The organism is Brevundimonas sp. GW822-FHT03E11 (genome assembly GCF_058801445.1).
In genome coordinates, this window is record NZ_JBXANG010000005.1 from 112,367 (window position 1) to 167,044 (window position 54,678).

Below are 54,678 nucleotides of genomic sequence, written 5' to 3' on the forward strand. Positions count from 1 at the left end.
GTTGCGACATCGCCCATATCGACGAGACGCCCCACGGCTATGTGGCGACGTTGAACTGCACGGCGGAGGGGCAGGTCGCGACCGAGCGCGTCCACATGGCGGCGGCCGGCGACGTCATGAACCTGACCTATATTGACCGGGACATGACCACGGTGAAGCTGCTGCGCTGCCCCGGCTCGCCACGGGCGCCCGACCCCGCCAATCCGCTGGAGAAGATGCTGAAGCCCGACAAGGACCAGGACCAGGCCGCAGCGCGGCAGTCCCCCTGATCTGACGCCTCAGTTGAACAGGAAGTTCATCACGTCGCCGTCCTTGACGACGTAAGACTTGCCTTCCGCGCGCAGCTTGCCGGCTTCGCGCGCCTTGGCCTCGCCGCGCAGGGCGACGAAGTCTTCGAAGGCGATGGTCTCGGCGCGGATGAAGCCTTTTTCGAAGTCGGTGTGGATGACCCCGGCCGCCTGGGGCGCGGTGTCGCCGACATTGATGGTCCAGGCGCGGGCCTCTTTGGGACCGACCGTGAAATAGGTCTGCAGGCCCAGCAGCTTGTAGGCCTCGCGGATCAGCCGGTTCAGGCCGGGTTCCTCCAGACCCAGGGTCTCCAGGAACTCTTTCTGCTCGGCGTCGTCCAGCACGGCGATCTCGGATTCGATCTGGGCCGAGATGACGACCGAGTTGGCGTTGTCCTGGGCGGCGCGGGCGGCGACCTTGGCCGACAGCTCATTGCCCTGGTCGGCCGAACCCTCTTCGACATTGGCGACATAGAGGGCGGGCAGGGCGGTCAGCAGCTGCAGCATGTGCCAGGCCTTCATATCCTCCTTGGATACCTCGGCGGTGCGGGCGGGCTTGCCGGCGTTCAGCTGGGCCAGGGCCAAATCGACCAGTTTCAGCGTAAGCGCCGAATCCTTGTCGCCGGTCTTGGCCCGCTTCTCCAGCTGGGGCCGGCGGCGCTCCAGGCTTTCCATATCGGCCAGCATCAGCTCGGTCTCGATGATGTCCAGATCGGCGATCGGATCGATGCGGTTTTCGACGTGGGTGATGTCGTCGTCGACGAAGCAGCGGGCGACGAAGGCCACGGCGTCGCAGTCGCGGATATTGGCCAGGAACTGGTTGCCCAGGCCTTCGCCCTTGGAGGCGCCGCGCACCAGGCCCGCGACGTCCACGAAGGTGATGCGGGCGGGAATGATCTCCTTGGAGCCTGCGATCTCGGCCAGGGCGTTCAGGCGCGGCTCTGGCACGGCCACGTCGCCGGTGTTCGGCTCGATGGTGCAGAACGGATAGTTGGCCGCCTGGGCCGCCGCCGTCTTGGTCAGGGCGTTGAACAGGGTGGACTTGCCGACATTGGGCAGGCCGACGATCGCGACTTTCAGGGCCATGGGATTCCTCGTGAGGCGCGAGCCTTTAGCCGGTTCGAACCGGTTTGTCAGGCTCGCGCTTCAAAAGGCCTCAGTGGGCGGCGTGATCCATCCCCGCCATGGTCGGTTGGCGCACCGCCGCCTGAACCGTCACCTCGGGCGCCGAGGCGAACGTCAGGGTGATGGGCACGGTCTCGCCTGCGACCAGGGGGGCGGTCAGGCCGATCAGCATCAGATGATTGGCGCCGGGCGCCAGCTCGACCGCCTGACCGGCCGCCAACGGCAGGCCCTCGGTCAGTTGGGCCATCTTCATCATGCCGTTCTCGGTCTTCATCTCATGGACCTGAAGCTCGGCCGCGCGCGGGGTGGAGCCGCCGGTCAGCCGGTCGTCGGTCGCGGCGGTCAGGGTGACGTAGCAGCCCCCGGCCTTGGCTCCGTTGGGCGAAGGGCGGCACCAGGCGTCGGCGGCGGTCACGGCGGCCGTGGCGTCAGCAGCAGGGGCCGGTTTGTCCGCCGGTGAGTTGCAGGCCGCCAGTGCGAGGGCGACGGCGGCGAGGGACAAAGAGGTCTTCATGGCGTCGGTTCTTTCAGGAAACGGCGGGACGACGCCGGATCATCGGCCGCACGGCTCGATCGAGCAATACGGCGAGGACCAGGCTCAGGCCCGTCAGGGGGTAGAGGAGGGCGAGGGGCAGGACGATGCCCAGGACGGCGGCGCGGATGCGCGGTCCGGGCGGGGCGGGCGGGCCGCCCAGTCGCAGGCGCGACAGGTTCGGCGGGCGGCGCTTCCACCACATGACCAGACCGCTGATCGCCAGCAGCCAGACGCCGATACAGCCCAGCAGCATGATGATCCGGTTCAGCTGGCCGTACTGTGTGCCCTGGTGGGTATAGACGCCCCATTCGACGGTTTTGGCGCCGACGCCGAACCGGTCGTAGCCGAGGTCGGCCAGCAGACGCCCCGAGGCGGCGTCGATGTACAGGGACCGGCTGTCCTGAACCCGGCGGGCCTGTGTGGTGATCGTATAGGCCGTGCCGCCGGCGGCGGGGATGTTGACGGCGTAGGGCCGGGCCAGACCGGCGTCGTCGGCGGCCCTCAGCACCCGATCCAGGGCGCCGTGGCTCGCATGATCGTGGGTCATGACCATGCCGTCCATGGCCCAGCCGGCGCCGAGCGGTCGATCATGATGCTCCGCCCTCTGCCACGCCCCCGCGACGGGCGCCGGGGGGCGGCCCAGGCCGCTGGACTTGACGGCGTCCATCACCGTGTCGCCCCAGAAGGCCGACCAGGGCATGCCGGTGACCGCCAGGAAAAGCACGACCCCGCCGACGTAAAAGCCCGTCAGGGCGTGCAGGTCGCGCCAGAAGGGGCGGCGTCGGGCGTCGGTCGTCCGGAGCGAGACGGTCGCGACAGCCCGTCCACGTGGCCACCACAGATAGAGGCCGGTGGCGAACAGGATGATGGTCCAGCCCGCCACGATCTCGACCAGGATGTTGAACGGCCGCCCCAGCAGGGTCAGGCTGTGGGTCTTTTTCACCAGTTCCATGAAGCCGCCGGCGGGAATGACGCCGGTGACGCGGCCCGTGTGCGGATCGACGAAGACCGTCTTCTGCACCCCGTCGGGTCGATCCACGCGCAGGCGAACGGCCTGGTCCGCCCGTGCGGGCATGACCAGATTGGCGACCCGACCGCCGCCGGCGGCCTGGACCGCCGACGCCACCCAAGTGTCCGGCGCGGTCTGGGTTTGGGCCGCCGGCACGCGGATCATGTCGCGATAGAGGGCGCCGTCGATCTCGTCCTTGAACAGATACAGGCCGCCGGTCAGGGCCAGCAGCATCAGCACGGGCATGACGAAGACGCCGGCGTAGAAATGCCAGCGCCAGACGGCGCGGTAGGCGCCGGACAGATCGTCCGGCGCCTTGGTTGCGGCCTTGCCGGCCATCAGTAGCTCATCCTCACGCCGACATAGGCCGAGCGGCCCTCGCCAGGAAAGAAAACGGCGGTGGAGGCGGTCCGGGCATCCGTGACGGCGCTGAAGTTCGAGACATAGGCCTCGTCGAACAGATTACGCACGTCGGCGAAGACGGTCAGGCCGTCCCGCACGGTCCAGCCCATGTTCAGGTTCGCCACCGTATAGGCGGGCGACTTCAGGGTGTTGGCGTAGTCGACCCAGGCGTCCGCCATCGACCATTCCACGCCCGGGGCCAAGAACCAGCCCGCCGGGTGGTCATACCGCAGCTCGGCCCGATAGAGGTGCGGCGGCACGACCGGCAGGTGGGCGTCGCCGTAGACCTTGTCCCCGTCAAAGAAGAAGTCCGAGAAGGCGTAGGTCTGACGCAGCCGCCATTGCGGCGCGATCCGCCAGTCCAGCCCCGCCTCGATCCCCTGGTGAACGGTGGGCCCGGCGTTGAAGGTGGAGGCGGGAATGCCCAGCGAGGCGTTGACGACGAAGTTCAGCAGTTCGTGGTTCAGGTCGGCGCGATACACGGTGACGTCCCAGGTCACCGGACCGCGGCGACCGCGCGTGCCGATCTCCCAGGTCACGGCCTCCTGCGGGACCAGGGGGAGATACCCGGCGGCGGTCGGCGACAGGGCCGAGAAGTTGGGCGGCTCGACCGAGCGGGTGACATTGGCGAAGACCTGATCGCCCTGCTCGCTTTCCCACAACAGGCCGGCGCGGGGGGCGAACCAGTCGAAGCTCTTGTCGACGGCCAGGTCGATCGTGCCGGAGACGCCGGGGACCACATAGCTCTGATAGTCCCGCTCGGCGCGGCCCCAGGTTCCCCCGGCGACCAGGGCCAGGCGGTCGGTGACGAACAGCCGCCCCTCGCCGAAGACGTCCAGCCCCTTGCCGTTCTGGAAGCTGCGGGCGCGCAGGCCGTTCTGCTGTCCGGCCAGATTGCCCCACTGTTTGGCGTCCAGATCGCCCTGACGATACCAGGCGCCGTAGAAGGCGTCGGCGCGCAGGCCGAAGACCTGTCCCTGCCAGTCGAACCGTCCGAAGGCGCCGTAGTTGCGGCTTTCCTGATCGATCACCTGGAAGATGGGGTGGTCCAGATCCTTCCAGGTTCCATAGATCGCGCCCTCGAACACGGTGGACTCGTCCAGCCGCCAGCGCGTCTGCACCGTCGTGCGGACTGATTGCATATTGCGCTGGTAGTTCAGGGTGATGTTGCTCGGTGTCGCCGCCTGGGGTTTGGTCAGAGCGTCCGATAGGCTGACACTGCCGGGGATTTCCTGATGGATGTCGCCGCCCGAGACCAGCAGGCGCACCTCGCGGTCCTGACCGAAGCTGCGGCCGATATTGGCGGACAGGTGCAGGGACTTGCCCTCGCTCTGTTGACGCCAGCCGTCCACGCTCTGGCCCGTGACGGCGGCGAAGCCGTCCCAGTCGCCGCGAACGCCCGCCACCTCGGCATGGGCGCGCACCGTGCCATAGGAACCGCCGTCCAGCCGCAGGTTCAGGTTCGATGCGGCCGTGCGCCCGGTCGGGGCGACTAGATTGACCGCTCCGCCCAGCAGGGCGCCGCCGAAGCGCAGGGCGTTGCCGCCCTTGTACACCTCGGTATAGCGGGCGATCAGCGGGTCGATCAGCTGGAAGTCGCCGAAGCCGTCGGCCTCGTTGAACGGGACCCCGTCCTGGGCCAGCAGGGTTCCACGGTTATGGATGGAGTTGCCGATGCCCGAGCCCCGGATCGAAAGCCGGATGTCGCCCCCCCACTTCTTCTGGGCATAGACGCCCGGCGCGTCGCGCAGCACGTCGGCGAGGTTCGGCGCATAGCGGTCGGCGTAGGATTCGGCCGAGACGACGGCGACCGCGCCCGGCGTGCGGGCCAGACGCTCCCGCGCCTCGGCGACGACGGCGGGGTCGTCGGCGTTGCGGCGGGCGGTGACGATGACGGTGTCGAGGACGGCGGGCTCTGACGCCTGTTGCGCCAGGGCGGGGCTGGCCCATCCGGTCGTGGACAGGGCGGCGAGCAGCAGGGCGCAGGGCGCCGCAGTGGTCTTGAGAGACATGATGATCCTGAAGTCAGAACGGGAAAGGGCGCGCGAGCGTGGGGCCGGCGCGGGCTTCGGGTCTGGTTCAGGCGTGGGGTGGGGCGGTGGACGGCGGACGCGGCGGCGCGCGGGCCGGCGGCGGGGGGCTGACACGGGCGGGCGTATAGACGACGGTCTCGACCGTGCGGAGGACCGGCGCGGGTTCGGGCGCGGGCGGGACGGGCAGGGCGGCGGCCAGGGGCACGACGCAGGCCGCGCACTTGGCTCCCAGATGTTTGTTGACCGGGCCGTCCATGCCGCCGGACTGGATGGTCTGCGGCCCTTCTGCGGAACAGATGACCAGAGGCTGGCCCGGCTGGGCCGCCGCCAAGGCTCCGAACGGCAGCAGACTTCCGAGCACGATGGCGAAGACCGCCGCCAGGAAGGCGAGCGACTTCGATGTCGACCAATGATCGGCGCCGGAACGGTTCACGCCTCGCCTCTACGGCGTTTCGCCAAGGGCGTACAGGCTACAGTTCGCCGCGCGCCGCCTGTCGGGGGCTGAACTTGGGCGCCGGGGCCAGGCGCATGACCTCGCCCTGATAGCGTTCGTCGTCGCCGGCGACGGCGAAGGGCAAAGCGTCAGCGCAGGCCTGGAGCAGGGCGTCCAGCCAGGGCTGCTCCGCCTTGTGGAAGTCTCCCAGGACGTGGGGCATGACCATCTCCTTCTCGCCGGGATGGCCTATGCCCATGCGCGCGCGACGGAAGTCCGGTCCCAGGTGGCTGATCAGCGAGCGGATTCCGTTCTGGCCCGCCGCCCCGCCGCCGGTCTTCATACGGAAGCGGCCGGGGGCAAGGTCGATCTCATCGTGGAAGACGATGATCTCGCTGGGCTTGATCTTGTAGAAGCGCGCGGCCTCGCCGACGGCCCGGCCGCTCTCGTTCATATAGGTCTGGGGCTTCATCAGCAGAACCTTGACCGGCCCGTTCGCCGTATCGACCTGGCCTTCGCTGACGATCGACTGGAACTTGGCCCGCTCGGGGCCGAAGCGCCAGCGCCGCGCGATCTCGTCGGCGGCCATGAAGCCGATGTTGTGGCGGTTTTTCTCGTATTTGGCGCCCGGATTGCCCAGGCCGGCGATGATGATCATGACGTCCTCATGCCGTGTGCGTCGCCCAAAGAAAAGCCCCGCCGCGGCGAGCCGGGCGGGGCTTGGTTCCGGCGATGCGACGAAGGCTCAGCCTTCGGTCGTCTCGGCCTCGGCGGCTTCGTCGGCGGCGGCCGACAGGGCGGCGGACGAGACCTTGATGGTGGCGATCACGAAGTCGCGGTCGGTGATGGTGGGCTGCGCGCCCTTGGGCAGGGCGATGTCCGAGATGCGGATGGTGTCGCCCATCTGCGCCTTGGCCAGATCGACCACCAGTTCTTCCGGAATGCTGTCGGCCTTGACCAGGATTTCAACGGCGTGACGGACGACTTCCAGCGAACCGCCCTGACGGGCGAACGGCGCTTCGTCAGCGTTCTTGAAGTGCACGGGCACTTCGATCTTGACCGGGGCGTGCTCGTCGACGCGCATCAGGTCGAAGTGCAGGGGACGGTCCGACACCGGGTCGAACTGTACGTCCTTGGCGATGACCGGCTGGGTTTCTTCGCCGTACTTCAGCGTCACCAGATGGCCCAGCAGCTTGCCGGTGTAGAGCGACTTGCGGAAGTCCTTCTCGTTCACCGAAAGGGCGACGGGGGCCTTGTCGCCGCCGTACAGGACGCCCGGCACGAAACCGGCGCGACGGGCGGCGCGGGCGCCACCGGTGCCGACGCCTTCGCGGACGTCCACGTTCAGAATGATCTCGGCCATCTGGCTCGCCTCAACAACAACGGAAACACCGCGCCAACCCTGGGCCCGCGCGGCGGGGGTCATGAACCCTCGAATTCAAGAGCGCGGGCTATTACACGCATCATGACGGATGTGCAACCGCCTGAGACCGGATCGGCGACCGCTCAGCGGAATCACGCCGCCTGAGCGTCGATCTTCGGCAGGGCGGCGGGGTCGATGACGATCGCCAGCAGTTCGGCGGCGTTGAACGGCTTGGCCAGATGGTGGTCCGCTCCGGCCGAGCGACCCGCCGCCACATGTTCGGGCATGGCGTTGGCCGTCAACATGACGATCGGGGTTCGCGCCGACCCGGTCGCGCTTTCATGCAGTCGAATCTCCCGGGTGGCGGTCAGGCCGTCCATCACCGGCATCTGCATGTCCATCAGCACCAAGTCAAAGCTGCGAAGACGGAAGGCGTCAACGGCCTCTGCGCCGTTTTCGACCATGCACAGCTCGACCGAGGCCTGGGCCAGAATCAGCTCGATCACCCGACGGTTGGTCGGATGATCGTCGGCGACCAGCACCCGCACGGGACGGCGCAGGCGAGCCGGCGCCTCAGGATCGGCCTGGGGTTCGTTCTGGGCCGGAGCTTCGCACACCGACAGGGGCAGGGTCAGGATGAAGGCCGAGCCGCCCCCGGGCTCGCTTTCGCAATCCAGGTCGCCGCCCATCATCTCCGCCAACTGGCGGCAGATCGACAGCCCCAGGCCGGAGCCGCCGAACTTGCGCGTAATGCCGCCGTCGGCCTGTTCGAAGCGTCGGAACAGACGCTCTCTCGTCGCTGAGTCGAAACCGATGCCGGTGTCTTCGACGGTGAAGCGCAGGGTCGGCCCACGCGCATGGTCCGCTCCACGCTGGACGGTCAGGCCGACAAAGCCCTGGCTGGTGAATTTGACGGCGTTGGAGATCAGATTGGTCAGGATCTGCTTCAGGCGCACGACGTCGCCCCTGACCCAAAGCCCGTCTTCGACATCGATGTCCACATGGAAGCCGAGGTGCTTCTCGCGGGCGTTCTCGGCATAGAGCTGGGCCGCCTCGCGCACCGCGCCAGCCAGTTCGAAGGCGTCCTCAGTCAATTCCAGCCTGCCCGATTCGACCCGCGCCAGATCCAGAATGTCGCTCAGCAGGGTCCGAAGCGTCTGGCCGGAGGCTTGCATCAGATCCAGGATTTCGCGCTGCTCGGCCGTCAGTTCCGTCTTGGCTAGAGCCTGGGACAGGCCGATGACGCCGTTCAGCGGGGTGCGAATCTCGTGGCTCATATTGGCCAGGAACAGGCTCTTGGCCACATTGGCCGCCTCGGCCGCGTCGCGCGCCTCGCCCAGGGCGCGGGCGTCGTGCTTCAGGTCGGTGATGTCGTTGCAGACGGTGACGGTCCCACCCTCCGCCGTCCGGCGGTCCTGGATCCGCAGCCAGCGGTCGCCAGCCACCTGCTGCTCAATGAAGGAGGATGCGGCGCGGCGCGCCCTCAGCCGCTCGGCGATCCACTCGTCCTCGCGCCCGATGGCGTCGTCATACCGCCCTTCGTCCATGCCGATCCGAATCAGGTCCAGGAAGGGGGTCCCGACCTTTAGAAGCGGCCCCAGTTCCGGGTTCACCTGGGCATAGCGGGCGTTCCACAGCACCAGTCGATCGTCGGCGTCGAAGAAGGCCAGGCCGTCCGGCATGGCTTCGACCGCCTCGCGGATGCGCGCCAGGGCTCCCGCCCGCGTCATATAGGCCATGACCCCGATCACCCCGCCCGTTCCGCCGACGGCCAGAAAGACGAGGATGATCAGGGGGCGCATCGCCTCTGGAGACAAGGCGGCCTGCCGTCCCGCCGCCGGATCGGGCGTCACGCTCAGCGCCGCCGTACCCATGACATGGAGGAACATGATGGCGGCGACCGCCCCGCCGGCGCTCAACAACAGGCGAGGAAGGCTGCCCCGACGATGCAGGAAGGCGGTTGCGCCCGCGATGGCCATGCCGCCGACGATAGACAGAACCACCAGATCGGACCGCCACTCCATCCGACCGGACGCCTGGAAACCCACCATGCCCAGATAGTGCATGGCCGCCACGCCGGACAAGGCGATCAGCCCCGCAAACGTCCGCCACAGCCGTCCTCGCGCCAGGGCCACGACGACGGCCAAGCCGATCATCGCCATAGCCAGTATGCTGGACCCCAGGGCCAGGCCGACGTCATAGGTCCCGCCCAGGCGGGCGGCCAGCGCCTTCATGGCCAGGACATGGGCCAGCCAGGTCGTGAGCGAGGCGACGATGCCGGCGGCGACGGCGAGCCGCCAGCGCGTCTTGACGTCCCGCCGGCGTGTCAGCTCGATCAACTGCAGGGTCGACGCCATTCCCGCAAAGCAGAAGGCGACGGCGAGCAGACTGAGCCGCCAGTCGTGACCGTACAGGACCGCGTCCATCGTCCGAACCAAGGAAGTTCCCCCTTTGGCGACAGCCTGCCTAAAACTCCTAAACAAACCGTGCGGTCAGGCTTGGAAAAATCGCCGGTCCTGTCGGCGCGGCGTCACAAAATCCGTGCAAGGATGGGATTTCCCCAACCGTTCGAGCGAGTCTCGCGCCGCCCATGTCCTATGATTCCTCGCCTTCGCCGGTGGCGCCGACCTCGACGTCTCGACTCTGGACGGTCGGCATCAGCATCGCGATCGCGGTGGGGGTTCTGCTGGGTCTCGCCTTCGTCCATCCTCAAATCGCCGGATGGCTGGTCGGCGGGGCGGTGGTGGTGGCCGGATCGGCCTGGCTGCTGAACGCCCAGTCGCCGGCGCCGGCGCCGACGCCGACGCCGGAGGGCGCGCCGGCGGACGGGCCGACCGATCCCGTCACCGCCGACCTGCTCGACAGGGTGTTCGAAAGCCTTGACGATCCTGTTCTGATCGTCAGCGGCGGCGAGCCGGACGACATCGCCGGTCGGCGCATCGTGATGGCGAACAAGGCCGCGCGCGACCTGTTGCGGATCCATCGTCAGGGCGCGCTGCTGGTCCAGGTGATCCGTGAGCCGGGGGTGCTGGAAGCTGTGGACGAAGCCCTCTTCGGCGACGTCTCGCGCACGACAGACTACACCACCGGCGGGCAGCGGGACCGGCGTTGGCGCGCCTGGACCCGGCCATTGTCCACCGAGGCCGCGGAGGGGCGCGATCCCCTGGCCCTGGTCGTCCTGCGCGATGAGACCGCCGCGCGCCGCACCGAGATGATGCGCGTCGACTTCCTGGCCAACGCCAGCCACGAACTGCGCACGCCGCTCGCCTCGCTCAGCGGCTTCATTGAAACCCTGAAGGGTCACGCGCGCGACGACGCCGCAGCGCGCGATCGATTCCTGGACATCATGTCGGCCCAGGCGGATCGCATGGGGCGTCTGGTCGCCGACCTTCTGTCGCTCAGCCGGATCGAGCTGAATGAACATATTCCGCCGTCAGGCCGGGTCGATCTGGATCGCGCGGCGGCCGACGTGGTCGACGCCGTCAGCATTCTGACCCAGGCCAAACAGATCGTCGTGGCCTTGGATCGCGGGGAGACGCGCGCCTCCATAAACGGTGACCGCGACGAAATCCTCCAGGTCGTCCAGAATCTGCTCGACAACGCCGTCAAATATTCGCCTGCCGGGGGAACGGTGGAGATTTCGGTGCGCTCGGACCTGTCGTTCGACGAGGCCTGGTCGTCCCGCATGCCGGGCGCGACCCGGCTGCCGCTTGTCACGCCGGACCGGGCTGCGGGCGTCCTCTATGCAGCCGTCACCGTGCGCGATCATGGGCCGGGCATGGCGCGCGAGCACCTGCCGCGACTGACCGAGCGATTCTATCGGGTCGAAGGTCAAAAGAGCGGCGAGCGCCAGGGCACCGGACTGGGTCTGGCCATCGTCAAACACATCGTCAATCGCCACGAGGGCGGTCTGGTGGTGGAGAGCGCACCGGGTCTGGGCGCCGCCTTTACCGCCTGGTTCCCCATGGTGGTCGAACGGCGGGATGTTCGCGCCGCCTCCTGATCGCCGCGCCGCGCCGCCTGCGCTGTTATGGAACTGTCATCAAGTCGTCTTATTCCGCTGACCATTCGCGGGCAGTAGTCGCGCCGCGTAGCCGCCGGATCGCCGGCCTTCTTTCGATTCGCGCCTGACCGCCTCGGACCCGGAATGATCTGGATTTACCTACTGATCCTCGTCGCGCTCAGCGTCGCCGCCTATCTGGGCGGTCGCGCCCTGGCCGTCCGCCGCGCCGTCGGGGCCAAGCCGCATTCGCGACCCGGACAGCATGGCGCCTACGCCCTGATCTGGGTCGCCGCGCCGGCCCTGCTGGTTCTGGTGCTGATGAGTCTGTTCTCGGCGCCCCTGGAGCGGCAGCTGACCGCAGTGGACACGCCGCCGGAGGTGGCCGCCCTGGATCCGTTCCGTCGCGACGCTTTCTTCGCCGACGCCCATCGCCTCGGTCGCGGCGAGCCCGCCCTTCAGATCTGGGAACGGCCCCTGGCCGAGCAGCTCCCGGTCGAAGCGCGCCGCATGGTCAGTATCGAGCGCACCTTGAAGTGGGGCGGGGGACTGGCCGCCGTCCTGGCCGCCGTCCTGGGCGGTCTGTTCGCCATGACCCAAATCCGTCCCCAGATACGCGCCCGCAACCGGGTGGAAGGCTGGGTGTACGGCGCCCTGTTCGTCTGTTCCGCCATCGCCGTTCTGACGACGATCGGCATCATCGCCTCCCTGGCCTTCGACTCCTTCCGCTTTTTCCAGCGGGTCCCGATCTTCGACTTCCTGTTCGGAACCCAGTGGAGCCCCCAGATCGCCATCCGCGCCGACCAGGTGGGATCGACCGGGGCCTTCGGCGCCGTGCCCCTGTTCGCGGGCACCCTGCTGATCATGGCGATCGCCATGTGCGTGGCCGCGCCGATCGGACTTCTGTCGGCGATCTATCTGTCGGAATACGCCGGGCGCGGCACGCGGGCGGTGGTCAAGCCGCTGCTGGAGATTCTGGCCGGGGTGCCGACGGTGGTCTACGGCTTCTTCGCCGCCCTGACCGTGGGGCCGCTCCTGCGGGTCTTCTTCAATGAAATCGGGCTGTTTCTGATCGGCGGACCGCTGGACGGCCTCGGTCATTATCTGGCCCTGGTGCAGAACCAGATGGCCCTGACGGCCGGCGCTGTGATGGGGATCATGCTGATCCCCTTCGTCTCCTCCCTGTCGGACGACATTCTGAACGCCGTGCCCCAGACCCTGCGCGACGGCTCCTTCGCCATGGGCGCCACCAAGTCGGAGACGGTGAAGCGGGTTCTTCTGCCGGCCGCCCTGCCGGGCATCGCCGGCGCCCTGCTGCTGGCCATGTCGCGCGCGATCGGCGAGACCATGATCGTGACCATGGCGGCGGGCCTTGCGGCCAACCTGACCTTCAATCCGCTGGACACGGTGACCACCGTCACGGTCCAGATCGTCACGCTGCTGACCGGCGACCAGGAGTTCAACAGCGCCAAGACCCTGTCGGCCTTCGGCCTGGGGTTGACCCTGTTCATGGCGACCCTGGTGCTCAACATCGTCGCCCACCGCATCGTGCAGACCTATCGGGAACAATATGACTGACGCGACCTCCGATCGCCTCGCCGGCGCGACCGACAGGACGCGGCTGGACCGACTGCGCGCCGGGCTGAAACGACGCCACGCCAAGGAGGCGCGGTTCAAATGGTATGGCCGTCTGGCCATCGCCGCCGCCGTCCTGTTCCTGGCGATCCTTCTGGTGCGGATCGTGGAGCAGGGGCACACCGCCTTCTACACCCATACGGTGACCGTCCCGGTCTATATGGACCCGGCCCGCGTGGATCGGGCCTATCCTCAAGGGTCCAACTTCGAGCAATTGGCCGCCGAGCAGCAGCTGGCGCGCTGGGGCGTTCAGGACCACGCTGCCGGTCGCGCCTCGGCCGAAATGCGCGGCCTGTTCTCGTCCGAGCTGAAGTTCGTCGCCGCCGACCTAGTCGCCAAACGCCCGGACGTCATCGGCGAGACCGTGCCCCTGGCCGCGCCCCTATCGGACGATGCGGACCTGTATCTGAAAGGCGAGATTTCGAAATCGACCCCTGAAGACCAGCGCCGTCTGACGGATCGGCAGATCGCCTGGTTGGAGCGGATGCAGGCCGAGGGGGTGGTGGGGGCGCACTTCAACACCGCCCTGTTCACCAACGGCGACTCGACCCAGCCGGAACTGGCGGGCGTGCTGGGCGCGGTGGTGGGTTCGGCCCTGATGCTGATGGTCACCGCCCTGATCGCCATTCCGCTGGGCGTCGGCGCAGCGGTCTGGTTGGAGGAGTTCGCGCCCAAGAACAGGCTGACCGACATCATCGAGGTCAATATCAACAACCTCGCAGCCGTGCCCTCGATCGTCTACGGCCTGTTGGGCCTGGCGCTGTTCATCAACTGGATGCACCTGCCGCGCGCCAGTCCCCTAGTCGGCGGCCTGGTCCTGGCTCTGATGGCCCTGCCGACCCTGGTCATCGCCACCCGGTCCTCGCTGAAGGCGGTGCCGCCCTCGATCCGGGAGGCGGCCCTGGCCATGGGCGCCTCGCGCACCCAGACGGTGTTCAGCCACGTTCTGCCCCTGGCCATGCCGGGCGTGATGACCGGCGCCATCATCTCCATGGCCCACGCCCTGGGCGAAACCGCGCCCCTGCTGCTGATCGGCATGGTCAGCTTCGTGCCGGGCGTGCCGCACGCCATCGACCAGCCGGTCGGCGCCCTGCCGTCGCTGATCTACATTTGGGAAAACGCCTCTGAACGCGCCTTCCACGAACGCACGGCTGCGGCGATCATCGTTCTGCTCGTCTTCATGATCATCATGAACGCGGCGGCTATCATCTTGAGGCGGCGCTTCGAGCGCCGGTGGTAAGAGCATGAAAACTCGCATCTTCCGTTCTGCTGAAGACCAGACCGGCGCCGGGACGGCCGATCCGACCGACGCCGTGCGCATGGGCGGTCAGGTTCTGCCTGCGGCCGTGAGCGAAGCGTCCGAAACGGCTGGCGACGCAGACCGGATCGAGGCCGCCGCCGAATCTTCGCGCCAGGCGGACCAGACGGTCGTGGCTACGCCGCCCACCGGCCCGATCAAGATCGCCGCGCGCGACGTTTCGGTCTTCTACGAGGGCAAACAGGCCCTCTTTGAGGTGTCGCTGGACATACCAGACAAGACGGTCACGGCCCTGATCGGTCCTTCGGGCTGCGGCAAGTCGACCTTCCTGCGGACCATGAACCGCATGAACGACACCATCTCCGGGGCCAAGGTCACGGGGCGGATCGCCATGGACGGCGAAGACATCAACGACCGCTCCATCGACCCGGTCCTGCTGCGCGCGCGGGTCGGCATGGTATTCCAGCGTCCGAACCCCTTCCCCAAATCGATCTACGAAAACGTCGCCTACGGCCCCAAGATCCACGGCCTGGTCTCGGCGAAGTCCGAGATGGACGGCGTGGTCGAAAGCGCCCTGAAACGCGCGGGCCTTTGGGATGAAGTGGCCGATCGCCTTCAGTCCTCGGCCATGGGCCTGTCGGGCGGCCAGCAGCAGCGTCTGGTGATCGCCCGCGCCATCGCCGTGAACCCCGAAGTGATCCTGATGGACGAGCCCTGCTCGGCGCTTGATCCCATCGCCACCGCCCGGATCGAAGAGCTGATCGACGAACTGCGCGAGCGGTTCTGCATCGTCATCGTCACCCACTCCATGGCCCAGGCGGCCCGGGTGTCGCAACGCACGGCCTTCTTCCACATGGGGCGTTTGGTCGAGACCGGCGACACCGAAGACATCTTCCAGAATCCGCGCGAGCGGCGCACCCTGGACTACATCACGGGACGCTTCGGCTAATGAACCAGCACACGGTCAAGGCTTACGGCGACGAGCTGAATCAGATCACGGCCGAGATCGCCCGCATGGGCGGTCTCGCCGAGGCCCAGGTCGCAGACGCGATCGACTCTGTCGCCCGGCGCGACATCGCCCTGGCCCGCGCCGTGGTCGAGCGGGACCTCAAGCTCGACGCCCTGCACCGTGATATCGAAAAGAAAGCCATTCGCCTGATCGCCCTGCGCCAACCGGTCGCCAGCGACCTGCGCCGCACCCTGGGCGCCATGAAGATCGCCACCGACCTGGAACGCACCGGCGACCTAGCCAAGAACATCGCCAAGCGCGCCCTGATCCTGGCCGAGGGGGAGCCCATGCAACCCCTGACCCGGTCGATCGAGCGGATGGGGCGGCTGGTCTCGACCCGGCTGCGGGACGTGCTGGACGCCTATACGGCCTCGGAGCTGGATCGCGCCGTCGCCGTCTGGCAGACCGACGACGAGGTCGATGAGCATTACAACGCCCTGTTCCGCGAACTGCTCACCTATATGATGGGCGACCCGCGCACGATCGGGGCCTGCACCCATCTGCTCTTCATGGCCAAAAACCTGGAGCGGATCGGCGACCACGCGACCAATATCGCCGAGACCGTGCACTACGAAATCACCGGCGAAGACATCGTGGGCGAACGCCCGCGCGCCCAACCCACGGCCGAAGATTCCGATCCGACGCCGAACCTTTCGACGCACTGACCCGAGACCGGAGGCCCGACGTGCAGCCCTATATCCTTGTGATGGAAGACGAGGACGCGCTGGCGACCCTGCTTCAGTACAACCTTGAAAAGGAAGGCTACGACGTCACCGTCGCCGCCGACGGCGAGGAGGGGATGCTCCAGATCGACGAGCGCCAGCCCGATCTCGTTCTGCTGGACTGGATGCTGCCCAAGCTGTCGGGCATCGAGGTCTGCCGTCGCATCCGGGGCAAGGCCGAGACGCGCAACCTGCCCATCATCATGCTGACGGCTCGCGGCGAGGAAAGCGATAGGGTGCGGGGGCTGGATACCGGCGCCGACGACTATCTGACCAAGCCCTTCTCGATGGTCGAGCTGATCGCCCGCATCCGCGCCGTCTTGCGCCGCATCCGTCCGGGTCTTGCCGACGACCGCCTGAACCACGGCGACATCATCATCGACCGCGTCTCCCATCGGGTGAAGCGGTCTGGGCAGGAAGTCCATCTGGGGCCGACCGAGTTCCGCCTGCTGGATCACTTCATGCAGCATCCGGGCCGGGTCTTCAGCCGCGAGCAGCTGCTGGACGCCGTGTGGGGGTCGGACGTCTATGTCGAGGCGCGCACAGTGGACGTCCACGTGGGCCGTCTGCGCAAGGCCCTGGCCATCGGCGACGACAGCGCCAATCCGATCCGCACGGTCCGCTCAGCCGGCTATTCGCTGGATCTGGAAGGCTGATCAGCCCTCAGCGCCGGACGCGCCAGGTGCCGGGCTCGATCACCGGCCCCGGATGGGCTTGAACCGATCGATTTGACGCCGTCTGGACGGGGAGGGGAATGGGCGTCGCCGCCTCAAGGCGTCGCTCGATTTCAGGCTCTACCGCACGGGCGATCCGGGGCGCCGCGTCTTCGGCCATGAGGAAGTGATGCGGACCCAGGGGAAGCAGAGGCGTGACCCCGTCTTCGCTCTCCAGTCCGTCGGGCAGGCAGGCGGACCGGTCCAATCCATAGAGGTGGCTGGCCAGGTCGAATACGCCGCGTTCCACCAGGGTGCGGATCCCCAGCTGCATCGGCTCCAACTGGCTGGCGCCCCCCGATATGTCGAAGACGTTGCCGTCCAGAAAGTCGAAGACGCCGGCCTTGATCTCTCGGCCGATCAACTGCTTCTGATAGGAGGCGACGGCCGCGACCTGTTGGCTGACGGAATCCACCAGGCGCAGGTCGATGGCGATATTCATCACATAGGCGCTGTTGCGGAAACTGCCCTTGGCGCCCTGGCTGTCCACCTCGCCCCCGGCGGCGTCGACGCCCGAAGATCGGATGTTGTAGTTCAACTCGGTGACGCCGCCGACGATGTAGTAGCGCGAACCCGCGATCTGACCGGTCAGGACCGGTCGGGGGGCAAGAGCCGTCGCATCGGCCGGAACGACGGTCGAGACCACCTCGGGGTCCGGTTCCGACGGCGTCCGGGGCGCGATCGTCGCGGCAGGCGTAGTTTCGCCGATCAGGGCCCCGGACAGGGCCCCGGTCTGGGCGTAGGCCAGCTCGATGTCGGACACGGAGCGGTCATAGCGTTCGACCACCGGCAGTCCGGCTCGGCCCAAGGCGGTCATGGCGAAAAGCGCGGCGCCCTGGCTGACTTTTCGTCCAGTGTCCCAGTCGTTCTTGCCGGTCAGGTCCGAAATGGCCCCCACGGCCAAGGTCGGCCCGCGCAGGCTCTGGGCGCGCGCCGCCCGTGCAAGGCACTCCAGCGATTGAGTGTAGGGCGTCGGGTTCGGTGTCGCCGGCGCGCCCCCCAGGGTGCGGGCGTAAAGCCCGGTCGCCGGATCGTAATGGGCGCCGACACAGCCGGACATTCCAACGGCCGCGACGCACAGGGCGGCGGTCATTTGTATCGACAGGCGCTGCATGGCGCCTCGAATACCCCAAATCCGTGAAGATTCAGGAAAGCGTCAGGAGCCGGGCAGGGTGGCGTAGGTCGGCAGCGTCGGACCGGACGGATTGGCGGCCGGGTTCAGACAGTCGGCGGTCGCGTTCCCGCCCTGAAGATTGGCGATCAGCTGAAATACGCCCCGCTCGACGAGCGTGCGCACCGCCGCTTGCAAAGGCTCCATGGCGCCGCGTCCGCCGTTCAGATTGGCGCCGTAGTCTCCGACTGTCCCGACCAGCCCCAGGCTGGCGTCGCGCCCAGTCACCTGTTTCTGGAAAGAGGCCATGTCGATCACCTGCTGTGTGCGGGTGTCCACCAGGCGCAGATCGACGGCGACGTTCATCACATAGCCGGTCGTGGACGCCGTGCCCCGCACCCCGGCTGCGGCCGCCTCTCCGACCCTGGCCTTCAGACCGGAGGAGGCGATATTGTAGTTCAGCTCGGTGACGCCGCCGACGATGTAGTACTGCGACCCCGCGATCTGGCCCGCATAGATGGGGCGGAAGTTCTGAGGGTCGGAGCCCGCCCGTTCGGGGGTGTCCGACAACAGATGTTGGCGGGCGTAGTTCAGCTCGATCTCCGCGACGGAATTGTCCAGCCGTTCAACAACGGGAACGCCCGCCTTACCCAGGGCGGTGATGGCGAACAGGGCCGCGCCCTGGGGGATTTTGGCGCCAGTGTCGAAATCCACGCGCCCCGTCAGGTCGGAAATCCGGCCGACCGAGATGCGCGGGGCCGGGCGTCCCGCCGCACGTTCCGCCAGGCAGGTCAAGGCAGGTGTATAAGGAGTCGGATTGGAGGTGACAGGGGCGTCGCCGATCGGCGGGACATAGTTCTGGCGCGTCTCAGCCGACGCCAGGGCGGGCGTCAGTCCCAGACCAGCGGCGATAACGAGCGCGGCGGCGCGAAGGGCGATCGGCGACATGTGTCGTTCCTGAACAGTCTTAGGTCTCTCGACGGTTGAAACGCACCGTTCGGGCCAGCGGGAAATTCGCCCGGAAAACGAAAACGCCCGTCGGCGAACCGACGGGCGTCCAGCCTTCCCTGATCGAAGACCTATTGTCCGGTCGTGTTGCGTCCGGTCACTGTGGTGGTCGCATTGATCGGGGCGTTGTTGATCTGTGTCGAATCCAGCACCACCGTGTTCCAGGAACCGTTGACGTTGACGTTGATCTGATTGCCGATCGCCGTCGAACTGGCGGTCAGGGCCCCCGCCGTGAAGCTGTCTGCGCCGGAGCGGAAGAAGTCCGCCCCGGAGGTCTGGCCGTTGGCGTTGACGTTGATCTGGCTTCCGCCCTGACCGTCCTGGATCACCCCGTTCATGATGACGCGGTTGTTGTTCGCATCACGGGTGGACGGATTGAAGGCGGTGGACAGGGTGCGGCGGGCCCCACCGTATCCGGCCTCCATCTGGGCGACGCTGGACTGGGCCTGAACCGCGCTTGCAGCGGCGAGAAGGCTCAGAACGGAGAGCGCAAGCAGCCGGTGTCTCATTTAAGTCTCCTCGCCTGATCTGTGGCGGGACGCGACCGCGGCCGCGTCCCGCCGTAGGATCAGAAGCCCTTGACGGTCAGGCTGTTGCCGATCGACGTGGCGGCGGCGTCGATCTTGCCGGAGACGGCGCCGACCGACAGGTTCGTCACGGCGTTCAGAGGCGCGGCGTGGGCGAACTGGTTGGAGGACAGGTTGGCCACGTCGGCGGTCACATTGGCGATGTTGCCGCCGGCGATGGCGCTGACGGTCAGATCGCCGCCGACCGAACCCAGCTCGGCGTTGACCACGGCCGACGGATCGCGGTTCAGGATTTGCTGGTTCAGATCGATGCGGCCCGCCTGCGCCACGTCCACCGACGTGTTGTTGGCGATGGCGCTGGAGTTCAGGGTGACGTCCGAGGCCGCGTCGCCGATCTTGGCGTTCAGCGTAGCGTAGGCCTCGCCTTGGAAGACTTGGTTCGAAGACAGGGATTCGACCGACCGGCCCTCGGCCTTGAAGTTGTTGCCGATGGAGGTGGCGGCGGCGGTCACGGTGTCGGCGGCGTGACCGATTGTGGTGTTGACCGTGGCGTTCAAGATCGAGTTCGTGCCGTCGATGCGCTGGGTGTTGGCGATCGACTTGCTCCAGACTGCGTCATAGCAGGGGTCGGTGGGGCGGCAGGTGTTGCTGGTGGTGGTCGTGGTGGCGGTCTGGGCGAAGGCGACAGGCGCGACGCTCAGAGCGGCCAGTGCGGCGGCGGCGGCGATGGCGGTTTTCATGGCGATGTCTCGAATTCGGTCAGAGGGACGGTCCTCCGTCCCCCAGGTCGCAAACACCATGCCTGAATGCCCGATCAGATCTGGGCCGCCACCACCTCGTCCGGTTCCAAGGCGTAGACCGTGGCGCAATATTCGCAGGTGACGTGGATACGCCCGTCGTCCTCGATCATTTCGGCCCGTTCGGCCGGGTCGAAGGAGGCCAGGACCGAGGCGATGCGGTCCTTGGAACACCGACAGACGGCCGTCAGCGGTCGCGCACCCTCCAGCCGGACCCCGTCCTCGTGGAACAGGCGGAACAGCAGGGTTTCGGGCGTGATGGTGGGGTCGATCAGTTCGTCGTCGGCCAGGGTGCCGAACAGGGCGCGGGTGCGGTCCCAGACTTCCTCGGTCGAGCCGCGCGTCTCGTCGCCGGCGATGATCTGGATCATCGCCCCGCCGGCGCGCCACTGGACCCCGGCGCCGGTCTGGACCGAGCCGACGGCTAGGCGCACCTTGGTCGGCACCTGTTCTGACTGCTGGAAATAGTGTTCGGCGCACAGGGACAGGCTCTCGCCCTCGATCGGGGTGATGCCTTGCGTTCGTTCGAAATCAGGACCGCGGTCCAGGGTCATGATGAAAACGCCCTGACCCAGCAGGGTCCGGGCGCCCGGCCGCGCGAAGCCCTGAGAGGCCGCCGCCACCTCGTCCTCGTCATAGCGGCAATAGCCCCGCAGAGAGCCGTCCGTGCCATAGTCGGCGACGACATAGCGCACCGGCCCGTCGCCCTGGGCCTGGACCAGGAGCCGGCCTTCGAACTTCAGGCTGGAGCCGATCAGGGCCGCCAGGGCGCAGGCTTCGCCCAGCAGGGCGGCGACCGGCTCAGGATAGGCGTGGGCGGCCAGTATGGTGTCGATCGCCGCGCCCAGCCGAACCAGGCGACCGCGCACGGGCCAGCCCTCGATCTGGAAGGCGGCGGCCAGGTCGTCGGAAACAGCGGATTGGGGCGCGTGATCGGTCACGGCAAGGTCCTTGGAAGGCGTCATTTCGGGATCGGGGCTATTTAGGCGCCCGAGACCGGCTTGGTAAGAGGCGCCCCCAACATCCCGCCGGCCGCGCCTCAAGGGCTTGCGCCTGCGCCCAAGCCAGGCATCTTTCTATCTGATCCGGTCGGGTGGGGCGGAACCGTTTTTGGCGCGGTTCGCTCCTTCGCTGATGCGGAACCGCCGTTCCGCCTATCGGCCGAACGACGGCGGGCGCCGTGACCCGACCGCGAACGGTCTGGATGAAGAGGTTCACTATCCTATGGTCCGTAACTTCAACGCCTTGGACGAAGTCCGCAAACATCCGGGCGTCAGCGCCGGGACCCTGGCCGCCCTTCTGGTCGGCGCCGGTCTGGCCATCTATCTGTCGCAGCGCAGCGGCCCTACCCGCTATGAGCGGATCAAGATGCGGATGAATCCCCGCGCCTGGGTCGATACGGCCGATCTCCGCGACCGGTTGCATGACGCCGTGGACGCTTTCCGCCACCGGGCCGAAGACGCCGGGGAATGGGCCGGCGAGCGCGCCGGCGAATGGTCGCGCGAAGCGCGTCACCGGGCCGCCGACGGCGCCCGTTACGCCCGCGCCCGCGCCGACGGCTGGTTCCACGCAACTCGTAAGGGCTCCAAGAAGGCGCTGAAGAAACAGGGCAAGAAGGCGCGTCACTACGCCGATGAAGCCGGCGCCTACGCCCGGGATCATGCACGGGAGGGCGGGGCCTTGCTCGCCGTCGCGACCCTTGCGGCTGCGATCGGCGCCGTCGTTCTGGAAAGCCGCCGGCCGGACAGCCGCGTGCGCCGTATCGCCCGGTTCTGAGATTTCTTGCCGTCCGCAGCTCGGAATATCGCGGCGGGCGGCAAGGATTAAGCGCAACTGATCGCCTTCTTCAGCACGCCTCGGCTTTGCCGCAGGCGCGAAGGCGTCTAAGACGCGCTCCATGACTGCGCGCCCCACCCTGATCTTCGACTTTGATTCGACCCTGGTCGATTTCGAGACACTGGAAGCCTTGGCTGACCTCGCCTTGGCCGACGCGCCCCAGGCTGAGGCGACGCGGGCCGAGATCGCCGCCCTGACCGATCAGGCCATGGCGGGCGACCTCGCTTTTGGGGAGGCGCTGCGTCGGCGTCTGGCCCTGCTGCCCCTGACCCGCGACCATGTGCAGTCCCTGGCGGAGCGCGCGTCCGACCGGCTGACCGCCTCGGTGCGGCGCAATCTGAACTTCTTCCAGCAGCACAAGGGCAGGGTGGTCATCCTGTCCGGCGGCTTCCGCGAGGTGATCGCGCCGGTGGCCGAACTGCTGGGCGTTTCGCCCGACCGGGTGCTGTGCAACGACCTGATCTATGACGCGGACGGGCGGGTGACGGGCGTAGACGACGCCAATCCCCTGTCCCACGCCGACGGCAAGCCGGCGGTCATTCACGGGCTGAACCTGTCGGGTCGCGTCGTCATGGTCGGCGACGGCTGGAACGACGCCGAGGTCAAGCTGGCCGGGGCGGCGGACGCCTTCTACGCCTTTACCGAGGTCGCGCGTCGTCCGTCGGTGATCGAGGTCGCCGACGCCGAAGCCGCATCCCTGGACGAGGTGCTGCACGCCGAGGGCCTGTCCGGCCGCTGGTCCTTTCCGCGCAGCCGGATGAAGATGCTGCTGCTGGAGAACATCCACCCCGTCGCCGTCGAGCGGCTGGAGGAGGCCGGCTATTCCGTCGAGACCATGAAGGGCGCCCTGGACGAGGACGATCTGATCGCCGCCATCAAGGGCGTACATGTGCTGGGCATCCGCTCCAAGACCACCGTCAGCCGCCGGGTGCTGGAGGAGGCCGATCGGTTGATGGCGGTGGCCGCCTTCTGCATCGGCACCAACCAAATCGACCTGGAGGCCGCCGCCGATCACGGGGTGGCGGTGTTCAACGCCCCCTATTCGAACACCCGCTCGGTCGTGGAACTGGCCGTCGGCCTGATGATCGTCCTGATGCGCGACGTGCCCGACAAGTCCGCCGCCATGCACGTCGGAAAATGGAACAAGTCGGCGACCGGATCGAAAGAGCTGCGCGGCAAGACCCTGGGCATCGTCGGTTACGGCGCCATCGGCAGCCAGCTGTCGGTGCTGGCCGAGAACCTGGGCATGCGGGTGCTGTTCTACGACCTGTCGGAACGGCTCGCTCTGGGCAACGCCCGGCGCATGCGGTCGCTGGACGCCCTGTTGGCCGAGAGCGATGTCGTGACCCTGCACGTCGACGGGCGGCGCGAGAACGCCAACATCTTCGGCGCGACCCAGTTCGCCCGGATGAAGGAGGGGGCGCTGTTTCTGAACCTGTCGCGCGGCCATGTGGTGGACGTCGGCGCCCTGGCCCAGGCCATGGGGTCCGGCCGGATCGCCGGGGCTGCGGTCGATGTCTTCCCGGAAGAACCGCGCACCAATTCCGACCCATTCGAAAGCCCGCTTCAGGGGCTGAAGAACATGATCCTGACGCCGCACATCGGCGGATCGACCGAGGAGGCCCAGGAAGCCATCGCCGAGTTCGCGGCCGAGCGCCTGCTGGGCTATCTGAACCGGGGCGACACCACCTTCAGCGTCAATCTGCCGAATGTGCAACTGGCCGAGGTCTCCGGCGCGCACCGCATCCTGCACATCCACAAGAACCAGCCGGGCGTCCTGGCCGAGCTGAACCGGGCTCTGGCGGCGGCGGGGCTCAACATCCTGGGGCAGCATCTGAAGACGGACGAGCGCACCGGCTATGTCATCACCGACGTGGACCGGGACTATGATCCCGAGGGCCTGCGGACGTTGAAGACGGTGCCCGGCACCCTGAAGTTCCGCACCCTGCATTAGGCGTCTCCGACATATTCCGCCGGATGCTGACGTAACGGCATCTTGCGCTCTTCGCAGAGTGGCGCATCCTCCGGCTTAACGGCCGCGACACAGACGGCTGTGGGAGGAACATATGTCACGCTATCTCAACGGCGCCGCCGCCGCGGCCCTGGCGCTCGTCGCCTGCGCCTTCGCCGGTTCGGCCTCGGCCCAGACCTATAATCGGCTGGTCGTCTTCGGCGACAGCCTCAGCGACAACGGCAATCTCTATCTGGCCTCGGCCGGCACGCAGCCGCCGTCGCCGCCCTATTATCAAGGCCGATTCTCCACCGGCCCGGTCTTTACGGAGTTGCTGGGCTTCAACGCCGCCAACTTCACCGGCTCGGTCAGCGGCAGCATCAACTACGCCTTCGGCGGCGCCCGCACCGATTCGTCGGCCGGCCCGCCGCCCGGCATGCTGACCCAGTTGGCCGCCTACACCAGTCGGGGCGGACGGTTCGCCGCGACCGATCTGGTCAGCGTCCTGGGCGGCGCCAACGACATCTTCCAGGGGCTGCCCGCCGCCGGGGCCTCGTCCAACCCGGTCGCCGCCATCACGCCGGTCGCCACGACCGCCGCCGCCAACGTCAACAGCCTGGTCAACAGCGTCGCCGGCGCGGGGGCGGGGACCATCCTGGTGACCAACCTGCCCAAGCTCAGTTTGACGCCGCAGTTCCGCGGTACGACGGCCGCGCCCCTGGCCGACTATGCGGTGACGACCTTCAACACCGCCCTGCAAACGGGCCTGAACACAACGGCGGCCGCCCGTCCGGGCAGCAACATCATCATGATGGACCTGTTCAAGATCGGCGACACCTTGGCGGCCAATCCCGGCCAGTTCGGTGTGACCAACGTCACCCAGGCCTGTTTCAACGGGGTGACGGTCTGTTCGAATCCCGCCAGCTACTTCTACTTCGACGGGGTGCATCCGACCGCGACGGGGCACCAGATCATCGCCCGACTGGCGACCGACTACCTCTATTACGGCGATATCGGTTCCCAGGCGGCCTTGCAGGGGGAGACCGCCTTCCGGCATCGGGAGGACGCTTTGGATGCGGCCAGCGAGGCCCTGTCCGGCCGCGAGGCCTGGGAGGCGGGCGTGGCGATCACCGCCTCGGCCATGGTCGACAGCGTCGAGACGGATGCGCGCGGCTCGGTCACCGATTCGTCCAGCGACGGCTGGGGTGCTCGCATCGCCCTGGAGGCCGGTCCGTCGGAGCATTGGCGTTTCGGCATGGCCGGGACGGCCCGCACCAGCGACGTCGAAAGCCAGGCCCTGACCTTCAGCGTCGAAAGTTTCGGCCTGGACCTGTACGGCGGCTGGCGCTCGGGCGACCTGTTCGTCAATGCGGCGGTCGGGGTGGCGCGCGACAATATCGACGACATCAAGCGCTTCACCAGCCTGGCGCCTCTCGTTCACACAGCCGAGACGCGCGCGCTCAGCACCGGGGCGCGGCTGCAGGGCGGGATGTGGTTCGAGATGGGGGGCGTGGCCCTGTCGCCTCGCGCCGCCGTCACCTGGGCGACCAGCGACGTCGACGGCTATTGGGAGCAGGGCGTCGCCGCCCAGTACCAGTACGAAGATCGCGAGATGAAGGCGATCAGCGGCGAGGTCGCTTTGCGGGCCGAGGCGGAGATGGGCCGTTTCGCCCTGTTCGCCGAGGGCGGCTATCGCGACGCCCTGGACGACAGTTCGGATCCGGTCCGCGTCGGCCTGTACAATAATCCGGCCCAGGTGCTGGAGCGTGAGGTGGAGGAACCCTTCGGCGGCCAGTTCCTGGCCTCGGCGGGGGTGGAGGGCTCGGTCGGCCCTGTGAAGGTGTCGGTGGCCTATCGTGGTCGCTACGGCGAACACGCCGACAGCCATATGGGCGGCGTCCAGCTGCGCCTGCCCCTGTAGGACGGAAGGCGGGGAAGGGGCCTCAGCGCCCCTTCTTGCGCACCCACATGGCGGCGTCGGCCTCGGTCAGCCAGACCTCGGCGTCCGTATGGCCGTCCCAGGCGCGGACCCCGAAAGAGCCCCCCAGGGGGGTGCGTTCGCCGTTCCAGACGAAGCCTTCGGTCTCCAGAGCCTCGGCCAGCTGTCGCGCCTTGGCCCGCCCGTCTTCCTGGCCGGCGTTCAGCATCAAGAGGGCGAATTCGTCACCGCCCAGGCGGCCCACGGCGTCGGATTCCCGCAGATGGCCGATCATCATCCGCGCAACGGCCACCAGCGCCGCATCCCCGGCGGCGTGACCCAGGCGGTCGTTGACCCCCTTGAACCCATCCATATCCAGATAAAGCAGGACTGCCGGCACCTCATGCCGCTGGCAATAGGCCATGGCCCTTTGTAGGGCGGCGACGAAGCCTCGACGGTTCAGGGCCGGGGTCAGGACGTCGTGATCGGCCGCCGCCTCGGCCGCCGCCGCGCGCTGTTTCCAGGCGTCCAGCTCGGCGCGCAGGCGCGCGATCTCGGCGGTCAGGTCGTGTTCGGCCACGTCGGTCACGGCGCAGGCAGGCTCCGGCGGCGCGACTCAGACGGACGCGCGATAGGTCGATGTTAGAGGCTGGACGGCAGAGATTGAAGGCGGCGGGGCGCGGATTCCGGCGATGAACCGGCGCTGTTCGGTTGCGGCGGCGCCCCGTGTGCTGTAACGGGCGCCTTTCCGCGAGGGGCCTTGAACTATGGCGACTTCCGCAACGCCGGTGGCGATCATCATGGGCAGCCGTTCGGACTGGCCGACGATGAAGCTGGCCGCCGACAAGCTGGATCAGCTGGGCGTCGCCTGGACGGCCAAGGTCGTCAGCGCCCACCGCACCCCGCAGCGACTGGTCGAGTTCTCCACCGGCGCCAAGGCGGCGGGCTTCAAGATCATTATCGCCGGAGCCGGGGGCGCCGCCCATCTGCCGGGCATGGCCGCCTCGATGACGGACCTGCCGGTGCTGGGCGTCCCGGTTCAGTCCAAGGCCCTGAAGGGCATGGATAGTCTGCTGTCGATCGTGCAGATGCCGGCCGGCGTCCCGGTCGCCACCCTGGCCATCGGCGAGGCGGGCGCCGCCAACGCCGGCATCCTGGCTGCCCAGATCCTGGCCCTGTCGGATGAAGCCCTGGCCCAGCGCCTCGCCGCCTTCCGCGCCGCCCTGACCGATTCCGTCGCCGAAACCGTCGAGGACTGAGTGCCCCAGCTTCCGCTTCCCCCAGGCTCGACCCTCGGCATCCTCGGCGGAGGCCAGCTGGGCCGGATGCTGAGCCAGGCCGCCTCGCGCCTGGGGTTCGACGTCGTGATCCTGGATCCGGAACCGAACAGCCCTGCGGGCCGCGTGTCCCATAGCCAGATCGTCGCCGCCTACGACGATCCCGACGCCCTGACGGCGCTCGGCCGCGCCGCCGACGTCGTGACCTTTGAGTTCGAAAATGTGCCGGCCGCCTCCATCGAGCGGCTGGCCGAGGCCGGCGCCCTGGTCGCGCCGGGGCCGACGGCGCTTCGCGTGTCGCAGGACCGGGTGGACGAAAAGACCTTTCTGAACGCCGTCGGCGCCCCGACGGTGGATTTCGCCGTGGTCGATACGTTGGACGACCTGGTCGTCGGCCTGACGGAGCTGGGCCTGCCCGCCCTGCTGAAGACGCGCCGCGAGGGCTATGACGGCAAGGGCCAGGTCTGGATCCACGCCATCGAGGACGCGCCCGCCGCCCTGGAAAGCCTGGGCGGCCGTTCGGCGATCCTGGAGGCCAAGGCGACCTTCGTGCGCGAACTGTCGGTCATTGCCGCCCGCGACTGGGACGGTGATATGGCGGTCTATCCGCTGGGCGAGAACCGGCACGAGGGCGGGGTGCTGCGCACGACCCTGGCCCCCGCCGCCGTCGACGAAAAGACCCAGGTGCGCGCCCGCGCCATCGCCGAGGCGATCCTGGACGGTCTGGACTATGTGGGCGTGATCGGGGTCGAGCTGTTCGACCTCGGAGACGACGTTCTGCTGGTCAATGAGATCGCCCCGCGCGTCCACAATACCGGCCACTGGACTCAGGACGGCTGCGTCTGCGACCAGTTCGAACAGCATATCCGCGCCGTCGCCGGCTGGCCCCTCGGCCCCACGGCGGCCCATGCCCGGATCGAGATGAAGAATCTGCTGGGCGACGAGGTCGATCAATGGCGCGCCCTGTCGGCCAAGGCCGATGAACGGCTGCACCTCTACGGCAAGGCCGAGGCCCGACCGGGCCGCAAGATGGCCCATGTGAACCGGGTGTTGGGGGCGGTCTGAGGCCGTCTGTGGCGATCGCTTCGGTCAGCGACCCGATTCGTCGACGATGTGAGCCAGCGCCAGTCGCCCGACGAAGGCTCGTCCCGGATTGTCGCCGGCGCACCATTCGTGCGGGCTGAACAGGTCGAACAGGCCGATCTTGGCCAGTGTGGGCACGGCCAGTTCCAACTGGCGCTCCACATCGCCCCGTGCGCCCTGATTATAATGTTCGATGTTGAGCAACATGGTGGCGACCGTGCCGGTCTGGACCGTGCTGCCGTCCTTCAACTTCACAGCGGGCAGGCGTTCCCCATCCGCCACAAGCTTCTGGTTGATCGCGTTCAAGGCGGTCGTGTGAAGAATCTCGTCGGCCATGCGCATCGCTCCTGGGACTGAAGCTTAGCTGGCGCTCACCCGTCTCGAATGCAACGCTGCGCAGCGACAAAGGAGCGAAAGCGGCGAGACGGGCGCCTAACCTCGCGCCCCATAACGGATGCGACTCAGCACATCCGTCACCTTGCGGAACGGCGCCTCGAAATCCTTGCCAGCCTTCCACTTTTCGAAGGCCATGACGTTTTCGATGCGGCGAGCGACAAAGGCTTCCGCCGCCTCGCTGCCGTCGAACCAGCGCATCGTCAGGGCGGGAATCAGTATGCCCGACAGGATGGTCCGCTTCGAATAGTGGTTCCAGTCGGTCGATTCATCCCCAGCCCAGCGCCACAGATGGTCGGCCGTCTCCCACGCCAGCTTCAGCCCCAGATCGGTGTTGGTCGGCAGGGCCAGGAAGGCGGCGCAGCGGCGCGTCGCCTCCAGATCGGCGGCGCCGGCCTCCATCCGTTCGGACACGGCGCGGGCGATTCGCTCGCGAATCTTCAGCGACTTGGGATCGACGGCGCCCAGGGCCTCCAGGGCGCGCGCGTCGTGGCGGCGCGACAGCAGGGCCGCCAGATCCCGCGCGCCGTTGGGCAGCAGCAGTTCCTCATCCCCCACCGAGAGGCCGCAGGCTTCGCACGCCTCCCGGACCAATCGGGCGTTCCAGCCCAGGGCGGGGGCGCGGGCGACGGCGGCGTCCAGCACGGTCTGTTCGGTCTGATCGGCCCAATCGTCGGTCTGTGTCATTGGCGGATCATACGCCCGTCTTTTCGGGGTTTCGAGCCTGGAAGAATGGTTGCGACGAACTGGACAGACGCGACGGGCTCGTGTATCAGCCCGCCTTCATCCGAGAGCCTCGCTCCCGGGAGAGGATTTTATTTGTCTGCCCGTCTCCCTTCGAAAGGACGCGGCGGGCGGCCAAAGGAGAGATACCCCTGGTTCAGATTTTCGTCCGCGACAACAACGTCGATCAAGCGCTGAAAGCCCTCAAGAAGAAGATGCAGCGCGAAGGCAGCTTCCGTGAAATGAAGCGCCACGTGCACTACGAAAAGCCTTCGGAAAAGCGCGCCCGCCAAAAGGCCGAGGCCGTCCGTCGCGCCCGCAAGCTGGCCCGCAAGCGCGCCCAACGCGAAGGCCTGCTGCCTGCGCCCAAGCCGCGCGTCCCCGGCGGCCGCTAAGGCTCAGCCCGAAAGGGCTCAGGCGTAGGCCGAAAGATCAAAGGCCGCTTCCCTCGGGAAGCGGCCTTTTTCTTGTCGCCTCCGTGGTGCGAGGCGGAGAGGAGGCGGCGCCTCATCCCCGTCCCGTCACCGCCCGTCCGAACGTCTTCCAGCTCAGCTTCACGTCTGACAGGGCGCCGGCGCGGAAGGCGCGGCCGGCGATCCAGACCATCAGGGCGGCGGTGGCGAACATGCCGATCAAGGTCAGAACGACCTCGATCAGGGGCGGATCGCTGGGCGCCCGCGCGCTCATCAGGAAGGGGGTGAAGAAGGGTATCCACGACAGGACCTTCACCACCGGCGCGTCAGGGCTGGTCAGGGCCATCTGCATGACCAGGATCGGCACGATCAGGATCATCATGATCGGCCCCATCAGGGTCTGGGCGTCGCGCGGCGTCTCGCAGAAGGCGCCGATGGCCGCGAACAGCACGGCGTACATCAGATAGCCGCCGACCATATAGGCGATGAAATAGAAGACCAGGCCGCCGTCCAACAGCACCTCGCCGATCGTCGCCGCCGTATCGGGCGAGGCCGATGTCAGGACCGAGGTTCCGATTCCCGCCCAGACCGCCAGCACCGTCAAGGTCAGCATCGCCACCCCCAGCACCTTGCCGGTCAGGATTTCCGAGGCGGAGGCCGAGGACAGCAGCACCTCTAGAATCTTGTTCGACTTCTCCTCCATCACGCTGTTCAGCAGGATGGAGGCGCCGGTGATCACCAGCGACCAGAGCAGGAAGCCGGCGCCCAGGCCGATGAAGGCCGGAATTCGATCACGCATCGACACCTCGCCCCCGCTGGCGGCGTTGGGCGAAAAGGCCTTCACCTCGGGCTTGAAGGATTCGATCTGCTCGACCAGGGACGGGGCGACGCCTGCAGCGGTCAGGGCCTGGTCGCGATAGCCGGTCCGCAGGGCGTTGCGGACGAAGTCGGCGACGTCATTGTCCATGGCCCGCGCGGTCCAGACCTGGGCCTGGGGCTTGCCGTCGACGCGGCTCAAGAAGACCACGGCGTCCACGCGCCGGTCCTTGGACGCATCCTTGTCCAGCACCTCGCGCAAGGCCGCCTCACGTGCGGCGCCGGGCGCCGCGACGGTGAGGGCGGGCGGGGCGTCGATCAGCCGCATCTTCGGACCGCTGATGGAGGCGGCGGCGCGGCCGGCCGCGGCCTGGCCCTTCTGGGCTGCTTCCTGCACCCGCTCCGCCAGACGGTCCTTCTCTTCCTGAAGGGCGGCGCGCACCTCGGCGGCCAGGCCGGTCGCCGCCGGACCGTCCTCGATCACCGTCACTACCTTGATCGGTTCCGCCGAGCGGATCAGCAGGGGGATGCCCCCGCCCAGGACGGCGAACATCGGAAAGGCCAGAAGCGACAGCCAAAAGCCCACGGTCTTGGCGTAGGCGACATATTCGCGGCGCGCGATCAGCAGGGTGCGTTTCATTGGACCGCCTCCACGCGGACGGCGGGTTGATCGGGATTGTCGCCGGTCAGGCCGATGAAGGCGTCGTGCAGGGTCGGCTCCTTCAGGGCGAAGCCCCGAACGTCCAGCCCGCTCAGGAAGGCGGCCTTCAGCGTGTCCTGGCCCCCCGCGCCGGCCGCGAGCACGATCTTCAGTCGGCGCACCCCGTCCTGATCGGACAGGGTCTCGACCCCCGCCACGCCGGGCAGGGCGCCGGCCGCCTCGGGCGAGATGGCGCCTTCCAGGTCCAGGACGCGGGGGGAGGTGGTCTTGGCCTCCTCGACCGTGCCTTCGAACGCCTTACGCCCCTTGGCCAGCAGCACCACCTTGTCGCACAGCCGTTCGGCATGCTGCATCACATGGGTCGAGAACAGGACCGTCGCCCCGTCCGCCGCCAGGCCGCGGATCATCTCCTCCAGCCCCTGCTGGTTCATCGGATCGAGGCCCGAGAAGGGCTCGTCCAGGATGACGAACTCGGGCCGGTGCACCACGGCGGCGATCAACTGGACCTTCTGAGCCATCCCCTTGGACAACTCCTTCATCTTCTTCTTCTGCGCCGCGCCCAGGCCCTGCTGCTCCAGCAACTGCCTCGCGCGCCTCTTGCCTTCGTGAGAGGGGAGGCCCTTCAGGGCGCCGAAGAAGGCGATGGCCTCCACCGGGGTCATCTTCTTATAGAGACCACGCTCCTCCGGCAGGAAGCCGATCCGGTCGCGGACCAGCCGTCCGTCCGGCGCGCCCAGGATGGCGATCCGGCCCGAGGTCGCCGGTTGCAGCCCCAGGATCATCCGCAGGGTCGAGGTCTTGCCCGCGCCGTTCGGCCCCAGAAAGCCGCAGATCGAGCCCTTGGGCACTTCGAAGCTCAGATCGCGCACGGCGTCGAAACCGCCGTACCGCTTGCTCACGCTCTCCAGCGTCAACGCAGCCGTCATTCCGTCTCCCCTTATGGTTGCGGCCAGCCTAGCAAGGCGGAAGCGGTTCAGGCCAGCCGCTTCCGCCCCGTCGCCCTATTTCAGGACGGGCAGGTCGATGTAGGAGGCGTCGTCTCCGGCGTGATGCAGGGCGTTGTCGGCGACCCGGCCCTGGGTCTCGCTTTCGTTCGGCCCGCCGGTGTTCAGATTGCGGACGAATTTCGGGAAGTTGGAGCTGGTCACCTCGACCCGGATGCGGTGGCCCGGCTGGAAGGTGTTGCTGATGGTGATCGGCGTGGGCTGCACCGTCGCGATCTGGCCGGGCGTCAGGGGGGTGGGCCGGTCGTAGCCGGTGCGATAGCGGGCTCGCATGATGGTGTCGCCCAGGATATAGGCCGTCCCATCCGGCGCCACATCCACCAGCTTGACCGCGAAGTCGGTGTCGGGCGCCGATGACGACACCTTCAGCACCGCATCGACGAAGCCCGTCACCTGCATCGGCTCGGTCAGCGGCTCCGAGGTATAGACCAGCACGTCGTTGCGCGCCTCGATCTGACGCTGGTCAAAGGCGCCGGCCGTGACCAGCCCGCCGTTGCAGCAGTCGCCGCCGCCGATGGTCTGGACCGGGTTCATCGGATCATAGCGATAGCGGTCGGCCTGTTCGCCCGCCGGCGGCGCCTCGGGGCTCAGCCGGCCGTCGCCGTTCAGACTGTTGGCCGCCCCGCCGGATCGCAGATACATCCGCACGGTCTGGACGCCGGCCGGCGGCCACTGGGCGGCGGTGCGCCATTCGTTCTGGCCCATGTTGAAATATTGGACGTGCGGCGTGCTGTCGGGGAAGGCGCGGCGCTCGCCCTTCAGCCAACGGTCGAACCAGGCCAGGACCAGGCCGTCCGCGTCGAAACTGGCGTCGCCCAGGTCGCGATCGCCCGAGCGGAAACCGGCCTTCAGCCCGGCGAAGGCGCAGTGAGTGTTCGGCCCCACCACCACATACTGGTTCTCGGCCGCCTCGCGGTCCTGGGTGGTCGAGCGAGCGTGATTGAACAGCTCCATGTTCGGCCCGATGGAGACGTCGTACCAGCTGTTGAACCACAGGGCCGGCACGCCCCAGCCCATGTCGTCGTGATAGAGGCCGCCCTCGCGCCAGGCCGGATCGGCGGGCGTGCGGGCGATCAGTTCCTCGAAGGTCGCGGGGGGCTCGCCCAGGTCCTTCAGCATCTCGTTGACCGGCAGATGGCGGATCTGGCTGGGCCAGTTCACCTCGGGCTTCTTGGCGTCCAAGTCGTTGTAGCGGACGATGCGGGCGCGGGTCTCCTGGTCCGTCTCCGCCGGGATCTGGGCGCGAAGCGGATTGTCGACACCGTACAGCCAGACGAAGAAAAGATTGCGCGGCACGCCGCCGGTGTACCAGTTGCCCTGTTCCTGGAACCGCCCGACCTTGCCGATTCCGGCGCCCGACGCCTGGGGGACCATGGCCGCATGGGCGGGATGGTTCTGGGCCGCCAGCGCCAGCTGCCATTCGGCCGAGGACGAGCAGCCCAGGGTGCCGACCTTGCCGTTCGACCAGGGCTGGGCTGCGATCCAGCTCAGGGCGTCATAGCCGTCCGTCTGGGGATAGCCCAGGATCTGATAGTCCCCGCCCGAGAAATAGCGCCCCCGCTCGTTCTGGATGACCAAGGCATAGCCGCGGCTGACCCAGGTCAGGGCGCTGCGGGTGGTGCGGGGGTTATAGGCCAACTCATTATAGGGGGTGCGGATGAAGACGGTCGGCAGGGGCCCCTGGGCGTTCTTGGGCCGATAGATGTTGGTGGCCAGTCCGACTCCGTCGCGCATCGGCACCATGACCGCCATCTGCACATCGGCGATGCGGGACAGTTCGGTCTGGGCGGCCGCATCGCTGTACCGGCCATAGTCCTGGGCGGCGACCACGGCGGGCGTAGCCGCCAGTACGGCCGCGACGACGGCGGCGACGATTCTGTTCATGATGATGCCCCTCCAAAAAGCTTGCAGAAGGTTAGGCTGCAAAGAAGGGCGCGGCAATCTTTCGCCGGGATCAGTCCTTCGCCTTGACCGCCACCTTGAAATGGCGGCCCACGATCTTGGCCGGGTTCACCTGGGCGCCGCTGCGGCGCACTTCGAAATGCAGATGGGGGCCTGTCGAATAGCCGGTCGAGCCGACCAGGCCGATTCGCTGTCCGCTCGTCACCAGATCGCCGCTGGCCACATCAATGCGGCTGAGGTGGCCGTAAAGGGTGCTGAGGCCGTTCGGATGGCGCACCTCGATAAAGGCGCCGTAGCCCCCGGCCTCATAGCCGGTGCGGACGATCCGGCCCTCTGCAGCGGTGAAGACCGACGTTCCCTTGGGCGCGGCGATGTCCACGCCCTTGTGCGCGCGGGCGCGGGCCTCGATCGCCAGCTTGCGCAGGCCGAAGGGGGAGTTGATCGCATAGCCGCGCACGGGGGCGGAAAACCCGATCTCCCGCATCACCGGACCGGCCTTTTCGACCTGAGCCTTCACCGGCGGGGCCACGGGCTCGGCCGCAACTGTCGGCGCCGCTTCGCGCGTCACGCCGGGGGCGGCGGCGGCGGCCAGCAGGGCCACGGTCGCAAAGGCGGCGGTCTGGCCGCCGTGGATCAATAGGCTTTTGCAACGCGCCAGGGGCGCGTCGGTCAGCAGGCGTCGCATTCGGCGGCGTCTCCAGCTTGGACAGGCTCTGGATTGAGCCGGAGCATGGAGCGACACGCGCGGGCGCGTTCGAAACCGTCATGCTCCTGGAAGCGGCGCTTATGCTCCTAGGCTGGGGCGACTTTTGGACCCTGATCGGGCCGGGATGGGGCTGGGCCTAATCCAGCGGGCGTCGCGCGACCAGGTCGATCAGGGCCGAACGGCCCCTGTGGCCGGCGCCTTCGTCCAGATCAGCCTCATAGGCGTGTAAGTGCTCGATCCCGAAATCGCCGAACGCCGCCTCCAGCAGTTCAGGGGTGTAGAGCTGTTCGACCTGGGAAGGCCCCCCGGTGCCGTAGTCCAGCTGGCGCGGCGTATAGCCGTGCAACAGGATCAGGCCGCCCGGCTTCACCGACCGCTTCATTCCCTCAAAGATCGCCGCACGGAAGTCGGGTGGCGCGAACTGGATAAAGACCGCCGCCACGGCGTCATAGGCCGCTTCCGGCCAGGTCCAGCCCTCAAGGTCCTGAATCTGGAAATCGACCTCGACCCCCTCCCGCGCGGCCAGGCGTCTCGCCTTGTCCTGCGCGGCGGGCGAAATGTCGGTGGCGGTCACCTGGTGGCCCAGCCGGGCGAGATAGACGGCGTTCCTGCCTTCGCCGTCGGCGGGCGTCAGAATCCGACTGCGGGGCTTCAGCCGGTCGGCGTGCGTCACCACGAACTGGCTGGGCGCCGTGCCGAAAACATAGTCGGCGGTCGCCGCATAGCGGGCGTCCCAGCCGTCACTCAAGGTCGCCATGATCGGCCTCCATTCCTGCGAATGGCTATCATTTGCGACCATTCGACGCAACGCAAGCCGCTGGACCTCAGGCGATGATGTCCGGCAGGATCTGATCCTCGATTTTGACGATCTCGTCCTTCAGCGCCAGCTTCTTGCGCTTCAGCCGGGCGATCAGCAGCTGGTCTGGAACAGCCGCCTCGGACAGGGCGTCGATCGAGGCCGAGAGGTCGGCGTGCTCCTGGCGCAGCAATTTGACGCGGGCGTGAAGCGCCGCCTCTTCTTCGGTGATGTCCGGCACATCGTCGTTCATCGTGCAGTCCATCTTGCAGTCGGTAGAGCCAACATAGTCGGACGACCTTCAGGCGGAAAGGGTTTCGGCCAGCCGCTGCAAGGCCGGGCGAGGCGTCACCGGCGCCCAGAGCCGCGCCGTAGCGACCAGGGCTTCCAAGGCAGGGCGCGGCGACGCGCGGGGCGCGTGGTCGTCCGCTTCGTGGATCAGGGCTTCCAGGGCGGCGAGCAGATGGCGTTCCGCCTCCAGCTCCAGCCCCTTGATCTTCTCGCGGACCGCCAGGCGCGGCGCGTCCTCGATGTCGGGGACGGGCGCCTTCAGGGTGCGGCGAACGGCGCGCAGCGGCGCGACCACCACCCCGTCCCAGGCGCGGGCGATGTCGCAGGCCGCCTCGATCGTCTCGGCGTCGGCTTCATGGCCGGCCGCAGCGGCCCAGGCCGACCACAGCAGCAGGGGAACATTCTGGTCGTGGCTGTCCTGCAAGGCCAGGCAGGCCTCGCTGACGCCGGGTCGCCCATAGGCGGCGACGGCCCAGTCCCACAGGCTGCGCGTCTCGACGGCGGTCACTTCAGCCCGTCCCAGCGCCGCACGGCGCTCCAGTCCAGCCCGAACAGATCCAGGCTCCGCCCCACCGACTGGTCCACCATCTCCAGGATCGATTCCGGCCGCGCATAGAGGGCGGGCAGGGGCGGGGCGATGGTCGCGCCCATTTCGGCCAGGGCCGTCATCGTCCGCAGATGGCCCAGATGGAAGGGCGTCTCACGCACCATCAGCACCAGCGGCCGGCGCTCCTTCAACGTCACGTCGGCGGCGCGGGTCAGAAGCGAGGAGGTCACGCCCGTGGCGATCTCGCTCATCGTCTTGATGGAGCAGGGGGCCACGATCATGCCCAGCGTCTTGAAAGAGCCCGAGGCGATGGTCGCCCCGACGTCGGCCAGTTTGTGAACGACCGAGGCCTTGGCGGTCAGGTCGTCGGGCGACAGATCGGTCTCCTGCGACAATGTGAGCAGGGCGGCCTTGGTCACCACCAGATGGGTCTCGACGCCTAAATCCTTCAGCGCGTCCAGCGTCCGCGCGCCGTAGATCGCGCCTGACGCCCCTGAAATTCCGACCACCATCCGATAAGGAGCAGTCCGTATGGCTCCGTTCACATCATCGACCATTTTTGGGGCCAGCCTCCGTCGTGTCCGGACGAAAAGCAGTCACTGGAATGTGATTCCACAGCCTGCCGAACCGGGCGCTCACTCTACTGGTCCCTAACCAACGGAGGCGCAAGCCATGACCATCGAGGCTCGTATTCGCGAACTGGGTAATCGGCACCGCATGCTGGATCAGACGATCCAGCGAGAACTCAACCATCCGTCCGTGGACACGCTGCAGGTCAAGGAATTGAAGCAGAAGAAGCTTCGCTTGAAGGAAGAGATCACCATTCTGGAGCAGCGGGCCCACTGAGGGTCGCGCACGCTCAGACGACGACGGCCCCGGAGACCGCTCTCCGGGGCCGTTTTTATTCCCGTCATCCTCGGGCTTGACCCGAGGATCGGATGATCCGCCGCTGGTGCGAAGACGTCAGCGCACGGCGCCGGGCCCTCGGGTCAAGCCCGAGCGCGACGGACGGATCAATCCTTGGCGCCGAACACCGATTCCGCCGTCGGCTCGGCGCCGGGACGCTGGCGGGCTTCGGGAACGAATTCCGGCTCTTCCTCGACCTCTTCGGCCACGGGCAGGATGGTGCCGCCGCCGTTCTTCAGATCGTCCTTGGCCTTCTTGTCGGCGGCCTTCTTGACGATCTCGTCCAGGGCCAGCTGACCGACCAGGCCCAGGGTCACCGGATCGACCGGCTTGATGTTGGCGCTGTTCCAGTGGGTGCGGTTGCGCACGCTCTCGATCGTGGACTTGGTCGTGCCCAGCAGTTTGGCGATCTGGGCGTCGGTCACTTCCGGGTGGTTGCGCACGAACCAGGCGATGGCGTCGGGCCGATCCTGACGACGCGACACAGGGGTGTATTTCGGCGCAGGCTTGGCCGACTTCAGCAGTTCGGCATGGCGGCTGACGATCGCCTTCATGCGATAGTTTTCGTCGGCCTGGGCCTTGTCCAGCTCTTCGCGAGTCAGTTGGCCGCCGGTGACGGGATCGACGCCGCGGATGTCGCGGGCCACGTCGCCGTCGGCGATGCCGCGGACTTCCAGCGGATGCAGACCGCAGAAGTCGGCGATCTGCTCGAAGCTGAGGGAGGTGTTGTCGACCAGCCAGACCGCAGTGGCCTTGGGCATCAGAATGTCGCTCATGGGGCGTTCGTTCCGGTAGGGTGGGGGCCGCCGAATGAGGGTTCGGCAGACGTTGGATACGACGGCGCCCGGCCTTTCGACCGGGCGCTTATGGTTTCGATATAGGCCTATTCGCCTGAAAAGAAAACGTCGCCCGACATTCTCGTACAGCCACGGTTCATCCGAGGTGCGGCAACCTTCGCCTTAATCGAGGCTTTCGCCTTTGGGAGAGGAGAACCACCATGCCCATTCTGCTCGGCGCCGCCATGGCCGCCGCCCTGGCTTCCGGCCAGGACATCACCGCCCAGCGGGTCGCCCCGCGCGGCAGCTACAGCCGGTCCTGCACCGAGGCCTACACCCACCGCGGACGGCTTTACGCCGACTGTCGCGACATGCGGGGCCGCATTCGCGGCACCTCGATCGAACTGGCCCGGTGCGGAGACGCAGAGATCGCCAATATGGACGGCCTTCTGGTCTGCGGCCGCGAGCGGGGGGACTATGAAGATCGTCGTCCCGACTATCCCGGTGGGAACGGCGGATGGAACGGCGAAGACAATGGCGGGGGTTGGGGCGGCGGCTCGGGCGGCGGCTGGAACGGAGGATGGGGCCGGACCTCCATCACCGTCTATGAAAACGCCAACTTCCGCGGCGCCTCGCGCGAGTTCGTCGATGAGGACCGCAACCTGGGCCGCACCCCCTTCAACGACCGGATCAGCTCCATGCGCGTTCGCGGCCGATGGGAGGTCTGCACCGACGCCGAGTTCCGGGGGCGCTGCCGCATCGTCGAAGGCGACGTCCGCTTCCTGAGCGACGGCTTCAACGACCGCATCTCCTCGATGCGGCCGGTGCGGGGCGGCGGGCGCTGGGATCGCTGACGGCGGTTAAGGCGTCAGCACGAACTTGCCGATGTGATCGCCGGCCTCCAGCGCGCCATGCGCCTCGGCGGCCTTGTCCAGCGGATAGACAGCCTGCACCGGCGGTCGCACCGCGCCGGAGGCGACCCAGGGCCAGACCGTCGCCTTAACGGCGGCGGTCAGCCGGGCCTTCTCATCGGCCGATCGGCTGCGAAGGGTCGATCCCGTCAGGACCAGCCGCTTCAGCATGATCCGCATCAGGTCGATTTCGACCACCGATCCGGACAGGGATGCGATGACCACCCAGCGACCGCCGGGCTTCAACGCCTTCAGGTTCAGTTCGGCGTAGTCTCGGCCCACCATGTCCAGCAGCACATCGACGCCGCCCGCTTCGGCGATTGCGGCCGCCAGGTCGTCGGATCGGGCGTCCAGGCTGACATCGGCGCCCAAAGCCTGGGCCGCCTTCGCCTTGTCCGCCCCGCGCGAGGTGGCGATCACCGCAGCGCCCGCCGCCTTGGCCATTTGGATCGCCGTCACCCCTATGCCGCTGGTCGCCCCGTGGATCAGCAGCGTCTGGCCCGCCTTCAGCCCGCCCGCCTCGAACACATTGGCGAAGACGGTGAAGACGGTCTCGGGCAGGGCGGCCGCCTGAACGAAGGACAGGCCCTCCGGGATCGGCAGAACGTGGCGGGCGTCCACCACCGCCTGTTCGGCATAGCCTCCGCCGCCCAGCAGGGCGCAGACCCGGTCGCCCCGGCGCCACTGGCTCACGCCTTCGCCCAGGGCCGCGATTTCGCCCGCGACCTCCAGTCCCAGGATAGGCGAGGCGCCGGGCGGGGGCGGATAGCCGCCCCGCCGCTGCAGCAGGTCGGGCCGGTTGATTCCGGCCGCGCGCACCTGGATCACCACCTCGCCGGGGCCGGGCGTCGGATCAGCCTGTTCGGCGATCTTCAGCGCCTCAGCCGGACCCGAACCGCCCTCGATCTGGATAAGCCGCATGTCGCCTCCGCTTGCATTCGTCGCAGTCCGCGCGTTCAGATAGGGGTTCCGGCCGACTTCGGCCATGACAGGCGCAGAAAGGCGACGACCATGTTCGACGATTTCGAGCCTCGCCCGCGGCGTGGAGAGGCCCTGACCACTCTTGAGCGCGAGGATCTGGACTCCTATTCGATTGAAGATCTGCAGGAGCGGATCGGCGCCCTGACGGCCGAAATCACTCGCGCCCAGACAGCGATCGAGAAGAAACAGGCCAAGAAAAGCGCCGCCGACGCTCTGTTCAGCTTTAGACCCTGATCGCCCGCGTCTCAAATCCGTGGCATGACGGTTGCAAACCCTTCGGCCCAGGCCGTTTGTGGCCCCAAGTCGGAACAAGCCTAACCTTCATGATGATGTCCCCCATGACCCTGAGCGACGATCAAGACATGGCCGCCCGGGCCGAACGCGCTCGCAAGGTGCAGGATTTCACCCGTTCCGAACTGTTCGACCGCACCTTCCGCGAAGGCATGGAACTGGTGGAGGAGACGGCGGCCTATCTGGACGGAGAGGGACGTCGCGATTCCAAGATGCTGTCCCGCTCGGCCGCCCTGGCCTATGCGGCCGAAAGCATGAAGCTGACCACGCGCCTGATGCAGATCGCCTCCTGGCTTCTGGTGCAGCGGGCCGTACGCGAGAACGACATGACGGCCGAGACCGCCTGCGAGCCGCGCTATCGTCTGAACGACCGCAAGATCGAGAGCCAGCCCAGCCACGCGGAACTGCCGATCGCCCTGGTCGAATATCTGGTCCGGTCGGAAAAACTGTTCGACCGCGCCCTCTATCTCGACCGCCGCATGTATCTGGAGGCGCCTGAGGAACAGCCGCAGAATCCGGTCCTCAGCCAGCTGGGCCTGCTGGAAGCCGCCTTCAAGGGCTGACGCCTCTAAAGCCCGACCTTACGGCCCGACGTCGTCAGCGTCGCGACGCCCGTCGTCGATCGGGCGAGGCAGGCTGACGGCGATCCCCAGCGCCTGGGCCAGCTTGCCGTCGCGGCCATAGACGTCCTCGCGGAAGGCGACCCGCCCCTGACCGTCCACGAAGGCGGTCCAGTACAGCAGCCGCACCGTGATTTCGCGCCCGGTGGTCACGCGAGTGGTCTCACGCGTCTGCTGGGCCGTGTCGAACTCGGCCAGCTTGGCGGGATCGGGCGACAGCAGCAGCCGGGCGAATTCCACGGCGTTCTGCACCCGCACGCAGCCATGGCTGCGCTGACGCATGGACAGGTTGAAGGCGGCCTTGGACGGGGTGTCGTGCAGGAAGATGGCGTAGCTGTCGCGCAGCTCGAACTTCACATAACCCAGGGCCGACTTCGGCCCGGCGCGCTGGATCACTGTTCCGTTGGCCACATACATGTCGTTGGCCGCCAGATAGCCTGGGCCCTTGGGCAGGATCTCGCGCCGCGCGATGCCGGCGGGCACGTACCAGGGCGGATTGGCGACCACCGAGGCGAAGGGCTTCTCCAGGCTGGGCGTTTGGTTCTCGGCCGAGCCGACCACCACCCGGTTGGAGTGCACCGGCTTGCCGTCTTTCCAATAGACCATGATGGCGGCGGCGGTGTTGACCTCGATCCGCTCCGGCGCAACGTCGCGCTTCAGCCAGCGGCGGCGTTCCAGGTTCAGGGCGATCTGACGCGCCCGGTCCTCGGCCGAGGCTGAGAGGGAGCGCTGGGTGCCCGTTCCGATGCGGCCGTCTGCGCCCAGGCCGTGCCGCGTCTGGAAGCCCTGGACCGCCTGTTGCAGCTCGGCGCCGTAAGTCAGGCCCTGGGCCTTCAGCCGCGCGCCCTGCGCCGCCGTCAGATCGCCCTCGGCCGTCAGCCGGTCGATCAGGGCGGGGATGCGGCGGTCGCTCATGTTGGGTTCGATCGTCGGGCCGGCCGGGAAGGCGGGCCAGCCGCCGCCGGCGGCCAGTCGGCGATAGCGCACATAGCCGGCCGACAGGTTCTGATAGCCGATGTCGGTCGGCACCAGACCCTCGAACCAGTCCAGCAGGATGTTGCGGGCCAAGGCGTCGCTGAGGCCGCGCGGCAGGTCCACGCGGTTTTTCTGCATTTCCCACAGATCCTCGACCGTCTCGGGCCGCACCTTGCCCTCGGCCAGGACGCGGCCATAGGCCAGGGCCGCCGCCGTCGTGCGCAGATCGGCCGAGGCGGGATCGGCGGCTAGGCCCACGAAGTCGAAATAGTCACCCGCCGACAGGCCGTGGCGCTCGGCTCGGGCGGCGACGGCGTTCAGGGCGCGCATCCGCTCGCCGGTCCATACCGCCCGCCAGCCGTTCATCTCATAAAAGGCGCGAACGTCCGGTTGCTGGGTTTCGGGCAGACGCGAAATCTGATCGTTGAAACTGTTGTAGAAGGCGGTGGCCGCCGCAGGGCGCTGGATGGAAACCTGTTGCGCCCGCGCAGCGGAGGCGAGGGCGATCGTCGCCGTTGCGACGCCCAAACCCAGTTCCCGTCTATTCATAATCCGTCCGCTTCTCGATGGCCCGATCCCCGTGAACCGACGCCCTTGTTCTTGCTGATTTGAACGCCGTCCATGTTACCGACGTTCCAGGCAAACAAAAAGCGCCGGCCATCGGACCGGCGCTTTTCGTGACGTGATTGCCGCGATGTGTCGCAGCCAGGACGCGCTTACTTCTTGATGAAGCCGGCGAACTTGTTGTTGAAGCGCGAAACGCGACCGCCGCGGTCCATCAGCTGGGCGTTGCCGCCGGTCCAGGCCGGGTGCGTCGTCGGGTCGATGTCGAGGGCCAGCTTGTCGCCTTCCTTCCCGTAGGTCGAACGGGTCTGATAGGTCGTGCCGTCGGTCATCACCACAGTGATGAAGTGATAGTCGGGGTGGGTGTCCGCCTTCATGGGTCGTCGTCCGGTCTCTGGGCGCGATGACGATGCCGACCGTCGCTGCGCATGAAATGAGAAACCCGCCAGAAAATCCGGCGGGAATGAGGGGCGGCGTTTACACCGGGGGGCGTTCCGGGGCAAGAGGCGGTCGCAATGACTGATCAATCCGCCGCCTCCGCCCGCTCCGCCAGTCTTCCTGCGGGGCGCGCCGCCGGCGCGGCCAGCCTGGACGGGCGGCCCAGCGCCGGCGCTGTCCTGGCCGAACAGATGTCTGAAGCGGGCGAGAAGCGCGCGAAACGCCGGGACATCCGGCCCCTGGCCCGGCTGATTCCCTATGCGCTTCGGCACAAGGGCCACGCCCTCATGGCGGTCTTCTGGCTGCTCTTGTCCACCACCGCCTCCCTGGGGCTGACGGCCCTGGCCCGAGGGGCCATCGACCACGGATTTGAAGACGGCGGCGCGCGCCTGAACCTTTGGTTCCTGCTGCTGGGGGCCAACGCCCTGTTCCTGGGGCTCGCGACCGCCGCCCGCTATTTCTACGTCACCCGGACGGGCGAGCGGGTCATCGCCGACGTCCGAAAGGGGCTGTTCGGCCGCATCCTGACGCTGGACCCTTCCTTCTACGCCCATATGCGGACCGGCGAGGTGCTGTCGCGCCTGACCACGGACATCGCCCTGGTCGAGACCCTGATGACCACCTCGGTCTCCTATGCGCTGCGGAACTTCCTGACCCTGATCGGCGGGGTGGTGCTGCTGTTCTTCGTCAGTCCGAAACTGACCGGCCTGGTCCTGTTGATCGTGCCGTTCCTGCTGGGGCCGATCTTCATTTTCGGCCGCCGGGTCCGCAAGCTGACCGTCGCCTCCCAGGACCGGTTCGCCGGCGCCGTCGGCTTCGCCGGTGAAAGCGTGGACGCCGTCGAGACGGTCCAGGCCTTCGGGCGCGAACACAGCGCCATCGCCCGCTTCGGCGCGGCGGTGGAAGACGCCTTCGACGCCTCTCTGAAGCGGATGCGGGCGCGGGCCTGGATGACGGCCCTGATCATCGTCGTCATGTTCGGCGGCGTGACTCTGGTCCTGTGGCTGGGCGCGCGCGATGTGGTGGCCGGTCAGATGACGCCCGGCGCCCTTCTTCAATTCGTCCTCCTGTCGGTCTTCGCCGCCGGGGCCGTGGGCGCGCTCGGCGAAAGCTGGGGCGATGTGCAGAAGGCCGCCGGCGCCATGGAGCGGATCGAGGAGCTGATGCGGGCCACGCCCGACATCGCCGCCCCGGCCCGGCCCGTCGCCCTGCCCACCCCGCCGCGCGGCGAGGTCTCCATGTCGGCCGTCGATTTCGCCTATCCCGGCCGGCCCGATCTTCCGGCCCTGAAGGGGTTCAGCCTGACCGTCCGTCCCGGCGAGACCGTGGCTCTGGTCGGTCCCTCCGGCGCGGGCAAGTCCACCGTCTTCCGCCTGCTGCTGCGCTTCTATGATCCGCAGACCGGTCTGGTCTCGGTCGACGGGGTGGACGTGCGCCAGGCCGATCCGGTCGAGGTTCGCAATCGCTTCGCCTGGGTGTCGCAGGAGACGCCGCTGTTTTCAGGCTCGGCCTTGGAGAACATTCGCTTCGGCCGCGAGACCGCCACCCTGGAAGAGGCCCGCGCCGTCGCTGAAAAGGCTCAGGCCCTGGGCTTCATCGACGCCCTGCCGGAAGGCTTCGACACCCCACTGGGCGAACGCGGCAAGAGCCTGTCGGGCGGTCAGCGCCAGCGTCTGGCCATCGCCCGGGCCCTGGTCCGCGACGCCCCCATCCTGCTGCTGGACGAGGCGACGAGCGCCCTCGACGCCGAAAGCGAACGGCTGGTCCAGGCGGCCCTGGATCAGGCCATGACCGAACGCACCACCCTGGTCATCGCCCACCGCCTCGCCACCGTCCTGCGCGCCGACCGTATCGTGGTCATGGACGACGGCCGTGTGGTGGAGGAGGGGACCCACGCCCAGCTGGTCGCACAGGGCGGCCTCTACGCCCGCTTGGCCGAGCTTCAGTTCCGGGCGGATTGAGCCGAAGGCCCTTAGTTGGACCAAGGATTCGCGGAGCGTCCTGATCGCGCCAAGGCCGGAAAGTCGGTGAAGACGGCGTCCACCCCCGCCTCGGAGAAGGCGGCGGCGTAGCCGGCCATGTCGCCGTGGTCCGCAAAGCCTTCGCCCCGGCGCCGCTCGGCGGGCAGGAAGGCGTTCTCGGCCCTGAGGGTCCAGATCACCACCTTCAGCCCTGCGGCGTGGGCGTCGGCGACCAGGGCGCTCGGTCCGGTCGTCCGCCCGTCCGCGTCTCTCGGCAGGACCAGGGTCATGTCCGGCGCCGCCCAATCGGCATAGGCGGCCATGGCCTTCAGCCCTTCCGGCGTGATCATCTGGGCATAGGTCAGGTCCGGCCGATCCACGGGCCCGCCCTCGGACGCGATCAACTGGGCCAGGGGCGCGTCGATCCGCCTCGACAGCCGCTCCAGCGGCCCGACCTCGAAACACTGGATGATGATCGGGGCGTCGGCGCCGGTCAGGTCCAGTCGTCTCAGCTCGGCCACAAAGGCGTCCTCCATCGGCAGGCCGATGCCGGCGAAATAGGTCGGGTGTTTCAACTCGGGCGCCACCGCTATGGTCCGGCCCGTCCGGGCCGAGGCCTCGCGCGCAATGGCGACCACCTCGTCGAAGGTCAGGATCGGCTCGCGCCCGTCATAGGCGGCGCTGCCGGGCCGAAAGGCGGGCAGCCGTTCCTTGGCCCGCAGCGTCTTCAGCTCGGCCAGGGTGAAGTCCTCGGTGAACCAGCCCGTGACCTCGGTCCCGTCGATGGTCTTGGTGGTCTTGCGATCCGCAAACTCCGGCCGTTCGGCGACATCGGTCGTTCCGCTGATCTCGTTCTCGTGCCGGTCGATGAAGACCCCGTCCTTGGATAGCACCAGATCCGGCTCGATCACGTCCGCGCCCTGCTGGATCGCCAGTTCATAGGCCGCCCGCGTATGCTCGGGGCGTTCGCCCGAGGCGCCGCGATGGGCGATGATCAGCGGCTGGGCCATGGCCGGCGTTCCGACAAGGAGGGCGAGGGCGGTGACGATGGCGCGGATCATGCCCCCTGGATAGGGTTGCCGCGCGACAAGGATATGAATGTCTACTCCCCACGCAGTGGGGAGGGAGACCGCCTCCGGGTCTCGCCGAAGGCGAGCCCGAGGACAAGCTACTCCGGTGGAGGGGTTCTTGACGCCTACCGGCCGCTGGTGATGCGGCAAGAGCCCCTTCGTTACGGCGCTGAAGAAGCGCCGCGCCACTTCCCCGCAAGCGGGGAAGAGACAGAAGCGAGCCTCAGGACGCCTGCAACACCTTGCGCAGTTGCGGATGAAGCTCGGTATTGGACGCCAGGATCGACGCGCCCGTCTTGGGATCGCCGTCGTTCTCGATGGTCGTGACCCGGCCCCCGGCCTCGGTGACGAACAGTATGCCCGCCGCCACGTCCCAGGGCTTCAGATTGCGCTCATAGTAGGCGTCATATCGGCCGGCGGCGACCCAGGCGAAGTCCAAGGCCGCCGAACCCAGACGTCGGATGCCGGCGACGCGCTGGCCCACGGCGTGGATGTCCTTGATCGCCTGGGCGTGACCCGACTTGCCGATGAAGGGCAGGCCGGTGGCGATCAGGCTTTCCGACAGGTCACGACGCCCGGAGACTCGGATTCGCTGGTCGTTCAGATAGCAGCCCTTGCCTTTTTCGGCCCAGAACAACTCGTTCATGACGGGGTTGTAGGTGACGCCGGCGACGATCTCGCTGGACCCGTCCGGGGCGCGCCGCTCCAGCCCCACCGTGATGGCGAAATGGGGCAGGGCGTGCATGAAGTTGGTGGTGCCGTCGATCGGGTCGACGATCCAGGTGTGGGACTTGTCGGTCCCCTCGACCATGCCCCGCTCCTCGCCCAGGAAGCCGTAACCCGGCCGGGCCTTGGTCAGCAGTTCGAACAGGGTCTCTTCCGCCTTCAGGTCGGCGGCGGTGACAAAGTCCCCCGGCCCCTTGCGCGACACCTGCAACTGGGACACCTCGCCGAAGTCGCGCAGCATGGGGCGCGCGGTCTTGCGGACCGCGTCGGTCATGACCTGAAGCAGGGCGGAGGCGAGGGCCATTGTGGGATCTCCTGGTCCGCATGTCCTCTAAAGCCGCTTAGGCCGGAGATGCGGAGAAGTTCAAGGGGGACGCGGAATGCGTCGGGAAGTGCTGGTGAATAGTGCTGGTGAGCAGAAGGTGAGCGGAAGTCGTGCGGAGCGCCTTGGCCCGCCGGCCCCTCTGCTCACCAGCACTATTCACCAGCACCTGTCGGAGTTCAGTCCGCGCGGCGGACGTATTCGCCGCTGGTCGTATCGACGACGATCTTCTCGCCGGCCGACATATAGGGCGGGATCATGATCCGCACGCCGTTCGAGGCGATGGCGGGCTTGTAGGAGGACGAGGCCGTCTGACCCTTCACGGTCGGCTCGGTTTCAGCGACTTCCAGCACGACCTGATCGGGCAGCTCCAGGCCGATCGGACGCTCTTCGTGCATCTCGATCACGACCTTCATGCCCTCTTGCAGATAGGGGATGCGCTCGTCGCCGACCCAGTCCTTCTGCAGCTCGATCTGCTCGTAGGTGGCGTCGTCCATGAAGACCAGGCTGTCGCCGTTGTCGAACAGATAGGAGAAGTCCTTCTGCTCCAGGGTGACGCGTTCGACCTTGTCTTCCGAGCGGAAGCGTTCGTTCAGCTTGTTGCCGGTCTCGAGGTTCTTGGCTTCGACGTTGGCGAAGGCGCCGCCCTTGCCGGGCTTGACGTGGCTGGCCTTGGTGACGACCCACAGGCCGCCGTTGTGTTGCAGGACCATGCCGGGCTTGATGGCGTTGCCGTTGATCTTCATGGGGTCACATCGGGAATGGGGTTGCGCCCGCGCGCCCAGGTTGGAGCGTGGCGAATAGGGCGCGATCCCTAGAGGAAGCCCCCGAAAAGGGCAAGGCGGACCTAGTGGAGGGTCCGCTCGTTCATCTGATCGGCTTTCCGATGAAGGAAGTTGCCCACCCGAACGCCGCCGCCTGTCGGGGCGGCCATCTTGCCGGCGCCCTCGTCCAGTTTGCGGGCCTCATGGGCGAAGGCGGCAGCGAGACCGGCTGACGACATGGCGGCGGCCACCTGTTTCCACATCGTGGAGGGGCGCAACCCCAGCCAGACCGCGTTGACCGTCTGGGCCGCGACCCAAAGCCCCATGGCGCGCGTCCTTTCGGGCCGATGCGGCGCGTTCCAGACCCGCACCGCCGATAGGGTCGTGGCCGAAAACACCGCCGGCAGGATCAGGCTGAAGGCGCCGCGCGGCTTCTCCGTAATGGGCAGATCGCCGTCGCGCACATGTTTCAGCTTTCGTTTGGGGGTGAATGCGCCTGACGCTATGCCCGTCGCCAGCAGGGCGAACCCCACCGTCAGCGCCACCCCTACGGCCACATGCGCCGCGCTCCGCCCCTCGCTGTTCAACAGGTCCACGGCCGCGTCGCGCACGTCGTCGATGGCGTCGTCGATATCCGTCATGGTCCGCTCCCGCTTGTCAGGAAAATCTAATGGACGGACGGGGCGCCGGTTCCGTCAGACCTCGTCCGGTTCGACCGGTTCTGTCTCGCGCGGATCGAAATCATAGTCCAGCAGATCGCCGGGCCGGCACTCCAGCACCGCGCACAGCCGCGCCAGGGTGCTGAACCTTATGCCCTTCACCTTGCCGGACCGAAACAGCGAGAACTGGGTCTCGCTGAGGCCCACCTGGGCGGCGACGTCGCGCGCCTTCAGGCCCTTGCGAACCATCAGATCGTTCAGGGTCACGCGAACCGGCATTCAGATCATCTCGTCCATCTCGGCCTGTATTCGGCCGGCGTGGTCGATAACGCGCCCTAACAGGAACAGTGCGCCGCCGATCATGCCCAGAGTCATGCCGGCGACGTCGAAATAGGCCCAGCCGCCCTGGGTAAGACCCAAGAGCCGCATCAGGTTGGTGACGCCAAAGACGCTGAGCACTCCGCCAAGGCCAAGCGCCAGCCCCACGCGACGCAAGGCGGACGATAAGGTCGGCTGGATCAAACGCCCCTTCGCCAACTGCCCCATCGCCGACCCGATCGACCAGACGGCGAAAAGGTAGAATAGGGCGGGCAGGGCCCAAAGGACTTGTTCAACCAGCAGCCGGACCGGGCGATCTCCCTGCGCCAGGAAGAAGGCGACCGGCGCCAGGGCCAGCAAGCCGCCGACGCTGACGACCATGAAGATCGCAAGCGCGCGGAACTGCCGGCACATCAGCCGAAAGCGGGCGAGGTTGTCAGCGGTCATGGGCCTTGTTCCGAGTTGAAACCTGTCTTGTTTTTAATCTTGACTTAAAAATCCGAGGGCCGCAACTTTATTTAAGAGTTAAAGATTGGGCTGGGCATGGCGGCTATAGAGACTGAGGGACTGACCCGTCTTTTCGGGGATCGTCGGGCGGTGGACGGCGTGTCCATGACCGTGCCGGATCATTCGGTCTATGGCGTCCTGGGCCGCAACGGCGCTGGCAAGACCACGACGATGAAGATGCTGACCGGCCTGCTGCGGCCCTCATCGGGCGTGGCTCGGGTTTGCGGCGTCGATGTCGTCAAGGACCGCAGAGGCGCGGCCCGCAAGATCGGGGCCCTGCTGGAGGCGCACGGCTTCTATGGCCATCTGTCGGGACGAGAGAATCTGGACCTGACCCGGCGACTTCTGGGCTTGGCGACGACTGAGGTCGATCGCGTGCTGGACGTCGTCGATATGACGCGCGACGGCGGACGGCGCGTCGGCGACTACTCCCTGGGCATGCGCCAGAGGCTCGGCATCGCCCGCGCCCTGCTGGGGTCCCCGCCGGTGCTCATGCTGGACGAACCGACGAACGGGTTGGACCCCGACGGCATCGCCGACATGCGCCATTTTCTGCGGGAACTGCCGATCCGCGCGGGGGCGACGGTGCTGCTGTCCAGCCACCTGCTCGGCGAGATCGAACAGACCGCCACCCATGTCGGCGTAATCCATCAGGGCCGGCTGGTCGTCGAGGGCGAAATGGCCCAGCTTAAGGCCGAACTGGCGCCTGAGATCGGGCTGCGTGTCGATGATCCGGCGCGCGCCCGTGCGGTGTTGCGTTCGCGCGATCTGACCCTGAGCGACGACGCCGATGGGCTGGTGGCGCGGCTGCGTCCCGGCGACGATCATGACCAGGTCTGCGCTGCTTTGAACCGCGATCTGGTTGCGGCTGGCGTAGCCGTCTTCTCTATCGGCGCCCGCGCCCGTTCGTTGGAGAGCGTCTATCGCGCCGCCTCCGCCGTCTCCCCAACACCCGTTTCGGAGCCTGTCTGATGCTGACTGTCCTGTCCGTCGAAGTCCGAAAGCTGAACCGCTCCCTGGCTCTGGTGCTGGCGGCGACTGCGCCTGCCCTGATCGCCGTCTTCGCCTTCTCGATGCTGCTTCGGTCCAAGACGCCGTCGGAGTGGGACATGTGGATCGGCAGCGGCATGGCGATCTGGGCCTACTTCATGATGCCCCTGTGCGTCGCGGCCCTGACCGCCCTGGTCGCGCACATGGAGCACGGGCCGCGCAGCTGGGATCATCTGCGCGCCCTGCCTGTTCCCCGCTGGACCCTCTACGCGGCCAAGGCGGTCTGCGTGATCGCTCTCGTGCTGATCATGAGCGCGGCGGTGCTGGGCGCGACCATAGGGGCGGTGGCGCTGGGCGGCCTGATCAAGCCGGAGGCCGCGGCTATGGGCGCGCTCGATTTGACGGGCTACGCCTGGTCGATGGCGCGGATGGCGGCGGCCGCCCTGCTGATGATCGCCATACAGTTTTGGACCGCCATCCGTTTCGCCAGCTTTGTGCCGGGCTTGGCCTTGGGCATAGGGGGAACCTTCTTCGCCGTCGTGGCCACATCCGCCAGGCAAGGGGTGTTCATGCCGTGGCAGATGCCCGTCAACATCCTGGCGACCGAGGCCTGGCGGGTGCAGACCGCATTGACGCTGGGCGGTGGTCTGGGCCTTGTCGTGCTCGCGGCGGCGGTGCTGCACCTGGCCCGCCGCGAGGGACGCTAAGGAGCCTCAGCCGCCCGTCGCGGCGCTGTCGGTGACGATCTCCTTCATGGCCGACTGCAGATAGTTCTGTGCGCCCATCAGTTCGATCAGCTTGTGCTGGTTTTCGAGGAAGTCGATGTGCTCCTCGGTGTCGGACAAAATCTTCATCAGCAGGTCACGGCTGACGTAGTCGCGGGCCTCTTCGCACTGGGTCACGGCGGCGGCGGTGGCGACACGACTGTCCAGCTCCAGCTGCAGGTCGGCGCCCAGACATTCGATCGGATCCTCGCCGACCTTGAGCTTGTGCAGATCCTGCAGATTCGGCAGGCCGTCCAGGAAGAGGATGCGTTTGATCAGCATGTCGGCGTGCTTCATCTCGCCGATCGATTCCTCGTAGATCACGTGGCCGAGGTGGGCCAAGCCCCAGCTCTCGAACATGCGCGCGTGAAGGAAATACTGATTGACCGCCGTCAGTTCGTTAGTCAGCACAGCGTTCAGTGTGCGGAGGATTGCGGGATCGCCCTTCATGGCCCTGTCCTTGCTCTGGAGACGGCCCCTGCGCCGTCTGTCAGGCCGTGCCGTACCACAGTAAAATCCAGTTTGTTTATTTGCGAGTTTTTATCACTGCATTGATAGTGCGAGTGATTTTCGCCCGCGAAGGCTTCGGCGACTATTCGGCGGCGAGGGCAAAGGCTTCGCGGCTGTCCTGGATCATCTGCCGCATCTCACAGACGCATTTGGCGCACTGGGCCTGACACTGGTGGCGCTCAAAAATGTCGCGCGGACGGCCGGCGCCGGCCTCGATGGCTTGAGCGACGTCTCTTTGACGCAGACCGTTGCAGTTGCAGACGTACACGAGGATCCATGCGGTCGAGGCTGATAATGGTTCGCTATAGCATCGGTTAAGGCGATTGCAAGTCGTTCGCACGCTCTGCGCCGTCTGAAACCGTTGACGAATGGTCGCAGGAGAGGGAAGCAGCGCCATGGCCAAGACCCCTACCGTTCACGCCCGTCCGCCCTGCCGCCTCTATCTGATCACCCCGCCGGTGATTCCGGATCTGGACGCCTTTGCGAACCTGTTGGGTCAGGCGTTGGACGCCGGCGACGTGGCGGCGCTGCAAATCCGGCTCAAGCCGGCCGACGACGCCGCGGTCCGGGCGGCGGTCGCGGCGCTGGCGCCCGTCGCGCGTCGCCGCGGCGTGGCCGTTCTGCTGAACGACCGCCCGGATCTTGCCAAGGAGACCGGATGCGACGGCGTACACATCGGCCAGCAGGACGCTTCTCTGGCCGAGGCTCGGCGGATCATGGGGCCCGACGCCATGATCGGGGTCACCTGTCACGACGACCGTGAGCTGGCCTGGGACGCCGCAGAGGGCGGAGCCGACTATGTCGCCTTCGGCGCCTTCTATCCGACCGGCACCAAGACCACGACGCACCGGCCGGAGTTGGAGCTTCTGACCGTCTGGCAGGAAACGGTCGAGGCGCCCTGTGTCGCCATCGGCGGGATCACGGTGGACACGGCCCAGGATCTCGCCCGCGCGGGGGCCGATTTCATCGCCGTCAGCAGCGGTGTCTGGTCCTATGCCGAGGGGGCGGCGGCGGCGGTCAAGGCCTTCAACGAAAGGTTGAAATTCTGACCCGCGCCCCTGCTTCAGGGTATTTTAGCATGATCGGCGTCTAGTCTTCGGCGGATCCATTCGCCGAGACCCGTTACATGACGATGAGCCGCGCGCTCGACATCGCAACCGCAGCCCCTGCGTCGGCAGCCGGCCTAGGCCGCAGCAAGGCGGCCAGTGATCTGTTCGCCCACCCGGTCGTGCCCGTTTTGACCGGCGTGGCGGTGGCCTTGCTGGTCGCCGTGGCGGTCAATTTTGCGCGCAGCTCCGGCCTGATGGTCGGCCTGTGGGCCGCCAGCGGCGTGGCGGTTGCGGTCTGGCTGAGGACCGGCAGCGGACGCCGTCACGACATGGTCTACGCCCTGGTTCTGACCGTCAGCCTCATGATCGGCGAGCTGATCTCGGGCAACAGCCCGGCCCTGTCCTTGCTGTTCACCACGGCCGACATGATCGAGATCGCTGCGGCCGTGTTTCTGGTGCGCCGGGTTTTGCCGAGCCTGCATGTTCTAAGCCTGGACAGCGCGGTCCGCTTTCTGTTGTGCGCCCTGATCGCCCCTATCCCAGCGGGCCTGACGGCGGCGTTCGGCTTGGCCTATCTGGGTCAGGAGGCGTCGCTGGAGAGTTTCAAGACCTGGTGGTTCGGCCATACCCTCGGCATTGCGGTGATCGGGGCTCTGGGGCTTTCATTGACCCGTTCCACCCTGACCCGCCTGAACCGCTCGCAGACGCGATTTGAGGCGGCGGGCCTGATGACCGCCATTCTGGCCTTCTACTACATCGGCTTCACCGGACAGATGTCCATGGGCTTCATAATGACGCCGCTGCTGCTGGCGGTGGCGGTGCGTCTGGGCGTGGCGGGCTCGGCCTTCAGCCTTCTCATCGTCTCGATCCTGGCGGTGGGCAGCGCCATGGCCGGCGCCGGCCCCTATGTCACCGGAATGGAGCGCGCCGAACAGGTGATGATGGCGCAGCTTCTGGTTCTGATCGGCTATATGCCGACCCTTCTGGTGGCCGCCCTTCTGGAAGAACGAGATCGGCTGGCCGAGCGAGCGCGTCTGGGACAGGTCCGGGCCGAAATGACCTCCGAAGCCAAGTCTCGCCTGCTGGCCAATGTCGCGCACGAGATCAAAAGCCCAGTGGCGGGCGTCATCGGCATCGGCCAACTCTGGTCAAGCGGGCAACTGGGGCCGGTGACGCCGAAACAGGCGGAGATGGCGGACATGCTGGTCAAGACGGCCCGACAGGTCGAGGCCCTGGCGCACGATCTGCTGGACGTGGCGCGCGCCGAATCCGGCTCGGTCAAGGTCGAACTGCGCCCGACCGACGTGGTGGGCGTGCTCGATGACGTCCGGCGCAGTGCGGTGCTGTTGCCCGAGGCTCAGGGCGTGGAGATCACCGTCGTCTGCGAGGACGGCCACGCGGTGGCTGTGGCGGACTCCCAACGACTGGTTCAGGTCGTGACCAACCTGGCGGTCAATGCGCTCAAATACGGCGGTGCGGGCGGCGGCGTGATCCTGCGAGCGATCCAGCAGGAGGATTGCGTTCGCATCGAGGTGTCCGACTTCGGCCCCGGCCTGTCCGAGGAGAAGCAGGCGCAGCTGTTTGAGCCCTTCAACCGTCTGGGGCTGGAACGATCCAGCGTGGAAGGCCACGGCGTCGGCCTGGCCCTGGCCAAGCGGCTGGTTGAGCTTCAAGGCGGCGCCATAGGCGTGGTGTCGGCGCCGGGCGAGGGCGCGACCTTCTGGATCGAGCTGCCGCGCGCCTGACGGGGCCTTGCGGTTCAGCCTGCGGCGCGTAAAGGTCGCGCCATGTTCGCTCTCGCTCTCGCCGCCACGCTTCTGTCCGGTCAAGAAGCGTCGTCCGCACCGCGCTCGCCGTCGGATCTGACGCGGGATTTGAACAGCGGTCCGCCCTTCAAACCGACGACCGCATCTCAACCCCAGCCGGCGGCGACCTCTTCTCAAACCGGTGCGGCGCCGGTTCAGGCGGGGGCGTCGTCTGTGACGCGCGACCTCAACAGCCTGCCGGCGGGGCGCACGCCGGCCGCCGCGCCCGCGCCCGCGACGCCCTCCGCAACGTCCGCTGCGATCGGGGCCGAGCCCTCGGCTGCGGCGCCGACCTCTCCGGCGGTGCGACCGGCGATCACGCCGCCACCACGGCCGACGCCCGCGACGACGCCCGCCGTCACGTCGCCGGCCGCGCCGACCTCTTCGGCGACCAGCGCTGCGCCGTCGGCGAACCCTGTCGGCTTGTCAGGCCTGGACGCCGCCGCTATCGCCGCCTTGCCCTTCACCCTTGAGCTGCCGCAGAGCC

Annotated in this window: 60 protein-coding genes (2 of these 60 only partly in view); 23 read left to right on the top strand and 37 right to left on the bottom strand. The window is 67.5% G+C overall.

The genetic code is table 11. The features are described from left to right. A protein-coding gene (locus tag AC1RKE_RS10310) for a hypothetical protein (protein ID WP_183215936.1) crosses the window boundary here: on the top strand, positions 1-269 show its 3' portion. 274 nt of this gene lie to the left of the window's left edge; only the last 269 of its 543 coding nucleotides appear in the window; the start codon falls outside the window, past its left edge; the stop codon is at positions 267-269. 9 nt (positions 270-278) lie between these two features. Here the strand turns inward: AC1RKE_RS10310 and ychF are convergent, their stop codons facing one another. The 8 genes from ychF to AC1RKE_RS10350 all read right to left on the bottom strand — a co-directional run bounded on the left by ychF (position 279) and on the right by AC1RKE_RS10350 (position 9,625). Beyond that, entirely contained in the window at positions 279-1,373 is a 1,095-nt protein-coding gene (gene ychF, locus AC1RKE_RS10315) for a redox-regulated ATPase YchF (RefSeq protein ID WP_152949891.1), read from the bottom strand. Positions 1,374-1,443: 70 nt separating this feature from the next. After that, complete coding sequence (locus AC1RKE_RS10320) at positions 1,444-1,926, bottom strand: copper chaperone PCu(A)C (protein ID WP_305726848.1); 483 nt, start codon at positions 1,924-1,926, stop codon at positions 1,444-1,446. Positions 1,927-1,939: 13 nt separating this feature from the next. Further along, a complete protein-coding gene (locus tag AC1RKE_RS10325) occupies positions 1,940-3,295 on the bottom strand; it encodes a PepSY-associated TM helix domain-containing protein (protein WP_395942308.1) in 1,356 nt (451 codons plus the stop codon). Next, the gene (locus tag AC1RKE_RS10330; protein ID WP_348684583.1) at positions 3,295-5,370 is read right to left on the bottom strand and encodes a TonB-dependent receptor family protein; all 2,076 of its coding nucleotides are present in this window, start codon (positions 5,368-5,370) and stop codon (positions 3,295-3,297) included. The genes AC1RKE_RS10325 and AC1RKE_RS10330 overlap by 1 nt, the downstream gene beginning before the upstream one ends. 67 nt (positions 5,371-5,437) lie before the next feature. Further along, positions 5,438-5,824, bottom strand: a complete 387-nt coding sequence (locus AC1RKE_RS10335) for a DUF2946 family protein (RefSeq protein WP_183215928.1) — start codon at positions 5,822-5,824, stop codon at positions 5,438-5,440. A 37-nt stretch (positions 5,825-5,861) separates the two neighbouring features. Beyond that, positions 5,862-6,482, bottom strand: a complete 621-nt coding sequence (gene pth / locus AC1RKE_RS10340) for an aminoacyl-tRNA hydrolase (protein WP_348684582.1) — start codon at positions 6,480-6,482, stop codon at positions 5,862-5,864. 87 nt (positions 6,483-6,569) lie between these two features. Further along, on the bottom strand, positions 6,570-7,187 hold the full coding sequence (locus tag AC1RKE_RS10345; protein WP_054765396.1) for a 50S ribosomal protein L25/general stress protein Ctc: 618 nt from the start codon (positions 7,185-7,187) through the stop codon (positions 6,570-6,572). Positions 7,188-7,339: 152 nt separating this feature from the next. Continuing rightward, a complete protein-coding gene (locus AC1RKE_RS10350) occupies positions 7,340-9,625 on the bottom strand; it encodes a hybrid sensor histidine kinase/response regulator (RefSeq protein WP_492896983.1) in 2,286 nt (761 codons plus the stop codon). 152 nt (positions 9,626-9,777) lie between these two features. Here AC1RKE_RS10350 and AC1RKE_RS10355 point away from each other — a divergent pair, with 152 nt between their 5' ends. The 6 genes from AC1RKE_RS10355 to phoB all read left to right on the top strand — a co-directional run bounded on the left by AC1RKE_RS10355 (position 9,778) and on the right by phoB (position 16,467). Next, a complete protein-coding gene (locus AC1RKE_RS10355; protein ID WP_333897116.1) occupies positions 9,778-11,190 on the top strand; it encodes a sensor histidine kinase in 1,413 nt (470 codons plus the stop codon). Between the two features lie 144 nt (positions 11,191-11,334). Continuing rightward, positions 11,335-12,765: a phosphate ABC transporter permease subunit PstC gene (gene pstC / locus AC1RKE_RS10360; RefSeq protein ID WP_183215924.1), complete on the top strand. Its 1,431-nt coding sequence runs from the start codon at positions 11,335-11,337 to the stop codon at positions 12,763-12,765. Then, on the top strand, positions 12,758-14,062 hold the full coding sequence (pstA, locus tag AC1RKE_RS10365) for a phosphate ABC transporter permease PstA (protein WP_348684358.1): 1,305 nt from the start codon (positions 12,758-12,760) through the stop codon (positions 14,060-14,062). The genes pstC and pstA overlap by 8 nt, the downstream gene beginning before the upstream one ends. Before the next feature lie 4 nt (positions 14,063-14,066). Beyond that, entirely contained in the window at positions 14,067-15,029 is a 963-nt protein-coding gene (gene pstB / locus AC1RKE_RS10370; RefSeq protein ID WP_054765401.1) for a phosphate ABC transporter ATP-binding protein PstB, read from the top strand. Further along, positions 15,029-15,754, top strand: a complete 726-nt coding sequence (gene phoU, locus AC1RKE_RS10375) for a phosphate signaling complex protein PhoU (RefSeq protein WP_054765402.1) — start codon at positions 15,029-15,031, stop codon at positions 15,752-15,754. Before pstB ends, phoU begins: the two co-directional genes overlap by 1 nt. A 20-nt stretch (positions 15,755-15,774) precedes the next feature. Next, positions 15,775-16,467, top strand: a complete 693-nt coding sequence (gene phoB / locus AC1RKE_RS10380) for a phosphate regulon transcriptional regulator PhoB (protein WP_152949895.1) — start codon at positions 15,775-15,777, stop codon at positions 16,465-16,467. A 7-nt stretch (positions 16,468-16,474) separates the two neighbouring features. Here the strand turns inward: phoB and AC1RKE_RS10385 are convergent, their stop codons facing one another. The 5 genes from AC1RKE_RS10385 to AC1RKE_RS10405 all read right to left on the bottom strand — a co-directional run bounded on the left by AC1RKE_RS10385 (position 16,475) and on the right by AC1RKE_RS10405 (position 20,908). Next, positions 16,475-17,638 carry a CsgG/HfaB family protein gene (locus AC1RKE_RS10385; RefSeq protein ID WP_395941999.1) on the bottom strand — a complete coding sequence of 388 codons (1,164 nt, stop codon included), beginning with the start codon at positions 17,636-17,638 and terminating at the stop codon, positions 16,475-16,477. A gap of 42 nt (positions 17,639-17,680) precedes the next feature. Next, complete coding sequence (hfaB, locus tag AC1RKE_RS10390; RefSeq protein WP_348685331.1) at positions 17,681-18,583, bottom strand: holdfast anchoring protein HfaB; 903 nt, start codon at positions 18,581-18,583, stop codon at positions 17,681-17,683. 131 nt (positions 18,584-18,714) lie between these two features. After that, positions 18,715-19,152 (bottom strand): holdfast anchoring protein HfaA, encoded by a 438-nt coding sequence (hfaA, locus tag AC1RKE_RS10395; RefSeq protein WP_182713917.1) that lies wholly within the window; start codon positions 19,150-19,152, stop codon positions 18,715-18,717. A gap of 59 nt (positions 19,153-19,211) precedes the next feature. Further along, positions 19,212-19,910 (bottom strand): hypothetical protein, encoded by a 699-nt coding sequence (locus AC1RKE_RS10400; protein ID WP_054765407.1) that lies wholly within the window; start codon positions 19,908-19,910, stop codon positions 19,212-19,214. Between the two features lie 74 nt (positions 19,911-19,984). After that, positions 19,985-20,908, bottom strand: coding sequence for an Hsp33 family molecular chaperone (locus AC1RKE_RS10405; RefSeq protein ID WP_054766903.1), 924 nt, complete (start codon positions 20,906-20,908; stop codon positions 19,985-19,987). 283 nt (positions 20,909-21,191) lie between these two features. On the opposite strand from AC1RKE_RS10405, the gene AC1RKE_RS10410 reads away from it, so the two are divergent. The 3 genes from AC1RKE_RS10410 (at position 21,192) to AC1RKE_RS10420 (ending at position 25,675) form a co-directional block, all read left to right on the top strand. Beyond that, the gene (locus tag AC1RKE_RS10410; protein ID WP_054766904.1) at positions 21,192-21,743 is read left to right on the top strand and encodes a YtxH domain-containing protein; all 552 of its coding nucleotides are present in this window, start codon (positions 21,192-21,194) and stop codon (positions 21,741-21,743) included. Positions 21,744-21,864: 121 nt separating this feature from the next. Then, on the top strand, positions 21,865-23,757 hold the full coding sequence (gene serA, locus AC1RKE_RS10415) for a phosphoglycerate dehydrogenase (protein WP_462934497.1): 1,893 nt from the start codon (positions 21,865-21,867) through the stop codon (positions 23,755-23,757). 112 nt (positions 23,758-23,869) lie between these two features. Continuing rightward, a complete protein-coding gene (locus AC1RKE_RS10420) occupies positions 23,870-25,675 on the top strand; it encodes an autotransporter domain-containing protein (protein ID WP_348682999.1) in 1,806 nt (601 codons plus the stop codon). 22 nt (positions 25,676-25,697) lie between these two features. Here the strand turns inward: AC1RKE_RS10420 and AC1RKE_RS10425 are convergent, their stop codons facing one another. Further along, positions 25,698-26,261 carry a GGDEF domain-containing protein gene (locus tag AC1RKE_RS10425; protein ID WP_054765410.1) on the bottom strand — a complete coding sequence of 188 codons (564 nt, stop codon included), beginning with the start codon at positions 26,259-26,261 and terminating at the stop codon, positions 25,698-25,700. A gap of 178 nt (positions 26,262-26,439) precedes the next feature. Here AC1RKE_RS10425 and purE point away from each other — a divergent pair, with 178 nt between their 5' ends. Together purE and AC1RKE_RS10435 are read left to right on the top strand one after the other, a co-directional pair. After that, positions 26,440-26,931 carry a 5-(carboxyamino)imidazole ribonucleotide mutase gene (gene purE / locus AC1RKE_RS10430; protein WP_333897125.1) on the top strand — a complete coding sequence of 164 codons (492 nt, stop codon included), beginning with the start codon at positions 26,440-26,442 and terminating at the stop codon, positions 26,929-26,931. Beyond that, positions 26,932-28,014 (top strand): 5-(carboxyamino)imidazole ribonucleotide synthase, encoded by a 1,083-nt coding sequence (locus AC1RKE_RS10435; RefSeq protein WP_348683001.1) that lies wholly within the window; start codon positions 26,932-26,934, stop codon positions 28,012-28,014. 24 nt (positions 28,015-28,038) lie between these two features. Here the strand turns inward: AC1RKE_RS10435 and AC1RKE_RS10440 are convergent, their stop codons facing one another. Next, positions 28,039-28,368 (bottom strand): DUF7709 family protein, encoded by a 330-nt coding sequence (locus tag AC1RKE_RS10440; protein ID WP_182713922.1) that lies wholly within the window; start codon positions 28,366-28,368, stop codon positions 28,039-28,041. A gap of 96 nt (positions 28,369-28,464) precedes the next feature. Further along, complete coding sequence (locus tag AC1RKE_RS10445) at positions 28,465-29,112, bottom strand: COQ9 family protein (RefSeq protein WP_152949918.1); 648 nt, start codon at positions 29,110-29,112, stop codon at positions 28,465-28,467. 188 nt (positions 29,113-29,300) lie between these two features. On the opposite strand from AC1RKE_RS10445, the gene rpsU reads away from it, so the two are divergent. Continuing rightward, positions 29,301-29,543 carry a 30S ribosomal protein S21 gene (gene rpsU, locus AC1RKE_RS10450; protein WP_087120183.1) on the top strand — a complete coding sequence of 81 codons (243 nt, stop codon included), beginning with the start codon at positions 29,301-29,303 and terminating at the stop codon, positions 29,541-29,543. Between the two features lie 112 nt (positions 29,544-29,655). On the opposite strand, the gene AC1RKE_RS10455 is transcribed toward rpsU, so the two are convergent. From AC1RKE_RS10455 to AC1RKE_RS10490, 8 genes are all read right to left on the bottom strand, one after another. Next, on the bottom strand, positions 29,656-31,017 hold the full coding sequence (locus AC1RKE_RS10455) for an ABC transporter permease (protein ID WP_348683002.1): 1,362 nt from the start codon (positions 31,015-31,017) through the stop codon (positions 29,656-29,658). Continuing rightward, positions 31,014-31,964 carry an ABC transporter ATP-binding protein gene (locus AC1RKE_RS10460; RefSeq protein WP_348683004.1) on the bottom strand — a complete coding sequence of 317 codons (951 nt, stop codon included), beginning with the start codon at positions 31,962-31,964 and terminating at the stop codon, positions 31,014-31,016. The genes AC1RKE_RS10455 and AC1RKE_RS10460 overlap by 4 nt, the downstream gene beginning before the upstream one ends. 75 nt (positions 31,965-32,039) lie before the next feature. Then, complete coding sequence (locus AC1RKE_RS10465) at positions 32,040-33,926, bottom strand: CocE/NonD family hydrolase (protein WP_348683006.1); 1,887 nt, start codon at positions 33,924-33,926, stop codon at positions 32,040-32,042. A 70-nt stretch (positions 33,927-33,996) separates the two neighbouring features. Next, positions 33,997-34,629 (bottom strand): M23 family metallopeptidase, encoded by a 633-nt coding sequence (locus AC1RKE_RS10470; RefSeq protein WP_054765418.1) that lies wholly within the window; start codon positions 34,627-34,629, stop codon positions 33,997-33,999. Between the two features lie 157 nt (positions 34,630-34,786). Then, on the bottom strand, positions 34,787-35,407 hold the full coding sequence (locus AC1RKE_RS10475) for an SAM-dependent methyltransferase (protein WP_152949920.1): 621 nt from the start codon (positions 35,405-35,407) through the stop codon (positions 34,787-34,789). A gap of 67 nt (positions 35,408-35,474) precedes the next feature. Beyond that, complete coding sequence (locus AC1RKE_RS10480; protein WP_054765420.1) at positions 35,475-35,699, bottom strand: YdcH family protein; 225 nt, start codon at positions 35,697-35,699, stop codon at positions 35,475-35,477. A 48-nt stretch (positions 35,700-35,747) separates the two neighbouring features. Next, positions 35,748-36,245 carry a TIGR02444 family protein gene (locus AC1RKE_RS10485; RefSeq protein ID WP_082382665.1) on the bottom strand — a complete coding sequence of 166 codons (498 nt, stop codon included), beginning with the start codon at positions 36,243-36,245 and terminating at the stop codon, positions 35,748-35,750. Then, a complete protein-coding gene (locus AC1RKE_RS10490) occupies positions 36,242-36,841 on the bottom strand; it encodes a UbiX family flavin prenyltransferase (protein ID WP_348683010.1) in 600 nt (199 codons plus the stop codon). The genes AC1RKE_RS10485 and AC1RKE_RS10490 overlap by 4 nt, the downstream gene beginning before the upstream one ends. Before the next feature lie 115 nt (positions 36,842-36,956). On the opposite strand from AC1RKE_RS10490, the gene AC1RKE_RS10495 reads away from it, so the two are divergent. Then, positions 36,957-37,130: a YdcH family protein gene (locus AC1RKE_RS10495; protein ID WP_054765422.1), complete on the top strand. Its 174-nt coding sequence runs from the start codon at positions 36,957-36,959 to the stop codon at positions 37,128-37,130. Between the two features lie 167 nt (positions 37,131-37,297). Here the strand turns inward: AC1RKE_RS10495 and AC1RKE_RS10500 are convergent, their stop codons facing one another. Then, positions 37,298-37,966, bottom strand: a complete 669-nt coding sequence (locus AC1RKE_RS10500; protein ID WP_054765423.1) for a DUF1013 domain-containing protein — start codon at positions 37,964-37,966, stop codon at positions 37,298-37,300. A 221-nt stretch (positions 37,967-38,187) separates the two neighbouring features. Between AC1RKE_RS10500 and AC1RKE_RS10505 the strand changes: the two genes are divergently transcribed. After that, positions 38,188-38,820: a beta/gamma crystallin-related protein gene (locus tag AC1RKE_RS10505; RefSeq protein ID WP_182713928.1), complete on the top strand. Its 633-nt coding sequence runs from the start codon at positions 38,188-38,190 to the stop codon at positions 38,818-38,820. A gap of 6 nt (positions 38,821-38,826) precedes the next feature. Here the strand turns inward: AC1RKE_RS10505 and AC1RKE_RS10510 are convergent, their stop codons facing one another. Next, complete coding sequence (locus AC1RKE_RS10510; RefSeq protein WP_201462472.1) at positions 38,827-39,798, bottom strand: NAD(P)H-quinone oxidoreductase; 972 nt, start codon at positions 39,796-39,798, stop codon at positions 38,827-38,829. 90 nt (positions 39,799-39,888) lie between these two features. On the opposite strand from AC1RKE_RS10510, the gene AC1RKE_RS10515 reads away from it, so the two are divergent. After that, positions 39,889-40,092, top strand: coding sequence for a DUF1192 domain-containing protein (locus AC1RKE_RS10515; RefSeq protein WP_054765426.1), 204 nt, complete (start codon positions 39,889-39,891; stop codon positions 40,090-40,092). 104 nt (positions 40,093-40,196) lie between these two features. After that, positions 40,197-40,712, top strand: coding sequence for a protease adaptor protein RcdA (rcdA, locus tag AC1RKE_RS10520; RefSeq protein ID WP_224761396.1), 516 nt, complete (start codon positions 40,197-40,199; stop codon positions 40,710-40,712). Between the two features lie 18 nt (positions 40,713-40,730). Here the strand turns inward: rcdA and AC1RKE_RS10525 are convergent, their stop codons facing one another. Further along, positions 40,731-42,293 (bottom strand): L,D-transpeptidase family protein, encoded by a 1,563-nt coding sequence (locus AC1RKE_RS10525; RefSeq protein ID WP_348683014.1) that lies wholly within the window; start codon positions 42,291-42,293, stop codon positions 40,731-40,733. Between the two features lie 167 nt (positions 42,294-42,460). Further along, the gene (gene rpmE / locus AC1RKE_RS10530; protein ID WP_054765428.1) at positions 42,461-42,685 is read right to left on the bottom strand and encodes a 50S ribosomal protein L31; all 225 of its coding nucleotides are present in this window, start codon (positions 42,683-42,685) and stop codon (positions 42,461-42,463) included. Between the two features lie 138 nt (positions 42,686-42,823). Here rpmE and AC1RKE_RS10535 point away from each other — a divergent pair, with 138 nt between their 5' ends. Next, entirely contained in the window at positions 42,824-44,707 is a 1,884-nt protein-coding gene (locus AC1RKE_RS10535) for an ABC transporter transmembrane domain-containing protein (RefSeq protein WP_191558344.1), read from the top strand. Positions 44,708-44,718: 11 nt separating this feature from the next. On the opposite strand, the gene AC1RKE_RS10540 is transcribed toward AC1RKE_RS10535, so the two are convergent. The 6 genes from AC1RKE_RS10540 to AC1RKE_RS10565 form a co-directional block, all read right to left on the bottom strand. Beyond that, positions 44,719-45,768, bottom strand: a complete 1,050-nt coding sequence (locus AC1RKE_RS10540) for a glycerophosphodiester phosphodiesterase (RefSeq protein ID WP_395942304.1) — start codon at positions 45,766-45,768, stop codon at positions 44,719-44,721. A 232-nt stretch (positions 45,769-46,000) separates the two neighbouring features. After that, positions 46,001-46,807, bottom strand: a complete 807-nt coding sequence (locus AC1RKE_RS10545; protein ID WP_348684244.1) for an inositol monophosphatase family protein — start codon at positions 46,805-46,807, stop codon at positions 46,001-46,003. Between the two features lie 197 nt (positions 46,808-47,004). Further along, on the bottom strand, positions 47,005-47,571 hold the full coding sequence (gene efp, locus AC1RKE_RS10550; protein ID WP_054765432.1) for an elongation factor P: 567 nt from the start codon (positions 47,569-47,571) through the stop codon (positions 47,005-47,007). Positions 47,572-47,672: 101 nt separating this feature from the next. Then, positions 47,673-48,230 (bottom strand): tryptophan-rich sensory protein, encoded by a 558-nt coding sequence (locus AC1RKE_RS10555; protein ID WP_054765433.1) that lies wholly within the window; start codon positions 48,228-48,230, stop codon positions 47,673-47,675. Between the two features lie 54 nt (positions 48,231-48,284). Then, positions 48,285-48,527, bottom strand: coding sequence for a helix-turn-helix domain-containing protein (locus tag AC1RKE_RS10560; RefSeq protein ID WP_054765434.1), 243 nt, complete (start codon positions 48,525-48,527; stop codon positions 48,285-48,287). Then, positions 48,528-49,013, bottom strand: coding sequence for a DUF2975 domain-containing protein (locus tag AC1RKE_RS10565; RefSeq protein ID WP_348684243.1), 486 nt, complete (start codon positions 49,011-49,013; stop codon positions 48,528-48,530). 96 nt (positions 49,014-49,109) lie between these two features. Here AC1RKE_RS10565 and AC1RKE_RS10570 point away from each other — a divergent pair, with 96 nt between their 5' ends. Both AC1RKE_RS10570 and AC1RKE_RS10575 read left to right on the top strand, forming a co-directional pair. Further along, entirely contained in the window at positions 49,110-50,045 is a 936-nt protein-coding gene (locus tag AC1RKE_RS10570; protein ID WP_348684242.1) for an ABC transporter ATP-binding protein, read from the top strand. Then, complete coding sequence (locus tag AC1RKE_RS10575) at positions 50,045-50,770, top strand: ABC transporter permease (protein ID WP_348684241.1); 726 nt, start codon at positions 50,045-50,047, stop codon at positions 50,768-50,770. The genes AC1RKE_RS10570 and AC1RKE_RS10575 overlap by 1 nt, the downstream gene beginning before the upstream one ends. Before the next feature lie 6 nt (positions 50,771-50,776). On the opposite strand, the gene bfr is transcribed toward AC1RKE_RS10575, so the two are convergent. Next, positions 50,777-51,277 (bottom strand): bacterioferritin, encoded by a 501-nt coding sequence (gene bfr, locus AC1RKE_RS10580; RefSeq protein ID WP_054765438.1) that lies wholly within the window; start codon positions 51,275-51,277, stop codon positions 50,777-50,779. 142 nt (positions 51,278-51,419) lie between these two features. Then, positions 51,420-51,605: a (2Fe-2S)-binding protein gene (locus AC1RKE_RS10585; RefSeq protein WP_152951097.1), complete on the bottom strand. Its 186-nt coding sequence runs from the start codon at positions 51,603-51,605 to the stop codon at positions 51,420-51,422. A gap of 127 nt (positions 51,606-51,732) precedes the next feature. Here AC1RKE_RS10585 and thiE point away from each other — a divergent pair, with 127 nt between their 5' ends. Both thiE and AC1RKE_RS10595 read left to right on the top strand, forming a co-directional pair. Then, positions 51,733-52,386 (top strand): thiamine phosphate synthase, encoded by a 654-nt coding sequence (gene thiE / locus AC1RKE_RS10590; RefSeq protein WP_333895904.1) that lies wholly within the window; start codon positions 51,733-51,735, stop codon positions 52,384-52,386. Positions 52,387-52,463: 77 nt separating this feature from the next. Next, the gene (locus AC1RKE_RS10595; protein ID WP_348684240.1) at positions 52,464-54,131 is read left to right on the top strand and encodes a sensor histidine kinase; all 1,668 of its coding nucleotides are present in this window, start codon (positions 52,464-52,466) and stop codon (positions 54,129-54,131) included. Between the two features lie 215 nt (positions 54,132-54,346). On the opposite strand, the gene AC1RKE_RS10600 is transcribed toward AC1RKE_RS10595, so the two are convergent. Continuing rightward, positions 54,347-54,658 (bottom strand): hypothetical protein, encoded by a 312-nt coding sequence (locus tag AC1RKE_RS10600; protein ID WP_395942383.1) that lies wholly within the window; start codon positions 54,656-54,658, stop codon positions 54,347-54,349. Between AC1RKE_RS10600 and AC1RKE_RS10605 the strand changes: the two genes are divergently transcribed. Beyond that, positions 54,648-54,678 carry the beginning of a hypothetical protein gene (locus tag AC1RKE_RS10605; RefSeq protein ID WP_152949937.1) on the top strand. The gene runs 305 nt beyond the window's last position, so the window shows 31 of its 336 coding nt (coding positions 1-31); it begins with the start codon at positions 54,648-54,650; the stop codon falls past the right edge of the window. The two genes, AC1RKE_RS10600 and AC1RKE_RS10605, sit on opposite strands and share 11 nt — an antisense overlap.

Coding starts and splice junctions, on each gene's coding strand:
- ychF (WP_152949891.1), bottom strand. CDS start 1,373: ATGGCCCTGAAAGTCGCGATCGTCGGCCTGCCCAATGTCGGCAAGTCC.
- AC1RKE_RS10320 (WP_305726848.1), bottom strand. CDS start 1,926: ATGAAGACCTCTTTGTCCCTCGCCGCCGTCGCCCTCGCACTGGCGGCC.
- AC1RKE_RS10325 (WP_395942308.1), bottom strand. CDS start 3,295: ATGGCCGGCAAGGCCGCAACCAAGGCGCCGGACGATCTGTCCGGCGCC.
- AC1RKE_RS10330 (WP_348684583.1), bottom strand. CDS start 5,370: ATGTCTCTCAAGACCACTGCGGCGCCCTGCGCCCTGCTGCTCGCCGCC.
- pth (WP_348684582.1), bottom strand. CDS start 6,482: ATGATCATCATCGCCGGCCTGGGCAATCCGGGCGCCAAATACGAGAAA.
- AC1RKE_RS10345 (WP_054765396.1), bottom strand. CDS start 7,187: ATGGCCGAGATCATTCTGAACGTGGACGTCCGCGAAGGCGTCGGCACC.
- AC1RKE_RS10355 (WP_333897116.1), top strand. CDS start 9,778: ATGTCCTATGATTCCTCGCCTTCGCCGGTGGCGCCGACCTCGACGTCT.
- pstC (WP_183215924.1), top strand. CDS start 11,335: ATGATCTGGATTTACCTACTGATCCTCGTCGCGCTCAGCGTCGCCGCC.
- pstA (WP_348684358.1), top strand. CDS start 12,758: ATGACTGACGCGACCTCCGATCGCCTCGCCGGCGCGACCGACAGGACG.
- pstB (WP_054765401.1), top strand. CDS start 14,067: ATGAAAACTCGCATCTTCCGTTCTGCTGAAGACCAGACCGGCGCCGGG.
- phoU (WP_054765402.1), top strand. CDS start 15,029: ATGAACCAGCACACGGTCAAGGCTTACGGCGACGAGCTGAATCAGATC.
- AC1RKE_RS10385 (WP_395941999.1), bottom strand. CDS start 17,638: ATGCAGCGCCTGTCGATACAAATGACCGCCGCCCTGTGCGTCGCGGCC.
- hfaB (WP_348685331.1), bottom strand. CDS start 18,583: ATGTCGCCGATCGCCCTTCGCGCCGCCGCGCTCGTTATCGCCGCTGGT.
- hfaA (WP_182713917.1), bottom strand. CDS start 19,152: ATGAGACACCGGCTGCTTGCGCTCTCCGTTCTGAGCCTTCTCGCCGCT.
- AC1RKE_RS10400 (WP_054765407.1), bottom strand. CDS start 19,910: ATGAAAACCGCCATCGCCGCCGCCGCCGCACTGGCCGCTCTGAGCGTC.
- AC1RKE_RS10410 (WP_054766904.1), top strand. CDS start 21,192: ATGGTCCGTAACTTCAACGCCTTGGACGAAGTCCGCAAACATCCGGGC.
- serA (WP_462934497.1), top strand. CDS start 21,865: ATGACTGCGCGCCCCACCCTGATCTTCGACTTTGATTCGACCCTGGTC.
- AC1RKE_RS10420 (WP_348682999.1), top strand. CDS start 23,870: ATGTCACGCTATCTCAACGGCGCCGCCGCCGCGGCCCTGGCGCTCGTC.
- purE (WP_333897125.1), top strand. CDS start 26,440: ATGGCGACTTCCGCAACGCCGGTGGCGATCATCATGGGCAGCCGTTCG.
- AC1RKE_RS10440 (WP_182713922.1), bottom strand. CDS start 28,368: ATGGCCGACGAGATTCTTCACACGACCGCCTTGAACGCGATCAACCAG.
- AC1RKE_RS10445 (WP_152949918.1), bottom strand. CDS start 29,112: ATGACACAGACCGACGATTGGGCCGATCAGACCGAACAGACCGTGCTG.
- AC1RKE_RS10455 (WP_348683002.1), bottom strand. CDS start 31,017: ATGAAACGCACCCTGCTGATCGCGCGCCGCGAATATGTCGCCTACGCC.
- AC1RKE_RS10460 (WP_348683004.1), bottom strand. CDS start 31,964: ATGACGGCTGCGTTGACGCTGGAGAGCGTGAGCAAGCGGTACGGCGGT.
- AC1RKE_RS10465 (WP_348683006.1), bottom strand. CDS start 33,926: ATGAACAGAATCGTCGCCGCCGTCGTCGCGGCCGTACTGGCGGCTACG.
- AC1RKE_RS10470 (WP_054765418.1), bottom strand. CDS start 34,629: ATGCGACGCCTGCTGACCGACGCGCCCCTGGCGCGTTGCAAAAGCCTA.
- AC1RKE_RS10475 (WP_152949920.1), bottom strand. CDS start 35,407: ATGGCGACCTTGAGTGACGGCTGGGACGCCCGCTATGCGGCGACCGCC.
- AC1RKE_RS10480 (WP_054765420.1), bottom strand. CDS start 35,699: ATGAACGACGATGTGCCGGACATCACCGAAGAAGAGGCGGCGCTTCAC.
- AC1RKE_RS10490 (WP_348683010.1), bottom strand. CDS start 36,841: ATGGTCGATGATGTGAACGGAGCCATACGGACTGCTCCTTATCGGATG.
- AC1RKE_RS10495 (WP_054765422.1), top strand. CDS start 36,957: ATGACCATCGAGGCTCGTATTCGCGAACTGGGTAATCGGCACCGCATG.
- AC1RKE_RS10500 (WP_054765423.1), bottom strand. CDS start 37,966: ATGAGCGACATTCTGATGCCCAAGGCCACTGCGGTCTGGCTGGTCGAC.
- AC1RKE_RS10505 (WP_182713928.1), top strand. CDS start 38,188: ATGCCCATTCTGCTCGGCGCCGCCATGGCCGCCGCCCTGGCTTCCGGC.
- AC1RKE_RS10510 (WP_201462472.1), bottom strand. CDS start 39,798: ATGCGGCTTATCCAGATCGAGGGCGGTTCGGGTCCGGCTGAGGCGCTG.
- AC1RKE_RS10515 (WP_054765426.1), top strand. CDS start 39,889: ATGTTCGACGATTTCGAGCCTCGCCCGCGGCGTGGAGAGGCCCTGACC.
- rcdA (WP_224761396.1), top strand. CDS start 40,197: ATGACCCTGAGCGACGATCAAGACATGGCCGCCCGGGCCGAACGCGCT.
- AC1RKE_RS10525 (WP_348683014.1), bottom strand. CDS start 42,293: ATGAATAGACGGGAACTGGGTTTGGGCGTCGCAACGGCGACGATCGCC.
- rpmE (WP_054765428.1), bottom strand. CDS start 42,685: ATGAAGGCGGACACCCACCCCGACTATCACTTCATCACTGTGGTGATG.
- AC1RKE_RS10535 (WP_191558344.1), top strand. CDS start 42,824: ATGACTGATCAATCCGCCGCCTCCGCCCGCTCCGCCAGTCTTCCTGCG.
- AC1RKE_RS10540 (WP_395942304.1), bottom strand. CDS start 45,768: ATGATCCGCGCCATCGTCACCGCCCTCGCCCTCCTTGTCGGAACGCCG.
- AC1RKE_RS10545 (WP_348684244.1), bottom strand. CDS start 46,807: ATGGCCCTCGCCTCCGCCCTGCTTCAGGTCATGACCGACGCGGTCCGC.
- efp (WP_054765432.1), bottom strand. CDS start 47,571: ATGAAGATCAACGGCAACGCCATCAAGCCCGGCATGGTCCTGCAACAC.
- AC1RKE_RS10555 (WP_054765433.1), bottom strand. CDS start 48,230: ATGACGGATATCGACGACGCCATCGACGACGTGCGCGACGCGGCCGTG.
- AC1RKE_RS10560 (WP_054765434.1), bottom strand. CDS start 48,527: ATGCCGGTTCGCGTGACCCTGAACGATCTGATGGTTCGCAAGGGCCTG.
- AC1RKE_RS10565 (WP_348684243.1), bottom strand. CDS start 49,013: ATGACCGCTGACAACCTCGCCCGCTTTCGGCTGATGTGCCGGCAGTTC.
- AC1RKE_RS10570 (WP_348684242.1), top strand. CDS start 49,110: ATGGCGGCTATAGAGACTGAGGGACTGACCCGTCTTTTCGGGGATCGT.
- AC1RKE_RS10575 (WP_348684241.1), top strand. CDS start 50,045: ATGCTGACTGTCCTGTCCGTCGAAGTCCGAAAGCTGAACCGCTCCCTG.
- bfr (WP_054765438.1), bottom strand. CDS start 51,277: ATGAAGGGCGATCCCGCAATCCTCCGCACACTGAACGCTGTGCTGACT.
- thiE (WP_333895904.1), top strand. CDS start 51,733: ATGGCCAAGACCCCTACCGTTCACGCCCGTCCGCCCTGCCGCCTCTAT.
- AC1RKE_RS10595 (WP_348684240.1), top strand. CDS start 52,464: ATGACGATGAGCCGCGCGCTCGACATCGCAACCGCAGCCCCTGCGTCG.